Origin of the sequence: Rhizobium sp. LCM 4573, assembly GCF_001854865.1 — a bacterium.
Classification (GTDB): Bacteria; Pseudomonadota; Alphaproteobacteria; order Rhizobiales; family Rhizobiaceae; genus Neorhizobium.
In genome coordinates, this window is the sequence record NZ_MDDW01000009.1 from 1 (window position 1) to 57,671 (window position 57,671).

The 57,671-nt window shown below is 61.8% G+C and carries 49 protein-coding genes and 1 pseudogene (1 of these 50 running past the window's edge); 16 read left to right on the forward strand and 34 right to left on the reverse strand.

Features of this window, described 5'->3' with window-relative positions; translation table 11 throughout:
* Window positions 1–118: 118 nt before the first annotated feature.
* The 4 genes from LCM4573_RS14915 to LCM4573_RS14930 are packed head-to-tail and all read left to right on the forward strand — an operon-like array spanning window position 119 to window position 4,545.
* Window positions 119–703 carry an intradiol ring-cleavage dioxygenase gene (locus LCM4573_RS14915; RefSeq protein WP_071007186.1) on the forward strand — a complete coding sequence of 195 codons (585 nt, stop codon included), beginning with the start codon at window positions 119–121 and terminating at the stop codon, window positions 701–703.
* Window positions 704–739: 36 nt separating this feature from the next.
* On the forward strand, window positions 740–1,375 hold the full coding sequence (locus tag LCM4573_RS14920; protein ID WP_071007187.1) for a (2Fe-2S)-binding protein: 636 nt from the start codon (window positions 740–742) through the stop codon (window positions 1,373–1,375).
* A gap of 3 nt (window positions 1,376–1,378) precedes the next feature.
* Complete coding sequence (locus LCM4573_RS14925) at window positions 1,379–2,374, forward strand: xanthine dehydrogenase family protein subunit M (protein ID WP_071007188.1); 996 nt, start codon at window positions 1,379–1,381, stop codon at window positions 2,372–2,374.
* Window positions 2,371–4,545: a xanthine dehydrogenase family protein molybdopterin-binding subunit gene (locus LCM4573_RS14930; protein WP_071007189.1), complete on the forward strand. Its 2,175-nt coding sequence runs from the start codon at window positions 2,371–2,373 to the stop codon at window positions 4,543–4,545. The genes LCM4573_RS14925 and LCM4573_RS14930 overlap by 4 nt, the downstream gene beginning before the upstream one ends.
* A 194-nt stretch (window positions 4,546–4,739) precedes the next feature.
* Here LCM4573_RS14930 and LCM4573_RS14935 read toward each other — a convergent pair whose 3' ends face one another.
* The 8 genes from LCM4573_RS14935 to LCM4573_RS14975 all read right to left on the reverse strand — a co-directional run bounded on the left by LCM4573_RS14935 (window position 4,740) and on the right by LCM4573_RS14975 (window position 13,845).
* Entirely contained in the window at window positions 4,740–5,813 is a 1,074-nt protein-coding gene (locus tag LCM4573_RS14935; protein ID WP_071007190.1) for an LLM class flavin-dependent oxidoreductase, read from the reverse strand.
* 62 nt (window positions 5,814–5,875) lie between these two features.
* On the reverse strand, window positions 5,876–6,817 hold the full coding sequence (locus tag LCM4573_RS14940) for an ABC transporter substrate-binding protein (RefSeq protein ID WP_083347453.1): 942 nt from the start codon (window positions 6,815–6,817) through the stop codon (window positions 5,876–5,878).
* Window positions 6,818–6,890: 73 nt separating this feature from the next.
* Window positions 6,891–7,829 (reverse strand): ABC transporter substrate-binding protein, encoded by a 939-nt coding sequence (locus LCM4573_RS14945; RefSeq protein WP_071007191.1) that lies wholly within the window; start codon window positions 7,827–7,829, stop codon window positions 6,891–6,893.
* 30 nt (window positions 7,830–7,859) lie between these two features.
* On the reverse strand, window positions 7,860–9,650 hold the full coding sequence (locus LCM4573_RS28790; protein WP_083347454.1) for an amino acid ABC transporter permease/ATP-binding protein: 1,791 nt from the start codon (window positions 9,648–9,650) through the stop codon (window positions 7,860–7,862).
* A 10-nt stretch (window positions 9,651–9,660) separates the two neighbouring features.
* Window positions 9,661–10,212 carry a GNAT family N-acetyltransferase gene (locus LCM4573_RS14960; protein WP_071007294.1) on the reverse strand — a complete coding sequence of 184 codons (552 nt, stop codon included), beginning with the start codon at window positions 10,210–10,212 and terminating at the stop codon, window positions 9,661–9,663.
* Between the two features lie 25 nt (window positions 10,213–10,237).
* On the reverse strand, window positions 10,238–11,425 hold the full coding sequence (locus LCM4573_RS14965; protein WP_071007192.1) for a M20 aminoacylase family protein: 1,188 nt from the start codon (window positions 11,423–11,425) through the stop codon (window positions 10,238–10,240).
* Window positions 11,426–11,490: 65 nt separating this feature from the next.
* The gene (locus LCM4573_RS14970) at window positions 11,491–12,828 is read right to left on the reverse strand and encodes an LLM class flavin-dependent oxidoreductase (RefSeq protein WP_071007193.1); all 1,338 of its coding nucleotides are present in this window, start codon (window positions 12,826–12,828) and stop codon (window positions 11,491–11,493) included.
* Window positions 12,829–12,846: 18 nt separating this feature from the next.
* On the reverse strand, window positions 12,847–13,845 hold the full coding sequence (locus LCM4573_RS14975; RefSeq protein WP_071007194.1) for an MsnO8 family LLM class oxidoreductase: 999 nt from the start codon (window positions 13,843–13,845) through the stop codon (window positions 12,847–12,849).
* 498 nt (window positions 13,846–14,343) lie between these two features.
* Here LCM4573_RS14975 and LCM4573_RS14980 point away from each other — a divergent pair, with 498 nt between their 5' ends.
* Together LCM4573_RS14980 and LCM4573_RS14985 are read left to right on the forward strand one after the other, a co-directional pair.
* Window positions 14,344–14,796 (forward strand): flavin reductase family protein, encoded by a 453-nt coding sequence (locus LCM4573_RS14980; RefSeq protein WP_083347455.1) that lies wholly within the window; start codon window positions 14,344–14,346, stop codon window positions 14,794–14,796.
* Between the two features lie 129 nt (window positions 14,797–14,925).
* Window positions 14,926–16,143, forward strand: a complete 1,218-nt coding sequence (locus LCM4573_RS14985) for an SfnB family sulfur acquisition oxidoreductase (RefSeq protein ID WP_071007196.1) — start codon at window positions 14,926–14,928, stop codon at window positions 16,141–16,143.
* 4 nt (window positions 16,144–16,147) lie between these two features.
* Here LCM4573_RS14985 and LCM4573_RS14990 read toward each other — a convergent pair whose 3' ends face one another.
* The 7 genes from LCM4573_RS14990 to panC all read right to left on the reverse strand — a co-directional run bounded on the left by LCM4573_RS14990 (window position 16,148) and on the right by panC (window position 22,814).
* Window positions 16,148–16,609: an Rrf2 family transcriptional regulator gene (locus LCM4573_RS14990; RefSeq protein WP_071007197.1), complete on the reverse strand. Its 462-nt coding sequence runs from the start codon at window positions 16,607–16,609 to the stop codon at window positions 16,148–16,150.
* Between the two features lie 95 nt (window positions 16,610–16,704).
* A complete protein-coding gene (nadC, locus tag LCM4573_RS14995; RefSeq protein ID WP_071007198.1) occupies window positions 16,705–17,559 on the reverse strand; it encodes a carboxylating nicotinate-nucleotide diphosphorylase in 855 nt (284 codons plus the stop codon).
* A gap of 1 nt (window position 17,560) precedes the next feature.
* Window positions 17,561–19,102, reverse strand: a complete 1,542-nt coding sequence (locus LCM4573_RS15000; RefSeq protein WP_071007199.1) for an L-aspartate oxidase — start codon at window positions 19,100–19,102, stop codon at window positions 17,561–17,563.
* Window positions 19,099–20,070 carry a quinolinate synthase NadA gene (nadA, locus tag LCM4573_RS15005; protein ID WP_071007200.1) on the reverse strand — a complete coding sequence of 324 codons (972 nt, stop codon included), beginning with the start codon at window positions 20,068–20,070 and terminating at the stop codon, window positions 19,099–19,101. The genes LCM4573_RS15000 and nadA overlap by 4 nt, the downstream gene beginning before the upstream one ends.
* 66 nt (window positions 20,071–20,136) lie before the next feature.
* Complete coding sequence (locus LCM4573_RS15010) at window positions 20,137–21,036, reverse strand: NrtR DNA-binding winged helix domain-containing protein (RefSeq protein WP_071007201.1); 900 nt, start codon at window positions 21,034–21,036, stop codon at window positions 20,137–20,139.
* Between the two features lie 84 nt (window positions 21,037–21,120).
* The gene (gene panB / locus LCM4573_RS15015) at window positions 21,121–21,942 is read right to left on the reverse strand and encodes a 3-methyl-2-oxobutanoate hydroxymethyltransferase (protein WP_071007202.1); all 822 of its coding nucleotides are present in this window, start codon (window positions 21,940–21,942) and stop codon (window positions 21,121–21,123) included.
* On the reverse strand, window positions 21,939–22,814 hold the full coding sequence (gene panC, locus LCM4573_RS15020) for a pantoate--beta-alanine ligase (protein WP_071007203.1): 876 nt from the start codon (window positions 22,812–22,814) through the stop codon (window positions 21,939–21,941). The genes panB and panC overlap by 4 nt, the downstream gene beginning before the upstream one ends.
* Before the next feature lie 308 nt (window positions 22,815–23,122).
* Here panC and LCM4573_RS15025 point away from each other — a divergent pair, with 308 nt between their 5' ends.
* Genes LCM4573_RS15025 through LCM4573_RS15035 form a run of 3 tightly spaced genes read left to right on the forward strand, consistent with a single transcriptional unit; the run spans window position 23,123 to window position 27,925 of the window.
* Window positions 23,123–25,066: a PrkA family serine protein kinase gene (locus tag LCM4573_RS15025; protein ID WP_071007204.1), complete on the forward strand. Its 1,944-nt coding sequence runs from the start codon at window positions 23,123–23,125 to the stop codon at window positions 25,064–25,066.
* Between the two features lie 22 nt (window positions 25,067–25,088).
* Entirely contained in the window at window positions 25,089–26,369 is a 1,281-nt protein-coding gene (locus tag LCM4573_RS15030) for a YeaH/YhbH family protein (RefSeq protein WP_071007205.1), read from the forward strand.
* A complete protein-coding gene (locus LCM4573_RS15035; RefSeq protein ID WP_071007206.1) occupies window positions 26,366–27,925 on the forward strand; it encodes a SpoVR family protein in 1,560 nt (519 codons plus the stop codon). Before LCM4573_RS15030 ends, LCM4573_RS15035 begins: the two co-directional genes overlap by 4 nt.
* Before the next feature lie 22 nt (window positions 27,926–27,947).
* Here LCM4573_RS15035 and LCM4573_RS15040 read toward each other — a convergent pair whose 3' ends face one another.
* Genes LCM4573_RS15040 through LCM4573_RS15055 form a run of 4 tightly spaced genes read right to left on the reverse strand, consistent with a single transcriptional unit; the run spans window position 27,948 to window position 32,294 of the window.
* Complete coding sequence (locus LCM4573_RS15040; RefSeq protein WP_071007207.1) at window positions 27,948–28,421, reverse strand: DUF6152 family protein; 474 nt, start codon at window positions 28,419–28,421, stop codon at window positions 27,948–27,950.
* 59 nt (window positions 28,422–28,480) lie between these two features.
* A complete protein-coding gene (locus LCM4573_RS15045) occupies window positions 28,481–30,643 on the reverse strand; it encodes a xanthine dehydrogenase family protein molybdopterin-binding subunit (RefSeq protein ID WP_071007208.1) in 2,163 nt (720 codons plus the stop codon).
* On the reverse strand, window positions 30,640–31,644 hold the full coding sequence (locus LCM4573_RS15050) for a xanthine dehydrogenase family protein subunit M (RefSeq protein WP_071007209.1): 1,005 nt from the start codon (window positions 31,642–31,644) through the stop codon (window positions 30,640–30,642). Before LCM4573_RS15050 ends, LCM4573_RS15045 begins: the two co-directional genes overlap by 4 nt.
* Window positions 31,644–32,294 carry a (2Fe-2S)-binding protein gene (locus LCM4573_RS15055; protein ID WP_071007210.1) on the reverse strand — a complete coding sequence of 217 codons (651 nt, stop codon included), beginning with the start codon at window positions 32,292–32,294 and terminating at the stop codon, window positions 31,644–31,646. The genes LCM4573_RS15050 and LCM4573_RS15055 overlap by 1 nt, the downstream gene beginning before the upstream one ends.
* 166 nt (window positions 32,295–32,460) lie before the next feature.
* On the opposite strand from LCM4573_RS15055, the gene LCM4573_RS15060 reads away from it, so the two are divergent.
* Window positions 32,461–33,372, forward strand: coding sequence for an AraC family transcriptional regulator (locus LCM4573_RS15060; protein WP_071007211.1), 912 nt, complete (start codon window positions 32,461–32,463; stop codon window positions 33,370–33,372).
* A gap of 323 nt (window positions 33,373–33,695) precedes the next feature.
* Here the strand turns inward: LCM4573_RS15060 and LCM4573_RS15065 are convergent, their stop codons facing one another.
* The 8 genes from LCM4573_RS15065 to LCM4573_RS15100 all read right to left on the reverse strand — a co-directional run bounded on the left by LCM4573_RS15065 (window position 33,696) and on the right by LCM4573_RS15100 (window position 44,674).
* On the reverse strand, window positions 33,696–34,409 hold the full coding sequence (locus tag LCM4573_RS15065) for a formylglycine-generating enzyme family protein (RefSeq protein WP_071007212.1): 714 nt from the start codon (window positions 34,407–34,409) through the stop codon (window positions 33,696–33,698).
* A 3-nt stretch (window positions 34,410–34,412) separates the two neighbouring features.
* A complete protein-coding gene (locus LCM4573_RS15070; protein ID WP_071007213.1) occupies window positions 34,413–35,450 on the reverse strand; it encodes an aldo/keto reductase in 1,038 nt (345 codons plus the stop codon).
* Between the two features lie 129 nt (window positions 35,451–35,579).
* Window positions 35,580–36,443 carry a helix-turn-helix transcriptional regulator gene (locus LCM4573_RS15075; protein ID WP_071007214.1) on the reverse strand — a complete coding sequence of 288 codons (864 nt, stop codon included), beginning with the start codon at window positions 36,441–36,443 and terminating at the stop codon, window positions 35,580–35,582.
* A gap of 149 nt (window positions 36,444–36,592) precedes the next feature.
* On the reverse strand, window positions 36,593–38,311 hold the full coding sequence (locus LCM4573_RS15080; protein WP_071007215.1) for an ABC transporter ATP-binding protein: 1,719 nt from the start codon (window positions 38,309–38,311) through the stop codon (window positions 36,593–36,595).
* An 8-nt stretch (window positions 38,312–38,319) separates the two neighbouring features.
* Complete coding sequence (locus LCM4573_RS15085; protein ID WP_071007216.1) at window positions 38,320–39,495, reverse strand: ABC transporter permease; 1,176 nt, start codon at window positions 39,493–39,495, stop codon at window positions 38,320–38,322.
* A gap of 19 nt (window positions 39,496–39,514) precedes the next feature.
* Window positions 39,515–40,501 (reverse strand): ABC transporter permease, encoded by a 987-nt coding sequence (locus tag LCM4573_RS15090; protein ID WP_071007217.1) that lies wholly within the window; start codon window positions 40,499–40,501, stop codon window positions 39,515–39,517.
* 27 nt (window positions 40,502–40,528) lie between these two features.
* Window positions 40,529–42,637 (reverse strand): family 10 glycosylhydrolase, encoded by a 2,109-nt coding sequence (locus LCM4573_RS15095; protein WP_071007295.1) that lies wholly within the window; start codon window positions 42,635–42,637, stop codon window positions 40,529–40,531.
* A 108-nt stretch (window positions 42,638–42,745) separates the two neighbouring features.
* Window positions 42,746–44,674, reverse strand: a complete 1,929-nt coding sequence (locus LCM4573_RS15100) for an ABC transporter substrate-binding protein (protein ID WP_071007296.1) — start codon at window positions 44,672–44,674, stop codon at window positions 42,746–42,748.
* Between the two features lie 231 nt (window positions 44,675–44,905).
* On the opposite strand from LCM4573_RS15100, the gene LCM4573_RS15105 reads away from it, so the two are divergent.
* Both LCM4573_RS15105 and LCM4573_RS15110 read left to right on the forward strand, forming a co-directional pair.
* Window positions 44,906–45,904: a LacI family DNA-binding transcriptional regulator gene (locus tag LCM4573_RS15105; RefSeq protein ID WP_071007218.1), complete on the forward strand. Its 999-nt coding sequence runs from the start codon at window positions 44,906–44,908 to the stop codon at window positions 45,902–45,904.
* A gap of 121 nt (window positions 45,905–46,025) precedes the next feature.
* Window positions 46,026–46,886, forward strand: a complete 861-nt coding sequence (locus LCM4573_RS15110; RefSeq protein ID WP_071007219.1) for a glycerophosphodiester phosphodiesterase family protein — start codon at window positions 46,026–46,028, stop codon at window positions 46,884–46,886.
* Here LCM4573_RS15110 and LCM4573_RS15115 read toward each other — a convergent pair.
* The 7 genes and pseudogenes from LCM4573_RS15115 to LCM4573_RS15145 all read right to left on the reverse strand — a co-directional run bounded on the left by LCM4573_RS15115 (window position 46,883) and on the right by LCM4573_RS15145 (window position 54,064).
* Window positions 46,883–47,707: an inositol monophosphatase family protein gene (locus LCM4573_RS15115; RefSeq protein WP_071007220.1), complete on the reverse strand. Its 825-nt coding sequence runs from the start codon at window positions 47,705–47,707 to the stop codon at window positions 46,883–46,885. The genes LCM4573_RS15110 and LCM4573_RS15115 overlap by 4 nt on opposite strands.
* A complete protein-coding gene (locus tag LCM4573_RS27720) occupies window positions 47,708–48,727 on the reverse strand; it encodes a LacI family DNA-binding transcriptional regulator (RefSeq protein ID WP_071007297.1) in 1,020 nt (339 codons plus the stop codon).
* Window positions 48,719–49,453: pseudogene (locus LCM4573_RS28285) on the reverse strand (glycerophosphodiester phosphodiesterase); the annotation flags it as partial. The gene LCM4573_RS27720 and the pseudogene LCM4573_RS28285, both read right to left, overlap by 9 nt.
* A gap of 2 nt (window positions 49,454–49,455) precedes the next feature.
* Window positions 49,456–50,511: an ABC transporter ATP-binding protein gene (locus LCM4573_RS15130; protein WP_071007221.1), complete on the reverse strand. Its 1,056-nt coding sequence runs from the start codon at window positions 50,509–50,511 to the stop codon at window positions 49,456–49,458.
* Window positions 50,511–51,353, reverse strand: coding sequence for a carbohydrate ABC transporter permease (locus tag LCM4573_RS15135; protein WP_071007222.1), 843 nt, complete (start codon window positions 51,351–51,353; stop codon window positions 50,511–50,513). Before LCM4573_RS15135 ends, LCM4573_RS15130 begins: the two co-directional genes overlap by 1 nt.
* 2 nt (window positions 51,354–51,355) lie before the next feature.
* On the reverse strand, window positions 51,356–52,657 hold the full coding sequence (locus LCM4573_RS15140) for a carbohydrate ABC transporter permease (protein ID WP_071007223.1): 1,302 nt from the start codon (window positions 52,655–52,657) through the stop codon (window positions 51,356–51,358).
* Between the two features lie 60 nt (window positions 52,658–52,717).
* The gene (locus tag LCM4573_RS15145) at window positions 52,718–54,064 is read right to left on the reverse strand and encodes an extracellular solute-binding protein (protein WP_071007224.1); all 1,347 of its coding nucleotides are present in this window, start codon (window positions 54,062–54,064) and stop codon (window positions 52,718–52,720) included.
* 337 nt (window positions 54,065–54,401) lie between these two features.
* On the opposite strand from LCM4573_RS15145, the gene LCM4573_RS15150 reads away from it, so the two are divergent.
* From LCM4573_RS15150 to LCM4573_RS15165, 4 genes are all read left to right on the forward strand, one after another.
* Window positions 54,402–54,752 (forward strand): MbcA/ParS/Xre antitoxin family protein, encoded by a 351-nt coding sequence (locus tag LCM4573_RS15150; RefSeq protein WP_071007225.1) that lies wholly within the window; start codon window positions 54,402–54,404, stop codon window positions 54,750–54,752.
* A 9-nt stretch (window positions 54,753–54,761) separates the two neighbouring features.
* Entirely contained in the window at window positions 54,762–55,265 is a 504-nt protein-coding gene (locus LCM4573_RS15155; protein WP_071007226.1) for an RES family NAD+ phosphorylase, read from the forward strand.
* Window positions 55,266–55,569: 304 nt separating this feature from the next.
* Complete coding sequence (locus tag LCM4573_RS15160; RefSeq protein WP_407071737.1) at window positions 55,570–56,409, forward strand: substrate-binding domain-containing protein; 840 nt, start codon at window positions 55,570–55,572, stop codon at window positions 56,407–56,409.
* 106 nt (window positions 56,410–56,515) lie between these two features.
* Window positions 56,516–57,671 carry the 5' portion of a sugar ABC transporter ATP-binding protein gene (locus LCM4573_RS15165; protein WP_071007228.1) on the forward strand. The gene runs 359 nt beyond the window's last position, so 1,156 of the gene's 1,515 nt are visible here — the first part of the coding sequence; its start codon is at window positions 56,516–56,518; the stop codon falls past the right edge of the window.

Below are 57,671 nucleotides of genomic sequence, written 5' to 3' on the forward strand. Positions count from 1 at the left end.
TCCTCGGCTTCCACTATCCGTTCCCGGGCCTTGGCCGGATGCTCAAGATGGACGCCGGCTATGCCTGGGTCCCGGTCAACTGGCAGTTCTGATCCAGTGGGTAACAGAGGCCTCTGCAATGATGACATCAAGGCGCACACTTCTTTCGGGTTTTCTCGCCATGCCGCTCATGCCGCTGGCGGGAGCAATCGCTTTCGGACAGGAAGCGCCGTTGCTACCGCTGACACGCGCCTGCGCCGACGGAGATGAACCGACGCCCGCCCGTGAAGCCGGTCCGTTCTTCAAGCCGAACTCACCGTTGAAAACGGATCTCTATCCAGATGCGCCGCGAGGCGAGCGCATCACCATCGCAGGCTATGTCCTCGATGATCGCTGTCGCCCAACATCGCGAAGTCTCGTTGAAATTTGGCAAGCCGATGAAAACGGCGAATACGATCGTCGAGGCTTCCGCTTGCGGGGACATCAGTTCGCCGACGAGCAGGGACGCTGGTGGTTCAACACCGTCGTACCGGCGCTCTATCCGGGGCGCACGCGACACTTCCATTTCAGGGTCCAACGGCCGGGTGGAGATGTCCTGACAACGCAGCTCTTCTTTCCGGGTGAGCCGGACAATGCGCGCGATCGGATCTTCGATGAAACGCTGCTCATGACGATCAGCTCCGCGGACGACGGTCAGTTCGCACACTTCGACTTCGTGGTCTGAGCCACCAGCAGCACCGCTTGGATAAGGAGAAAGTCCATGAGCGAACCCGACACATCGCCCCATGACCAAAGCAACGACCTTTCGATCAGCCGACGCGATCTGATGCTGACCGGCGTGGCCATTACGGGCGTCGCACTCACCGGGCTCGATGAAGCGACAGCCGCGAAGCAGCCGACGCCGGTGGCTCGGCCGGGGATGACCCTGACGGTCCGCTTTCAGGTCAACGGAATATCCATCGAAGCGTTGGTCGACCCGCGCGCCTCGCTGCTTGATGTGTTACGCGAGCAGCTCGGCCTGACCGGAGCCAAGAAGGGTTGTGACCATGGACAGTGTGGGGCCTGCACCGTTCATGTCGATAGTCGTCGCGTTGTATCCTGCCTCACTCTTGCTGCGAAGATGGAGGGTCGCGCAGTGCTGACGATCGAGGGACTATCACCGGCAGACGGATCGCTTCACCCGATGCAGCAGGCCTTCATCGATCACGATGCACTTCAGTGCGGCTACTGCACGCCCGGACAGATCATGGCCGCGGTCGCTTGCGTGCAGGAAGGCCATGCGTCGAGCGAGGCTGAGATCAGGGAGTATATGAGCRGCAACATCTGCCGATGCGGGGCCTATGCCGGCATCGTCGCGGCAGTCCGCGACGCCRCCGTGACTATGGGAGGCGGCTGAGCGATGCGACCGTTCAACTATGAGCGCCCCACATCCATCGACGGCGTCCACGCGGCGCAGGGAGCGACCGGAGCGCGCATTCTCGCCGGCGGTACGACGCTTTACGATCTGATGAAGCTTGGCATCGAAACGCCAGGCCATCTCATCGACGTAACCGGCATCGCCGGTCTCGACGAGATCAGCTCCCATCAGGACGAGCTGATCTTCGGCGCCTTGGTCACCATGAGCAATGCGGCCACACATCCGGCGGTGCTGCAGCGGGCGCCCGTGCTTGGAGAGGCGCTCTCGAAAGCAGCTTCCCAGCAATTGCGTAACATGGCTACGCTCGCAGGCAACCTGCTTCAAAGGACACGTTGCGCCTATTTCCGGAACGGGCCCGGATATCCCTGCAACAAACGAATGCCTGGAAGCGGATGTGCTGCGCTCGACGGTTTGGACCGCGGCCATGCTTTGTTCGGTGGCAGTGGGTCCTGCATCGCGGTCTATCCCGGAGACTGGGCGGTTGCCCTGGCTGCCCTCGACGCCACAGTGGATGTCCGCAGTTCGCGTGGAATGCGCACCTTCCAGGTCGCCAGTCTCCACCGCCTTCCGAATGACACGCCGCATCTTGAGACAGTGCTTGAGCCGGACGAGATGATCATGAACATCCGCGTTCCAGTCGGGCGGCTGGGGCAGGCCTCGACCTACCACAAGATACGCGACCGGGAATCCTACGCCTTTGCTCTGGTCTCGGCGGCCGTAGCGCTGGAGCTGGACGACGGCATGGTGAGGCAGGCACGCATCGCTCTGGGAGGTGTCGCGGCCCGGCCGTGGCGCGTGCCGGCGGCGGAAGCCGTGTTGGCTGGGCGGCGTCTCGACCGTGYCGCCGCCCTGGAGGCCGGACGAGTGGCATTCGCCGATGCTCGCCCCGGTCGGCATAACGGTTTCAAGGTTGCTCTGGGCGCCGAAGTCGTCGCCGACGCATTGATGATCGCCGCGGAGAGGAGCCCGAGCCGATGAACGAGACAATTTATCCCGATCGCGTGCGGGTCGATGCCCGCGACAAGGTGCGCGGCGTCACTCGGTTTGCCGCCGATATGCCGATGCCACGCGTCGCCCACGCAATGACCGTGCCCTCGCGGATCGTGCGCGGACGCCTGGCCGCTGTCGATATCGATGCGGCGCGGGCTGTCGACGGCGTTCTCGCGGTTCTCACCTGGCACGACTTTAAGGGCGTGAAATCCGCTGGCTACCTCATGGGCGGCGGCTTCGGCTTTCAGAGCCACCAGCCGATGCTCTCCGATCGCCTCGTCCATCGCGGTGAGCCAATTGCGCTCGTGGTGGCGGAAACCCTGGAGATCGCGATCGAGGCAGCGGCGCTGGTCGAGGYCAGCTATGARGAGGAGCCGTTCGCAGCGCTTCTCGACGATACGCGGGCGGAAGTCCTCGCTCTGCAACTCGGTCATGACATGGGGGATGCGCAAGCGGTGCTTGCCTCTGCAGCCTTTCGCATAGATGCCGAATACTTCTCTCCGGCCCAGTTCCAGAACCCGATGGAGATGATCGCGACTGTCGCAGAATGGCGCGACGGCACATTGACCATCCACGAGGGAACACAGAACTCCGGCGCCCTCAAATTCGGCGTAGCGGCGGCTCTCGGTCTCGATCCCGCTCGAGTCCGAGTGGAGAGCGCCTACCTGGGAGGAGGTTTCGGCCAGAAGAACTCCCTGCAGGGGCAGACGGTGCTGGCCGCGCGCGCTGCCATGCTGATCGCCCGACCGGTGAAGCTCGTCATGCCGCGGGCGCAGCTCTTTCACACCGCAAGCTTCCGTCCCGCTAGTCGCCACAGGATCCGGCTGGGCGCGGACGCCGATGGACGGATCGTGGCGGCAAGTTACGAGGCCGATATGCAGAACAGCCGCGCGGACACGCTCCGCGCGAGCTTCAGCGAGATTACCGCACGACTGTACGCCATCCCGAACTACACGAGTAATACACGGCTCGTGCGCACGGACGTGCAGTCGCCGGGTTACATGCGTGCRCCGTTCGAGCATCCCGCTGCCTTCGCATTCGAGAGCGCTGTGGACGAACTGGCCTATGCCGCCGGACGAGACCCGCTGGCCTTTCGTCTCGCCAATGACGCGGAGACGGATCCCGTCACAGCGCATCCCTTCTCGTCACGTTTCCTGGCTGAATGCCTAAGGGATGGCGCAGAACGCTTCGGCTGGTCGCGGCGCAGCCCGGCGCCCGGGTCGATGCGCGCTGCCGACGGCACGCTGATCGGTTGGGGGCTTGCCGCTGGCGCGTACAAGGCTGCCATGGCCCCGGCAATCGCGCGCCTTCGGGTCAGAGCAGACGGAACGACCCGGATTTCCGTAAGCGGACATGAGATGGGACAGGGTATTAGGACCGCCATCTTCGCCGCGGTGACCGAGGGACTGGCGATCGATCCGGCGCGCGTCGAGATCGTGATCGGTGACCCGGACGCCGCGCCCCAGCATGTCACCGCAGGCTCCTGGGGAACGGCAAGCTCGGTTCCGGTCGTGCGAAGGGCAGTGCAGGCGATGCAGGATCGCTTTGAGGAGTTCAGGGACGGAAGGCCCATTCTCGGTACCATTCACGAGATGCTCGCTCGTTGGCGACGCCCTTACATTGAGGTCGAGTCCCGCCTGCAGGCGCCCGGCCAGCCCGACGCCGCTTTCGATCGCCTTCAGCGGGGCCTGCCGGCAGCCGCCGGCCCGGAATACGAGCCCTTCGTCAGCTTCAGCTACGCCGCACACTTCGTCGAGGTGCGTGTCGAGCCGACGACGCAGCGCGTCCGCGTGCCGCGTATCGTGAGCATTGTCGATTGCGGACGCGTTGTCAGCCCGCGCACAGCGGAAAGCCAGGTTCGCGGCGGTATCGTATGGGGCATCGGCGCGGCGCTACGCGAGATAGCCGAGATCGATCCGCGGTTCGGTGGCGTRCTGAACAACGACTTTGCTGAATACGTCGTGCCGGTGAACGCCGATGTCGGCGCGATCGAAGTGGGTTTCATCAACCGTCCAGACCCGCTACTTAATGAGGCTGGCGTGAAAGGGCTCGGCGAAGTGGCGATGGTGGGCGTCGCGGCAGCGATTGGCAACGCGATCTTCCATGCCACGGGGCGGCGGCTTCGAGAACTGCCGATCCGCATCGAGCACCTCTTTTAGAAGAAACGATCGTCTCGCTAGGAATGCTTCCTTCGAGCCGTCGGCTCCTTCGCGAGCCCGATACAGGGCGTCCGATTCGGATCTGTGGGCGACGCTCGCACCACTGCGAGCACCTGTTGTCGCCAATCTAATGTTGCCATGCGTATTTCCCATGACCGCCATAGTTGCGGAGCCGCTGTAATTCAGCGCCGCTGTCATGCGAAAGCTTTCCAGAAATTGAGAGAATCGAGGTCCAGGGCGATGCCCTTCGATGGTTTCCAGCCGAGATGCGGCGCAATCTTTTCGGCAAAGTCGGTGATGATCTGGATGTATTCATCGAGAGCGAAGTCATAGGGCAGTTCCAGACGCAGTTCGCCAACCTCACGCAGCACGTCATCGGCCAGCAGCCGTTCCAGGATTTCGTCGGAACTGCCGACCAGATCGCGGCTGAAGAGCGTGCGTCGCGGCCCTTGCGGGGACAGCGTGCGCTCATGCCGGCTTGCCGCATATGCGCGATATTTCTCGCGCGTTTTCCTATCGGCGCTGTCAGTCGGCACGATCACCCGGCCGACGCCGACGCGAGGCATCTTATCCGGCGGCAAGACGGCACGGTAAGCCTGGAGCTGCCTCGCCTGCGCCTTGAAGAAATCATCGCCGGCATCACCCGAGGTGAGGCTGCCAATCATGAGGTTGAGACCGGCCCTTCCCGCCCATTCGCAGGATCGGAGCGAGCCGCCGCCATACCACACGCGATCCCGCAGCCCTTTTGCATGGGGCTGGAGCCGGGCCCGCTGGCGGTTGCCGGGTGAGATAACATAGGTCTCTCCTTCGCCGATGAAATCGCCGGAAAGATTGGCAAGCAGCCGCTCGACGCGCRCATACGAAAAATCGAAGCTGCGCCAATCACCGTCGAAGACCAGCGGCGCGACCAGTTCGGCATGCAATGGCGGTCCGGCGCTGACACCGACGTTCAAGCGCCCGCCGGACAACGCATCCGCCATGGAAAGGTCCTCGGCAAGTCGGAACGGGCTCTCATAACCGAGCTGGATCACGGCCGAGCCGAGTTGGATTTTTTTCGTCCGCTGGCTGGCTGCGGCCAGGTACACCGCCGCGGAAGAAACGCCATGTTCGAGGTGCCGCTGGCGGACCCAGGCACTGTCATATCCCAGCGCCTCTCCCGCCTCGAAGAGCTTGAGGGAGGCTTCGAGCCCTCCGGCGGGATCGTCGTCGGGATAGTTGCCGGGCGTGAGAAAGCCGATGTGGTCGATGGAAAGAAGGGCGTCTGTCATTAGGCTGCATCCGGGCAGATTGGCGGAACCATGGGATCGCCCCGGCTCCGGGATGAAAATGTTCAGCTCTTCGGCAGGCCGGGCGGATTGGTTTGCGATTGAGGCAAAGCCTCCTCAGAAAGCTGCCAACGTTTCAATATCTTCGCGTAGGTGCCGCTCTTCATCAGGTCGTTGGTTGCAAGCGTCAGCGCATCCGCCAGTCCCGACCCCTTGCGGGTGGCAACGGCCACGTCAGAGCGTTCCGGCCAGCCCGCCGAGAGCGTGCCGACCCGCCTGATGTTCTTGTCGCGAGCGGCGATGTACGCGAGTTGGGCATGCGGCTGGACGATGACGTCCACCCGCCCGGCACGCAGCGCCACCAGCCGGGCTGCCTCGTCGTCGTGGTATTGCAGCTCGATGGGCTCCAGCCCGGCCTTGACGTTCTCATCACTCCACTTGAGCAATATGCGTTCCTGGTTGGTGCTGGCGCCGACGGTGATGCTCAATCCCGCCGCGTCCTTCGGCTCCCTGATCTCCTTGACGTCGCTGTCGGCCTTCACGAAGAAGCCGTGCAGTCCCTGGCGGTAGGTGGAGAAATCGAACTTCTCCTTGCGTTCTTCGGTCACACCGACATTGGAGATCACCGCATCGTATTTGCCGGAGACGAGGCCGAGCGGCCAGTCGGCCCATGCGACCGGCACCAGTTCCAGCTCGAGGCCCAAGCTGTCCGCGACGGCGAGCGCATAGTCGGGATCGGCGCCGACCACGGTCTTGGCGTCGGTCGCATAGGTCGCGAGCGGCGGGCCGCCAGGCGAAATCGCCACAGTGAACCTGCCGGGCGTCACGAACTTGAAGTCTTGAGGGATGGCAGCGATCGCCGCCGGGTTCTTCCCTGCCCGCACGCGCCCCGGTTGATCGGGTGACAAATCGAAAATGTCTTCCGCCGCCAAGGCGCCATAGGCGAGAAGCGGCAAGGTGAGGAGGCCAGCGGCAATCGCACGGCCGATCTTTCTGGTGAGGTTCATGGCTATCGTCCGTTGGAGGAGAATTGAGGCCGGACGGTAGGACTGCCCGCGCCTTTGGCTTGCCTGCGTCCCATCAGCTTTTCGGCAGACCGGGTGGATTGGTGCGCGACTCTTCGATCGCCTCGGAAGCCAAATTCCAGCGCTCCAGAACCTTGCCGTAGTTGCCGTTCTTGATTTGGGCGTTGACCGCTGTCGTGATGGCATCCGCCAGTCCGGAGCCCTTCTTTGTCGCGACAGCGATTTCGGCGGTTTCGGGCCACCCGCCGGAGAACGTGCCGACAAGCTTCGTCTTGTCGTCCCGCTTGGCCTTGTAGGCAGCAATGGCGTTTGGACCGAGATAGGCATCCGCGCGGCCGGACACGAGAGCAAGGTCCTGCACCACCACGTCGTCGTAGTATTGCACCTCCGTGTCGGGCAGTCCCTTGGCCTTGTTTGCCTCCGCCCAGCGCAGCAGGATCTGCTCCTGGTTGGTACTGGCGCCGACGATGACCCTCAGCCCGGCGACGTCCTCCGGCTTGGCGATGCTTTCGATCTTGCTGTCCTTTGCGACGTAAAAGCCAAGAAGATCATGCCGGTAGCTGGAAAAGTCGTATTTCTCCTTGCGCAGTTCCGTCACGGTAATGTTGTGGATGGCCGCATCGAAACGGCCGGATTCGAGTCCGAGAGGCCAGTCCGCCCAGGCGACCGGGACCAGCTCGAGTTCAAGACCGAGACTATCGGCGACCAGCTGGGCGATGTCCGGTTCGTTACCAATCGGGGTCTTGTTGTCATTGGCATAGATCGCAAAGGGCAGGTTTCCCGGAACCGATGCGACCGTCAGCTTGCCAGGGGTGACGAACTTGTAGTCGGCCGGGATGAGTTTTACCGCCGCCTCCACCTTTTCGGCGCGGACCCGGTCCTTCTGCTCGGGAGAAAGATCGGCCTCCTGGACCTGGGCGGTTGCCCCTAAAAAGCCTGAGAGGGAAAGCAGCCCCCCAATTGCGAGGCCGAAAATCCTTGATCTATAGGTCATGGCGGGATCTTTCCTTGCTGGAGATTTTTGTCAGAGGACTTTTGCGAGGAACTCGGCCGTACGCGGATGCTCGGGCCGGCTGAAGACCTTGTCAGGCGAGCCGGTTTCGAGAATCCGGCCCCGCTCCATGAAGACCACCAGGTCCGAGACCTCGCGCGCAAAACCGATTTCGTGGGTAACGATGACGAGCGTGGTCCCGGAACGAGCGAGCTCCTTGATGACGTCGAGAACCTCGTTGACCAGTTCCGGGTCGAGCGCAGAGGTGGGCTCGTCGAAGAGCAGCACCTTCGGCTTCAGCGCGAGCGCTCTGGCGATCGCCACACGTTGCTGCTGGCCGCCGGAAAGCTGGCGTGGATAGGCATCAGCCTTATCCGCAAGGCCGACGCGGGCCAGCAGCTCGCGCGCCTCGGTCAAGGCCTGCTCGCGCGTGTTGCCGCGGACGCTGACCGGCGCTTCCGCGATGTTTTCCAGGACGGTCAAATGTGGGAAGAGATTGAAGTTCTGGAATACCATGCCGACTTCGACGCGCCGCCTCAGGATATCCTTCTCCTTGAGTTCATAGAGCGTCTCACCGTCCTGCCGATAGCCGATCAACTCGCCGTCGATGGCGATGAAACCGTTATCGACGCGCTCTAGATGATTGATGGAGCGCAGGAGCGTCGACTTTCCCGATCCAGATTGACCGAGAATGGTGGTGACACTGCCTGCCGGAAGGGAGAGCGTCACCTCGTCCAGAACCTTCAGTTGGCCGAAGCTCTTCGAGACGCCATGGATCGTGACCTCGCCGCCACGGAAATGCAGCGGCGCGATGGCACCGGAACGGCGTTCGACCGGCCGGACTGCGGCCTCCGTCGTCCTTGCCGGATCTGCGCTCCGTGGGAGGATCCGGCGATAGAGGCTGGTGAAGATCGACGGCGGCGGGTTGCGCAGGGCGCCCCGCGCATAATGCCGCTCGATATGATGCTGGACGATCGAAAGGACCGTGAGGATCACCAGATACCACACGGTTGCGACCATCAGCAGGGGGATGACCTCCAGATTGCGGCGGTAGATGATCTGGATCGTATAGAAGAGCTCCGGAAGAGAGAGGATGTAGACCTGCGAGGTGCCCTTCGCGAGACCGATGATATCGTTGAAGGCGGTCGGCAGGATGGAACGCATCGCCTGCGGCAGGATGATCCGTGACGCCTGACGGCTGCGGGACAGGCCGAGCGCGGATGCGGCTTCGAGCTGACCCTGATCGACGGACAGGATGCCGCCGCGAATGATTTCCGAGGCGAAGGCCGCCTGATTGAGTGTCAAGCCGAGAACGGCCGCCGCAAACGGCGTGATGAGCTGAGTCGTGTTCCAGCTGAAGAAATTGATGCCCGTATAGGGCACGCCGATCGTGATCGTCTCGTAGAGATAGCCGAGATTGTTAAGGATCAGCAGCAGCACGATCAGCGGAATCGAGCGGAAGATCCAGATATAGGTCCAGGAAACGCCGGCCAAAAGCGGTGAGCGTGAGACGCGCGCCAGCGCCAGTCCGGTTCCCAGGATGAATCCGAAGAACGCRCCGAGCAGCGTCAGGAGCAGTGTCCGCRCAAGCCCCACCAGCACCGGTTCTGCGAAGAACCATTCCACGAATACGTCCCAGCCCCAGCGGGGATTGCCGAGAACGGAGTGGAGCGTCGCCGCGATGACCAGCAGAGCGAAAATCGTACCCGCCGTGCGAGCAGGATAGCGCGCCGGAACGATGCGGTAATGGGAGTAGTCTCCTTTGGCGGCGGCGGTTGTTCGAGGTTCGGCGACGATACCGTCGAATTCGGTCGTAACGGCCATGATGATCTCCTCACACGCTGTGAAATGCGCCGGCGAGCGGCTGTGTCGCCGCAGGCGCCGGCCGGCTCTGGGGCCTGACTGGGAGCAGCTTTTCGAAGGGCAGCTTGCGGATGGTCTCGAGATCGGCCGTGGTGTCGAAAAGCGCCGTGTAGCCGTTGGTCAGGTAAAGCCCCACGGCTTCCGGCTGCCGGAAGCCGGTCGTCAGGTAGATGCGGGAATAACCCTGCCGCGCCGCCTGCGCCTCCAATTCGACCAGCACCTTTCGGGCAAGTCCCTGCCGGCGAAGGCTCGAATGGGTCCAGATGCGCTTGAATTCGGCGGTCCCCTCATCCTCGTGCCGCATGAAGGCGCCGCCGGCGATCGCCTGGCCGTCGCGCAGCAGCAGGAGGAACCCGCCATGCGGCGGCGCGAAGACCTCCGGCGCATAGCGGTTCATTTCCTTGATGGCGGCTTCGGCTTCATAGAAGCTGCCGTAACGGCTGTCGTATTCGAAGGTCAGTTCCTCGATCAGCGGCTTTGCCAGCGGATCAAGCGGTGTGGTGTAGACAAAACGGTCGCTCACGGGATCGCTCCTCTTCATCGGCTGGTCAGGACAGGAAGGCTTCTGCGAGCCGCACCCAGAACCGGGCGGCCGGCGCAATGATCTCGTCGTTGAAATCGTATTGAGGACTATGGAGAGGCGCGCTGTCGCCATTGCCCACGAAAAGGTAGGAGCCGGGCCGCGCCTGCAGCATATAGGCGAAATCCTCGCTGGCCGTGCGTGGCCGGAAGTCCTTCGCGACTTGCTCGAGGGGGAAATTCGATTCCGCCACGCTGCGCGCAAAACGGGTTTCCTCGACATGATTGACGACGGCCGGAAAACCGCGTCGGTAATTCACCTCCGCATGGGCGCCGAAGCTTTCCGCCTGCGCTCGCGCCAGGGCCGGCACGCGCTGCTCGAGCCTGTCGCGGACTTCCGGCGAATAGGCGCGCGCCGTCAGTTTCAGCTCGACGCTCTCGGGAATGACGTTGGACGCCGAGCCGCCGTGGATCGAGCCGACCGTCAGCACCGCCATTTCCAAGGGGTCGACATTGCGGGCGACGATGCTCTGCAGCGCGGTGATGAAGGAAGCCGAGGCGAGCACCGGATCGACCGCCTCGTGAGGTGCCGCGCCGTGCCCGCCCCTGCCGACGATGCGGATCAAGGCCTGATCGACCGAGGCCATAGCCGGGCCTTCCACGAAGCCGAACTGCCCGGCGGTTACGCCCGGCCAGTTGTGAAGACCGAAGACCGCGTCCACCGGGAAACGTTCGAACAACCGGTCCTCGATCATCTTGCGGGCGCCCGCCCCGACCTCCTCAGCCGGCTGGAAGATCAGCGTCAGCGTGCCGGAGAATTTTCCGTGCTCGGCAAGATAGCGAGCGGCGGCGAGCAGGATCGTCGTGTGCCCATCATGGCCGCAGGCGTGCATCACGCCGGGATTGCGGCTCGAATAGGCAAGGTCGGTCGCTTCCTCGACCGGTAGCGCATCGATATCCGCCCGGATACCGATGCGCCTGCCGCCCTTCCCCCGCCTGAGGGTGGCGACCACCCCGTAGCCGCCTACTCCTTCCCTCACCTCGTAGCCGTAGGAGAGGAGGTATTTGGCCACGACTTCGGAAGTCCGCCGCTCATGGAAGGAGAGCTCCGGATACTGATGCAGGTCCCTGCGGATCGCCACGAATTCGTCGATCGCGGCAAGGAGCGTCCGTTCGGCGTCGTCACGATGACGAGCGCCGTCAATATGGATGTTCATGATCTTCTGCTTTCCGGGTCTGCCGCCGCGCGTTCGGCTGCGGCCGCTTGGCCCTTTTCAGTTGTTCAAGCCCGCGCCTTTTCCGTCTCCCGCGGTCCGGCCTTGTAGACGCTCTCGCGGTAAGGCAGCCCGAGATTGTCCCGAAGCGTCTTTCCTTCGAGATGCGGATCGAAATAGCCGCGCTCCTGAAGAATGGGGATGACCAAATGGATGAAGTCGTCCAGGCCTTCCGCGATCACCGGGAAGCCGAGGATGAACCCGTCCGCCGCATCGTTTTCCACCCAGTCGATGATCTTGCCGGCGATCGCCTCCGCCGTTCCGACGAAGCCCTCGCGCGGTGTCGCGGCCTCCAGCGCCACCTGGCGCAGCGTCTGGTTCTTCTCCTTCGCCACCTGCTTGATCCGATCCGTGGTCGAGCGGAAGCTGTTCTTGCCGATGTCGCCGAGGTCAGGGAACGGCTCGTCCAGCGGATAGATGCTGAAATCGTGATGGTCGAAGAAGCGTCCGAGGTAAGCGAGAGCATCCTCGATCGAGATCAGATCGCGGATGATCCGGTATTTCTCCTCGGCCTCGCCTTGTGTCTTTCCGACGATGGGGCCGATGCCGGGGAAAATCTTCACATCGTCCGCCGAGCGACCTTGGGCTACCGCCGCCTGCTTCACCCGGCGCGAAAAGGTCTGGTTGTCCTCCAGCGAGACAGCATGGGTGAAGACCGCATCCGCGTGTCTGCCGGCAAGGCCGATGCCGGCATCGGAGGAGCCCGCCTGGAAGATGACCGGCTGCCCCTGCGGCGAGCGCTGGATGTTGAGCGGGCCTTCCACCTGGAAGAAACGCCCCTTGTGGTCCAGCCGGTGCAGCTTCTCGCGATCGAAGAATTTGCCGGTTGCGCGTTCACGCACGAAGGCATCATCGTCCCAACTGTCCCAGAGGCCCTTGACGATCTCCAGATATTCATGCGCCATTTCGTAGCGCAGCGCATGCTCGGGATGCGGGCGGCTATAGTTCCTCGCCGTCCCTTCGAGCGGCGTCGTCACCGCGTTCCAGCCCGCGCGACCGCCGCTCAGAAGATCGAGCGAGGCAAACTGCCGCGCAACCGTGAAGGGATCGCTGTAGGAGGTGGAGACCGTGCCCGCGAGGCCGATCTTGGAGGTGACCGTCGCCAGCGCTGAAAGCACTGTCAGCGGCTCGAACCTGTTGAGGAAATGCGGGATCGACTTCTCGTTTATATAGAGACCGTCCGCCACGAAAGCGAAGGCGATGCCGGCGGCCTCCGCTTTCAAGGCCACCTCCTTGAAGAATTCCAGATTGACGCTGGCATCGACCGGGCTCGTCGGATGGCGCCAGGCATTCATGTGCCCTCCCGCGCCCTGCAGCATGATGCCGAAACGGATCTTCTTGCTCATCTCATATCTCCTTAAAGATCATGCGGCTGCGGAAAGCGGTTTGCGTGCCAGAAGCTCGACACAGGCGAGCCGCTCGTCGGCGCTCACCGCCGGCGGCTCCAGAATGAACTCCTCGATGCCGTGGAGTTTCGAAAGGTTCGCAAGCTCCTCGTGGATGCTCTCGGGCGTGCCGTGCAGCACGCTCGGCTTGCGTTCCTCGATACGGTATTCCTTCGCGCCGGCCTGTCTTGCGAACTCCTCCGCCTGTTCGCGGCGCCCGAGGCTCACCGACTGGCCGTTATCGAGGAAGACCTTGAAGACCTTCAGCTCCCCGATCCGTRCCGCGGCATGGGCGGCGTTTTCGGAGGCGAAAGCCGCGAGCGCGAGAATGGCCGACTTGCCGCCGCTTTCGTTTCGGAAGGTTTCGAGGCTGGCGCGAAGGTTTTCCGGATCTCCGTTGAGATGCCCCGCAAAAACGAAATTCCACCCCTGCGCCGCAGCAAGGCGCGCGCTGTGCGGGCTTGCCCCAAGCAGGAAACGCTCTGCCGTCACCGGCGGCTTCGGGCCTGCGAGCGGCACGGTTTCGTTTGAGCGGCTGGCGACGGCCTCGTCGAGGAATTCGGTCAGGTCGGCCAACTGGGTTTCGAATTCCGGCCTGCTGGCGCGATAGACCTGCAGAGCGGCGGTGGCCTTGGGCAATCCGCCGGGGGTCTTGCCGATACCGAGATCGATACGACCGGGTGCCAGCGACGACAGGAGATTGAAGACCTCCGCCACCTTATAGGGGCTGTAGTGCTGCAGCATGACTCCGCCCGACCCTACCCGGATACGGGAGGTATTGGCGAGAACCCAGGCGATCAGAATCTCCGGGGCGGAACTCGCCAGCTCCGCGCTGCCATGATGCTCCGCCACCCAGAACCGGCGATAACCAAGCTCCTCAGCCCGCTTGGCAAGGTTGACCGTATGGGAAAGCGCGGCAATGGCGCCCTCCCCGGTCGGAATGGGGCTTTTGTCGAGAAGGCTGACTGCGTACATCATGACCTCGCAGGTGCGGGTTGATCATGATCTTATTTGTCTATTAATTTAGTAGATAATGAAGGGAGATATTTCCGATTGTGAGAAAGAAGAGGGAAATCATTTTCCAAGTCGTGCCCGACTGCCCTCCTGGTTTTCCAATGAACGCGACCTTGAAGGGCTGGCTCATATTGCCCCTAGCCGCAGATACGGCGACATTTGAAGCCCTTCCGAACCGCACCCACCCATGATTGGCACCCGCCACGCTCTCGCATGGCGTTTCACCTTTTCTCTCAAACCCGCCCGTGTCACGGAAAAACCTTCTACAGCTAGCGCGATCTTTATCATTATCTTGTTTGTCTACTTATTTAATAGACTTTAGCGTTCGAGCGACATCAAGGAAGGAGCGGATTGCTCCTTTTCTCATTTGCTGGAGGAATTGCCGTGGATTTGGCAGGAAGATTATCGATTACACCTTCCTTTGCTCGCGAAAGCGCTGCCCCAGAGGACCTCAAGGCGGCAATGCGCCATGTCGCAGGAACCGTATCGGTCGTTACCGCCGGGGGGGAAGACGATCGGACGGGTGCCACCGTAACCTCTGCCACAGCCCTGTCGGTGGAGCCTCCGACGATGATCGTCAACATCAATCGCTCCTCCTCCACCTGGCCGGTCGTCGAAAGGCATCGCCGTTTTTGCGTGAACATCCTCACCGCCGAACATCAGGCCGTCGCGGACCGGTTCGCAGGAAAGGGCGGCGTAAAAGGTAAGGAACGGTACGCGGGCGCCGAATGGACCACCCTGGCGACAGGGGCTCCCGCCCTAATCGGCTCCCTGGCCGCTATCGACTGCGACGTCGAGGAAATCATCGAGCGGCATAGCCATGCCATCATCATCGGGCGCGTGATCGCGATTTCCGCGCGAGGCGGCTCGCCTCTGATTTACAGCCAAGGCCAGTACCGCAATCTGAAAGACTAGGGCGACTTCCCTCTACAGCAGCCTACTCGGGGCAAGATTAGTCGCCATAGGTCGCGCAAATGAAGATTTATTTCTTCTCGCGGCCTCTGCCGCATGGCTCAATGACAGGCTTGATCGGGGAGTAGAGCAATGAGTAGGGTTTTCCATTTGGTGGGAAAGATCAGGGCAGTCGCTCCATACCTTGCGACGGAAGACGAAGCGATCGAGGTGGCGAGCGCGTTGGCTGTACGGCTCGCCGAAGGTTCAAGTCGTCGCGATCGCGAACGCATACTTCCTTATGACGAGATGGAGCTCATAGCCCAATCGGGTCTCCTGGGGATCACCGTTCCATCCGAATATGGCGGAGTGGACATTTCGAACGCATTTCTCGCCGAGGTGATCGCAATCCTGGCGCAAGCGGACGGCTCCATCGGCCAGATCCCTCAGAGCCATTTCTATATCCTCGAGGCGCTGCGATTGAGCGGAACCGAAGAGCAGAAGAAATATTTCTTCACCCGCGCTCTTGCCGGCGAGCACTTCGCCAATGCGCTCGCGGAAACCGGAACGGCGCTAGCGGGAGACATCGAGACGCGATTCGTGCCGGACGGCATGGGCTATCGCATCACCGGCAGCAAATATTACTCGACCGGCGCTCTTTTCGCCGACTGGATCGCAATCTTCGGCAAGGATCATCAGGGTCGGCTGGCAATGGGCATCGTGGCGCGCCGGACGGAAGGATTGACGATCACAGACGATTGGGATGGGTTCGGGCAAAGAACCACAGCAAGCGGTACGGTGCTCTTCAACAATGTCTATGTCCCGGCCGACTCGGTCATCGGCTATCACAGCAGCCTGGAACGGCATGCGCCGCTCGGTTCTCTCGGACAGCTCCTTCATGCCGCGGTCGATCTCGGTATCGCACGCGCCGCCTTTAGCGACATGATCAGCTTCGTTCGCGGAAAGTCTCGCGGAAACCGCAATCTCGGCATTGAATCGGCGAGCGAAGATCCCTTGACCCTGGCCCGGACCGGTTCGATCGCCGTCAAGATCGAAGCCGCGACCGCGGTTCTGGAGCGGTCAGGTCGCAAGGTGGACGCAGCGCAGATCAGTCCCTCGCCGGAAGCGGCAGTGGAGGCCTCGCTCGCCGTAGCGGCGGCGAAGATCCTCACGACGGAAGCCGCGCTCGAGGCAACCAACGGCCTTTTCGAGCTTGCGGGGACCTCCTCCACGAAGGAGAGCCTCAATCTCGACCGGCACTGGCGGAACGCCCGCACCCATACCGTTCACGATCCGGTTCGCTGGAAGCACCATGCAATCGGTGAATTCCATCTGAACGGCAATGTTCCCCAGCCCAACGGGCAGTTCTGAAACGCTATTTGCCGCCCGCGCGGATCTCGTCATCGTCCAGCAGGGGGCTCGGGCGCTTGGCGACCATCTGCTCCAACGTCATGTTGTCGAGGATGGATGCGATCGCATCGCGCACTTCCGTCATGGAGTGCCTGATCTGACAATCTTCGGGATGATCGCAATCGTCGCAGGGCTCAAATGCGGTCTTGCTGGCACAACGGATCGGCGCCAGCGGGCCGTCGAGGATGCGCACCGCCTGACCGACATAGATCTGCGATGCGGGCTTTGACAACGCATATCCTCCGCCAGGCCCCTTCTTCGAGCGCAGGATGCCGCCTTTGCGCAGTTCGAGAAGGATTGCATCGAGAAACTTCTTCGAAATGTGGTTCTGTTCGGCAATGTCGCTGATGAAGGCGGTCTTGCCGGGTTCGAGCTGCGCCAGGTGGATAAGCGCCTTGAGCCCGTATTTACCCTTTTTTGTAAGCATCGACTATCGAAGTTCCGTTTGGATATCTGCGACCGGCCCGTTCGGCGAACGGCAGCTAACCGATACAGGAGCCGGCAGAAAGCTTCAACGACGCTTTATGGGGAAACAAAATCGAGCCCGATATCGAGTGTCGGGGCGCTGTGGGTGATCCAGCCGACCGACAGAAGATCCACACCCGCTCCGGCGATTGAAGCCGCGCTCGAAGGGGTGATGCCGCCCGAGGCTTCGGTAATAGCCCTTCCTCCGACGATGGAGACCGCTTCGCGCAGCTCCTCCGGCGTCATGTTGTCCAGCAGCACCGCATCGACGCCTATATTCATGGCTTGGCGTAACTGTTCGAGCGTATCGACTTCCACCTCTATCTTCACCATGTGGCCGGCCCCGGCTTTAGCACGGCGGATCGCCTCGACGATACCTCCGGCAATCGCCACGTGATTGTCCTTTATCAACACCGCGTCATGAAGCGCGAAGCGGTGGTTCATGCCGCCCCCGGCGCGGACCGCATATTTCTCGAGAGCCCGAAGCCCGGGTGTCGTCTTGCGGGTACAGACCACCGATGCCTTCGTGTCCCGCACAGCWGCCACGATCTCTGCCGTGACGGTGGCGATGCCGGAAAGATGACCGAGGAAGTTGAGCGCCGTCCTTTCCGCCGTCAGCAAGCCCCGCGAGGGGCCCTCGATCGTCGCGATGACCCCACCGGCCTTCACATTTGCGCCATCCGGCACATGGCGGCTCATGACGATCGCCGGATCGATGAGTTGGAAGGTTAATTCGGCCGCATCGAGGCCGGCGATAACCCCAGGCTTGCGGGCAGCTATCACGACGGTCGAACGGTGGTCCGCAGGAATGACCGTCGTCGACGTGATATCACCGGCAAGGCCCAGGTCCTCCATGAGGGCGGTGCGAACCGGCTGCTCAAGAATGAACCCGGGAAGAGGTGAGAGAACCATGTCAGGCGCTCCTGGCAAGCGGATGGGAAAGAATATCGTGAGCGGCTTCAAGCGCATCACTGAGCCGCATGACGCGACGTTGAGGCTTGGCGAGCCGCATAGGAAAGTCCGTACGCGCATGTGCGCCGCGCGATTCCTGCCTGAGTTCGGCGAAGACGCCGATCAGCAGGGCGACAATCGCCGGGTCGGACGAAGGCCCCTCGCGCTCCGCCCGCGGCAGGAGCCCGGCAATCGCTTCGCGAATGGAAGCGGCGTTTCGCAGCACGCCCAGATGCCGCGATACGATGTGGCGAATGGCCGAAAGATCAGGTGGAGCCGGCAGGGGCTGTGATCGGCCCTCCCTGCTTGCCTCCGGTGCCAGGCCTGCGATATCGCGTGCGGCCCGCATGCCCATGACGGCTGCCTCGAGCAGCGAATTGCTGGCGAGGCGATTGGCGCCGTGAAGGCCGGTGCTTGCCGCCTCCCCCACGACCCAGAGGCCCGGAACCGAGCTTCGGCCGCAGGCATCCGTCGCCACCCCGCCCATATGGTAATGGACGGCGGGACGGACCGGGACAAGCTCTCGCGACGGATCGACGCCCGCCTCACGGCAAAATCTGTCAATCGTCGGAAAGCGGCTTGAAAAGCTTGCGCCCAGCGCGTTGCGGGCATCGAGAAACACCCGGCCACCCCGCGCGATCTCGGCGCCGACGGCACGCGCCACAACATCTCTCGGAGCAAGCTCGGCATCCGGCTCGCGAGCGAGGAAACGCTCGCCCTTCTCGTTGAGCAGTACCGCGCCTTCGCCGCGAACCGCCTCGCTCACCAATGCCAATGGTCGCCTCGGAGAATCGAGCGCGGTCGGATGGAACTGCACGAATTCCATGTCCGCAAGCATGGCTCCCGCCCTTGCCGCCAGCATGATGCCCTGACCGAAATTTCCGCTCGGATTGGTGCTTGCGTCATAGAGGCCGCCCAGCCCGCCCGTTGCCAGCACGACCTGTGATGCCGGGAGGACCGCAGCACCGCTCGACGTCGCGCAGAGCAGGCCCGTGACATGGTCGCCATCCATCAGCAGCCGGCGGACCTCTACGCCTGTCAGGATTTTGATCGATGGCGTGCGAAGTACCGCTTCAACCAAAACGCGGACGACGGCCGCACCGGAGGCGTCGCCTTGCGCATGGACGATGCGGCGGCGGGAATGGGCCGCCTCCAGCCCAAGCATGAATGCCCCCTCGCCATTCCTATCGAAGCGGACACCGAATTGCTCCAGCTGCGCAATCGCCGCCGGTGCTTCCTTCAGGATCGACGCCGAAACGACCGGATCGCAAAGCCCGTCACCGGCGGCAAGCGTGTCGGCCAAATGCAGGTCCACGCTGTCATCGACGCCGAGACTTGCCGCGATGCCGCCTTGTGCCCAGGCGCTTGAGGTCTCGGCGCCCAGACCAGCGCGGGTGACGATCACGACGGGACGGGGAGCGAGCGTCAGCGCCGTCACCAGACCGGCCAGTCCGCTCCCGACGACCGCAACATGGCCGGCAAGATGATCAAGTCGCTCGGTCATGCGGCCAGCATCCTTTCGACGGCGCGGCGGGCGGCGACGGCGACAGCCGGGTCGACGATTACCTCGTGCCGGTTCTCCTCCAGCGCCTTTCGGATGTTGGAGAGCGTGATGCGCTTCATGTGCGGGCAGAGATTGCAGGGCCGCACGAATTCCACGTCGGGATTATGGATGGCGACATTGTCGCTCATCGAACATTCCGTCAGCAACACGACGCGGGCGGGCTTCTTTTGCCCGACATAATCGGACATCACCGCGGTAGAGCCCGCAAAATCCGCCTCTGCCACCACATCGGGCGGGCATTCGGGATGGGCAAGAACCGTCACACCCGGATAGGCCTCGCGCAGATCGCGGACATCCTTGGCGCTGAACAGTTCATGCACCTCGCAATGACCGTGCCAGGCGATGATTTCGACACTCGTCTCCCGCGCCACGTTTTGAGCGAGATATTCGTCGGGAATCATCAACACTTTCGGCACGCCGAGCGACTCGACCACCTGTTTCGCATTGCCCGAGGTGCAGCAGATGTCGGATGCCGCCTTCACCGCGGCCGAGGTGTTGACATAGGTGACAACCGGTACGCCGGGATGGGCCTGCCTCAGGAGCGCGATATCGTCGGGCGTGATCGATTCCGCGAGCGAACAGCCTGCCTCCATGTCCGGGATCAGCACCGTCTTTTGCGGGTTCAGGAGCTTTGCGGTCTCCGCCATGAAATGCACTCCGGCGAGCACGATGACCTCGGCATCCACCTCGATCGCCTTGCGGGCGAGCGCCAGGCTATCGCCGACGATATCCGCAACGCCGTGGAAGATTTCCGGCGTCTGGTAATTATGCGCGAGGATGACCGCATTGCGACGGCGCTTGAGGTCCAGGATGGCCTCGACGTCGGCCTCATAGGCCATCCACTCGGCCTTGGGGATGACGCGGCTGACGCGATCGTAAAGGGAGGATGCCGAAATCGAAGAGTTCATGCGCGACTCCTTATACTCCGAATGAGTATATCGAGAACGCAGAGATATTCTCAATCGGAGTTTATGTCAACTGCGTGAAAGGGGAAGTTTCGATCCCGAAAGCGCCCGCTCCTCGAGAACCGCGTGGCGATAGCGGAAGAGCTTGGCCGGGCGGCCGCCGGTCTCGCTGGTCACCTCGCCGGTTTCCTCAATGAGTTCCTGCTGGTCTATCAGGCGGCGGAAGTTCGGCTTGTGCAGGGTGAGCCCGGCCAGCGCTTCGACCGTGCGCTGCAGCTGCAGGAGCGTGAAGCTCTCCGGCATCAGCTCGAAGACGACCGGCCGGTATTTGATCTTGGCGCGCAGGCGGGCAATACCGGTTGCCAGGATGCGGCGATGATCTGCGAACATCGGCCGGCCGGCGGAACCGGATGCTTGGCCCGCTTCCGCAACCAGGCCTGCTTCGTACATCAGTTCGTAGCGGTGGAGGGCAAGCTCCTCGTTCCAGGGCGCGCCTTCAAGACCGAAGGTGAACTCGACCCGGCGCGTCCGATACTCTCGCCGGGATGCTTCCCCCTCCGCCCATCTCCGCAACCGGTCGGCAATGTCCGACAGGATGTCCGGCCTCCCCTTCCTATGGTCTTCCCAGGGAAAGTATTCATACCAGCCATGCCAGCCGGGGTTTCCGGCGCCCGGTGCCGCCTGCTCGCGCACGAGACCGAGGTAGCTGATCGAAATCGYGCGCCATCGGGCGCTTTCATGCGTGCGGTCGCGATCGGCAAACGTATAAAGCTGCTCCAGATAGCCGACGGGATGCCCCGTCTGGTCCTGCACCCATTCCCGCAAGCCCGCCTGCAGACTTCTGTGGCCTAGTTCGAACGGTCCCGACGGCAATGCCTCGCCACGCCTCACCGTCATGACCCTGGGCTCGCCCTGGGTCGCTGCGGTCAATACGGCTATGAGTTCAGCATGGGCAAGTCCAGCCGTCACGCAGGTTACGTCTCCAATGGCAATCAAGCGCCTTTATAGCGGGTGGCCGGCGAATTGGTAGCGCCGGAGCGCAGGTTGGATCATCTACGATCGGGGCTTGAACGTATGTTCCGGTCCGGGAAACCGGCGGGCGCGGACATCGGCCGCGTATTCCCCGGCCGCCTTGGAAATTCTCTGGCCAAGCTCGTCATAGCGCTTGACGAAGCGCGGCGTGAACTCGTTGAAAAGCCCAAGCATATCGTCCGAAACCAGGATCTGGCCGTCGCAGGCGGACGATGCGCCGATCCCGATGGTCGGAATGTCGATCAGGCTGGTCAGTTCGCGGGCGAGCGGCTCCACGGTTCCTTCGATGACGATCGCAAAGGCGCCGGCGCCGCCAACCGCGCCTGCGTCGCACCGAAGCTTTTCGCCTTCCCGTTGAGAATGCCCCACCGAGCGGTAGCCGCCGGCCGTGTGGACCTGCTGCGGCATCAAACCGATATGACCGAGAACGGGGACGCCACGGGCCGTCAGGAAACCGATGGTCTCGGCCATTTCCTCCCCTCCCTCGAGCTTGATCGCGTCGCATCCCGTCTCCTGGAGCACRCGCACAGCGTTCCTGAAAGCGGTCTCCTTGGATTCCTGATAGGTGCCGAAGGGCATGTCCACGACCACACAGGCCTTACCGACACCCCGCATCACCGCCCGACCGTGTGCGATCATCATCTCAAGGGTGACGCCGACGGTGGTTTCCATCCCATAAAGCACCATGCCCAACGAATCGCCGACCAGCAGCAGGTCGCAATGGGAGTCAAGGAGACGCGCGGTCGGCGTTGTGTAGGCGGTGAGACAAACGATCGGATCACCGCCCTTCATCGCCTGGATATGCCGGGGCGTGAGGCGTTTTGGAAGTGTGGGCGCGCTCATCGTTCGGCYCTCCCTGTTCCGCCCCGTCGCGGATGAATGACCCTGTTGTCGAGCAGACGGGTGGACCCGACGCGGACGAAAAGAGCGATCACGACCGGCTCAACAATGGAAGTCACGGGCCGCAAGGTCGAAGCATCCCTCACCGCGACGACCTCAGCACTGGCCAAGGGCTCGCGCCTCACAAAAGCGTGCAGCTTCTCCTCCAGTTCAACTGGATCAGCCAAACCTTCTTCGACCAGCCGCTCCGCTTCGGCGAGTGTCCGCGGCACGATGACGGCCGCGCGGCGCTCCACCTCACTCAGGTAGACATTGCGCGACGACAGCGCCAGGCCATCACTGTCACGCACCGTGGGAACCGCGACGACACGCACCGGCAACGCGAGGTCTTCGACCATTCGCTTGATGATGACGACCTGCTGATAATCTTTTTCGCCGAAATAGGCGGCCTGCGGCTGGACGATGTTGAACAGCTTGCAGACGACCGTCGCCACGCCTGCGAAATGCCCAGGCCGCACCGCCCCTTCGAGTTCGACGCCGAGTTCCGGCACGTCGACGACCGTCTTCATCGGCCGGGGATACATGTCCTCCACCCCAGGGGCGAACAGGATGTCGACGCCGGCGCGCTCAAGCATCGCGCTGTCGCGCGGCAGATCGCGCGGATAGCGGGCAAGATCCTCATTGGCACCAAACTGCAGGGGATTGACGAAGATCGACGCCACGACAATGTCGTTTTCGGCTTTTGCCCTCGCGACGAGTTCCATATGACCATCGTGCAAATACCCCATGGTCGGGACGAAGCCGACGCTTTTCCCCGGAGCGGCGAGCTGCCGAAGATGGCCGCGCAACTCTTCGATCTTGCCGATAACCCGCATGGCTTCTCCCCCCATGGCACAACTCTCAGTGCTTTAGTCAATAGAGAGGAGGTTCACAACCGCTCTGCCCGGTTCTGCAAGCCTGCGGCACGTCACATCTCGAAGCCGCGGCCCACCCAAATGGGGTCGGAGGCTATCAGGATTGTCGAATTGCACTTAAATTTTTTCCGACGATGCACTTTTTTGTGCATTGCCATTACACCGGCCCGGTTCTGTACTATCTTCATAATAATGATTCTCGAAAATTGCCGCATTGCCTTCCATGGTTGCGGCATTGAGCTGTGGCACAATCCTGACTGGAGGGGCCGATGCTAGGTGAATCCTTGTTGGACGCATTCACGCGCAACTACGAAGCGCGGCGCGAAGCCGACATGTCGATCGAAGAATACCTGTCTCTATGCAAGAAAGATCCGATGGCCTATGCCAACGCCGCCGAGCGCCTGCTCGCGGCCATCGGAGAACCTGAAATCGTGGACACGGCAAAGGACGCGCGCCTTGGCCGGATATTCGCGAATAGAACCATCCGCACCTATCCGTCTTTCCCCGGATTCTACGGCATGGAAGATACGATCGAGCGGATCGTCTCCTTCTTCCGGCACGCAGCCCAGGGTCTCGAGGAACGCAAACAGATACTCTATCTGCTCGGTCCCGTCGGCGGCGGCAAATCCTCCCTTGCCGAGCGGCTGAAGCAGCTCATGGAGGTCAACCCCATCTATGTCCTGAGGGCGGGCGAAGAATTGAGCCCCGTCTTCGAAAGCCCGCTCAATCTCTTCGATCCGAACGCCATGGGCCCGCTGCTGCTCGAGGAATATGGTATCCCGACCCGGCGCCTCAGCGGCATCATGAGCCCATGGTGCCTGAAGCGGCTCGACGAATTCGCAGGCGACATATCGAAGTTTCGGGTGGTGCGGATCCAGCCTTCCAGGCTGCGGCAGATCGCAGTCGCCAAAACCGAGCCGGGCGACGAAAACAACCAGGACGTCTCGTCTCTTGTCGGCAAGGTCGACATTCGCAAGCTTGAGCACTATTCGCAGAACGACCCCGATGCCTACAGCTATTCGGGCGGCCTCAACCGCGCGAACCAGGGCATTCTCGAGTTCGTCGAAATGTTCAAGGCGCCGATCAAGATGCTGCACCCGCTCCTGACCGCGACGCAGGAGGGAAATTACATGGGCACCGAAAACATCGGCGCCCTGCCCTTCTCGGGCGTCATCCTGGCGCATTCGAACGAAGCGGAATGGCAGGGTTTCAAGGCGAACAAGAATAACGAGGCCTTCATTGACCGCATCTGCGTCATCAAGGTGCCCTATTGCCTGCGGGTGACCGAGGAGCAGAAGATCTACGAGAAGCTCATCGAGAGTTCAGAACTTGCGGCCGCCCCCTGCGCCCCCGCGACGCTGGAAATGCTGGCGCGGTTCTCCGTCCTCTCGCGCCTGCGCAAACACGAGAATTCCACCGCCTTCTCCAAGATGCGAGCCTATGACGGCGAAAGCCTGAAGGAAACCGACCCGAGAGCTCGCAGCGTTCAGGAATATCGCGATGCCGCGGGCGTCGACGAGGGGATGGACGGCATATCGACCCGCTTCGCCTTCAAGGTGCTTGCATCGACCTTCAATCACGACACGACCGACCTCGGCGCCGATCCGGTCCACCTGATGTATGTCCTGGAGCAGGCCATACGCAGGGAGCAGTTCTCCGAGGAAACCGAGAAACGCTATCTCGAGTTCATCAAGGCGGATCTGGCGCCCCGCTATGCCGAGTTCATCGGCAACGAGATCCAGAAGGCATATCTGGAATCCTATTCGGATTACGGACAGAACCTCTTCGACCGGTATGTGGACTATGCCGACGCCTGGATAGAAGACGTCGACTTCAAGGATCCCGATACCGGGCAGCTTCTCGATCGCGAACTGCTCAATCAGGAGCTGACGAAAATCGAGAAGCCCGCAGGCATCGCCAACCCGAAGGATTTCCGCAACGAGATCGTCAAATTCTGCCTGAGATCACGGGCGAACAATGGTGGAAAGAACCCGCCCTGGACGAGCTATGAGAAAATTCGCGAGGTGATCGAGAAGCGAATGTTCTCGCAGGTCGAGGATCTTTTGCCGGTAATTTCCTTCGGTACGAAGAAAGATGGTGAAACCGAAAAGAAGCACAGCGAGTTTGTATCTCGTATGACCACCCGCGGCTATACCGAGCGACAGGTTCGACGGCTTGTGGAATGGTACATGCGCGTAAAACAGGCAGGTTAATGCTCACGGACCAGGTACCGACATGCACATCATCGACCGGCGGCTGAACCCGCGCGGTAAAAGTCTGGAAAACCGGCAACGATTTCTGCGGCGAGCAAAGGACGCCGTACAGCAAGCGATCAAGCAATCTTTGCAAAACCGCGGAATCCGAGATGTACTCGATGGCGGCGAAATCCATCTTCCGATCGGCGGCATGGCGGAGCCGGGCTTCCGCCGCGCCGCCGGAGGCCTCAGGGATTATATCCTGCCGGGCAACCGAACTTTTGTCGAAGGCGATATCATTCCGCGGCCGCTYGGCTCGTCCGGGAGCAGGTCGAGGCTTGCGGGAGAGGACGACGACAGCGAGGACAGCTTCCGCTTTGTCCTCACGCGCGAGGAATTCCTCGACATATTCCTGGACGATCTGGAACTGCCCGATCTTGCCAAGCGGCGGCTGAGCGAAACGACGGAAGTCGTTCCGGTGCGGGCGGGCTATTCCGTTTCGGGTCCTCCTTCGAGCCTCGCGGTCGGCCGCACCACACGGCTTGCCATGATGCGGCGCATCGCTCTTCGCCGACCGAAGATGGAGGATATCGAAGCCCTGGAAAGGGCCATCGAAGAATGCAACAACGAGGAAGACCGCCTGGCGCTCGAGGCGGAGTTGAAGCTGCTCACCGAAAAAAGCCGGCGCGTTCCATATATCGATCCGCTCGACGTGCGGTATCGCCGTTTCGAAAACACGCCAAAACCGGTCGTCAAGGCCGTCATGTTCTGCCTGATGGATGTGTCCGGCTCCATGACCGAGCATATGAAGGACCTGGCCAAGCGCTTCTACCTCCTGCTCTACCTTTTCCTCACCCGCCGGTACGAGAAAGTGGAAATCGTCTTCATCCGGCATACCGAAAAGGCCGAAGAGGTCGACGAACAGACCTTCTTCTACAGCCCAGCCAGCGGCGGCACGATGGTTTCCAGCGCGCTTGCGGCCATGCGCGCCATCATCGCGGAGCGCTACGATCCCACCGAATGGAACATCTATGCCGCGCAGGCCTCGGACGGCGACAATTCCTATTCCGACGGCAGCGTGGCCGGCCAGTTGCTGGAGCATGAAATCCTGCCGCTCTGCCAGTATTTCGCCTATATCGAGGTGGGCGACGAGGACGACGATTCCTCTTCGTCCTCTTCCACCCTCTGGCAGCTCTACCAGGATATCGATGCGGGCAAACGCCCCCTTTCCATGCGCAAGGTCTGCCGTAAGAACGAGATATTTCCCGTCTTTCACGATCTCTTCCGAAAGGGCCAGGTTCATTCGGAGGTGGTACCATGACGAAGGCGTCGGCCGAGCTCTTCCATGGTGCCGATTGGGATTTCGGGACCCTCCAGCGCATCCATGACGCTTGCGAGGAGATCGCGCTCGGCGAGCTCGGGCTCGACGTCTATCCAAACCAGATCGAGGTGATCACCACCGAGCAGATGCTGGATGCTTATTCCTCAACGGGCATGCCGCTCTTTTACCGCCACTGGTCCTTCGGCAAGCATTTCGTCCATCATGAGGCCCTCTATCGAGGCGGCAAGCGGGATCTCGCCTATGAGATCGTCATCAACAGCTCTCCCTRCATCTCCTATCTGATGGAGGAAAACACGGCGACCATGCAGACCCTGGTGATCGCCCACGCCGCCTTCGGCCATAACCACTTCTTCAAGAACAACTATCTCTTCAAGCTGTGGACCGATGCCGAGGGCATCCTGGATTACCTCGACTTCGCGAAGTCCTACATCGCCCGTTGCGAGGCCCGCCATGGCGAAGCCGCCGTCGAAGCCACCCTCGACGCGGCCCATGCCTTGATGTCGCATGGGGTTCACCGCTATGCCGGAAAGACCAGGATCGACCTGCGCGACGAGGAGCGGCGACAACAGGAGCGGCGCGCCCATGAGGAGCAGATATTCAACGATCTCTGGCGCACCGTGCCGGCCACTCGCAAGCGCAGTGCCGCCGACGTGGATTTCGAAAAGCGCCGCGCAGCGCTGGGGCTGCCCCAGGACAATATCCTCTACTTCCTGGAAAAATCAGCGCCGCGCCTACAGTCGTGGCAGCGGGAAATCCTGCGCATCGTTCGCCATATCGCGCAGTATTTCCATCCCCAGCGCCAGACCAAGGTGATGAACGAAGGCGCGGCAACCTACACTCACTACAGAATCATGCAGAGGCTTCATGAGCGGAAGAAGCTCAGCGACGGCAATCACCTGGAGTTTCTCAAGTCGCACACGAATGTCGTCTTCCAGCCCACCTACGACGATCCGCGGTTTTCGGGCATCAACCCCTATGCGCTCGGCTTTGYGATGATGCAGGACATTGAACGGATCGTGACGGATCCAACCGACGAGGACCGCGAATGGTTTCCCGATATCGCCGGCCGGGGCGAGCCGATGGAGGTTCTGCGCGCGATCTGGGCCGACTATCGTGACGAGAGTTTCATCCGTCAGTTTCTAAGCCCGCATCTCATCCGGAAATGGCGGCTCTTCCAGCTTCATGATGCTCCAGAAATCCATGAAGGCCTTCTGGTCTCGGCAATTCATGACGAGCGCGGTTACAAGCGTCTTCGCCGCGAGCTTGCGCAGCAATATGATATCGGTTGGGGCGACGCCAGGATTGAGATCGTCGATGTAGACCTCGCCGGCAACCGACGGCTCGTGCTGCATCATCTCATGTTGAACGATTGCCCTCTCGACGAAAGCGAGATCAAGCTCGTGCTCCAGCATCTCGCCGACCTATGGAGCTATGAGGTTGTCCTTCAGGAAATCGACAGCACAGAAAAGGTCGTCAGAGAGCACACGGCTCATCCGCGGGAAAATCTGTATAGCGCTTCCGCGAAGTCGTCGTAGCCTGTTCCTGCGACAGGACCTTCTAACGGCACCCATCCACCCGTCGATGCAGCCCACCGCTATACGAGACGATCTGGCCACTTGAGAGCCTTATCCACGAACTGCGCAGCTCATGCGGCGGCCGGCAATTGCGCAGCGCCAGCACCGTTACCCGATCGCCCACCCTGATCCGATCCCCAAGAGCATAGAACTCGCCGACCGGGGAGAATTCGATCTCACGGACCTCGCCGACATCCTCCTCCCGAACGATGAACGGGCCGGTGAACTCATCTGGCCGGTTCAGGTCGAGCGCGGGAACGTCGCGGCCCTCCACGCGAACCGAGAGAACCGGATGCGGCGGCGCGAAGGTGGCGCGCGTGACCATGCCCGAAAGTACGATGGGGCTGGAGCTATCATATTGCCCGCTCACGCCATGATGTGCCAACACGGCGCTGCCGATCAGGCCCGCTCCCATGACCAAGCTGAACAATATGCGATGGTTCAGTGCCTTCAACATGGTGGTCTCCTTGCGTTATACGCTTCCATCACGCTCCCGGTCGATGGCGGGATCGGCTGTTAGAGCAGGTTTTCGATGCGGATCGGCAATTCCCGCAGCCGTTTTCCGGTGGCGTGGAAGATGGCGTTTGCGATCGCCGGGGATGCTCCAACCATCGCGACCTCGCCRAGACCCTTGAGGCCCATGGTATTGGCGAGCGGATCGGGCCGGTCAATAAATCCGACATCGATTTCGCCGATATCCGCGTTCACCGCCACCACATAGTCGGCGAGATCGTTGTTCAGATAGCCGCCATAGCGTGGATCGATCTCGGTGGCTTCGCGCAGCGCCGCACTCAACGCCCAGACCACGCCGCCTCGCACCTGGCTCGCCGCCGTGCGCGGGCTGACGACCCGCCCGCAATCGGCAACACTGACGACGCGCGGGACACGCACCCGGCGGGTGCGCGGCTCGACGCGAACTTCGACGAAATGGGCGATATAGCTCATCGTCGTGAAGCTCGGATATTCGGGGCCGGCCACGGCATAGGCGCCACGACGCAAGGCCTCAAGCGCCTCGGGCCCTTGACCCGGCCCGATCTCCGACACCTCGATCTGCAGAAAAGGGCGCCGCACAGTCGCGAGCTTCTGGTGCAGATTACCCGCAATCTCACGTTCTGCGAGCAGCTCCGCCATCGCTTCCCGCATCCGCGCGACCGCCTTGGCCGTGGCGGGAATCGCGCCGGCAGTCCCCCAGGACCCTGCAGTTATATGCTGCGGCGCGGCGGTGGTGTCTCCAATGACGATTTCGAGTCGATCGGAATCGATCTCCAACCCCTCCAGCAGGACAGCGGCGATCGCCGTGCGGATGCCCTGGCCCATTTCATGGCCCGAAACCGCATATCGCGTGTTCCCATCCGCCCCGATACGCAGCGTTGCGATCGCCGGTACCATCATCGAAGGATAAGCGCCGCAGGCCACGCCCCAGCCGATCTGCGTCCCGTCCGGGGCCGTCATCGAGCCTGGTTCCGGTGTCCGGCGCGACCAGCCGAAACGTCGCGCGCCTTCCTCGAGGCACTCATTGAGAAACCGCGACGAATAGGGATTGCCGGTCCGGTGATCGACGCGGCTGTCATTGGCGAGCCTCAGCGCGACCGGATCACGCTCGAGCTTGTGGGCGAGTTCGTCGACGGCGCTCTCGAAGGCGAAGCAGGCCGCCTGCGGATGAGGCGCGCGCATCCAGCCCGGTGGCTGCCGGTCGATGCGGATATCGGCGGCCGTGCCGAGATAATTTTCGATCCCGTACAGCCGACTGGTGGCTTCGTGATATTCGGCATTGGGGAAGAAGCCATGGCGCGACTGCTCCTGCTCGACGTCATAGACGACGGCGGTCATCTTGCCGTCGGCATCCGCCCCCAGGCGGACATGATGCCGGCTGTGCGGCCGATAAGTGGCCAGATGGAATATCTGGCTGCGCGGCGCGACGATCTTCACCGGCCGGCCGAGCAGCATCGCTGCCTGGGCCACGAGAGCCGTCTGGCGCTGGCCGATCCCGCCTTTCTGGCCGAAGCCGCCGCCGATATAGGCGCTCTTCACGTCGACGATCGCCGGATCAAGCCGTAGCGCTCGTGCGGTCGCGCCTCTCGTTCCCGCACTGCTTTGGGTGCATTCGTAGATCGTCAGGCGGCCGCTCTCCCAGACCGCGGTCGTCACCAGCAGCTCGATCGGATTATGATGCTGCGTCGGCGAGACATAGGTCGCCTCCACCGTCGTCGTCGCATGCGAAAGCGCCGCCTCGGCATTGCCGAAAACGATGTCTTCGCCGGGATCGCGCTGGCTGTCCTCGCTGTCGATCAGGGCCGCGAAAGGCTCCGGGGCGTAGCTCGGCCGAACCGCTTCGGCGCCCTCGATCGCGCCCTCGAGCGTTTCGGCCACGACGAGCGCAACAGGCTGCCCGCGATAGGCAACGCGCCATTCGAGCGTGGGYGGCGGTGGCGGAGGCCCATTCTCGCTCACGGGTGGCGGGGCAGGAAAATCGTCCGGGGTGAGCACGCGCACCACACCCGGCACGCGCATCGCAGCCGATATGTCGAGTGCCGTCACGGTGCCCTTGGCGATGCGAGAGGGCACCATCATTGCATGGAGCATTCTCGCAACCGGCACGTCGCCGGGATAGACAGTCGCGCCGAGAACCTTGTCTCGCGCATCAATTCGGGCGCGGTCGGGAAACGATGCGGTATTCATGAGCGGCTCCTCTCGGCGGCAATTAGAAGGGCATCGGCGATTGTGCGCGCGCCGAGTTCGAGCTTGAATCCATTGTGCCGCCCCGGCTGGGCGGTCCGGAACGCGGCCCGGCCGGCTTCCACGGCACTCTCGGGCGTAAGGCGCTGTCCGGTGAGCGCAGCTTCGGCTTCAGCGGCGCGCCACGGACGCGTCGCCACCCCGCCGAGCGCGATCCTGGCACGGGTCACATAGTCACCCTGCATCTCGAGCGCCACGGCCGCCGAAGCGAGCGCAAAGGCATAGGATTCGCGGTCGCGGATCTTGTGATAGGTCGAAGCACGTGCCGTTCCGCTCCTCGGCACCTCGATCGCGGTAATCAGCTCACCGGGCACCAGAGTGAATTCAAGATGCGGTGTTTCGCCTGGCAGACGATAGAGTTCGGCGATAGGCACGCGGCGTTGACCGGCGGGCCCGGCAATCTCGACACTGGCATCCATCGCCGTGAGCGCGACAGGCCAATCTCCGGGCGAGACTGCATTGCAGGAGGCGCTCACCCCCAGCACGGCTTGACCGCGGTCAAGCCCGCCGATCGCAGCGCATCCGCTGCCGGGTTCGCGCTTGTTGCAGGGATAGACGCCGTCCGCACCGTTGCGGAAATACATGCAGCGGGTGCGCTGGAGCAGGTTTCCACCCACCGTCGCCATATTGCGGAGCTGTTGCGAGGCGGCCTTCGAAAGCGCCTCGACCAGAACCGGGTAATCACCGGCCACGACTGGATCGGCGGCGACCGCGCTCATCGGGGCAAGCGCGCCGAAACGCAGCCGGTCGCCGCTCGTGTCGATCGTATTCAGCCCTTCGATCGCGGTCACGTCGATCAGATGTGCCGGCCGCTCGATATTGAGTTTCATCAGATCGTAGAGCGTGGTGCCGCCGGCGATGAAGCAGGCCCCCGTTTCGGCACGGGCAAAGGCGTCCACCGCCTCCTCGGTCGTCGTTGGACGGATGTAGCTGAATGGTCGCATCAGCCCCTCCCCATCTTGGAGGCARCATCCTCGATTGCCGCCACGATGCCGGCATAAGCCCCGCACCGACAGATGTTGCCGCTCATGTATTCGCGGATACGCTCCCTGGATGTGGCATTGCCCTCAACAACGCAGGCGATAGCCGCCATGATCTGCCCGGGCGTGCAATAGCCGCACTGGAGCGCATCATGATCGATGAAGGCCTGCTGCATCGGGTGCAGCGTGCCGCCGTCGGAAAGCCCCTCGATCGTGACCACCTCCCGGCCGTCCACCTTGGCCGCCAAGGTCAGACAGGATGCGACGCGCCGACCATCGACATGAACGGTGCAGGCTCCGCATTGGCCGTGATCGCAGCCCTTTTTCGCGCCGGTCAGGCCCAGACGCTCGCGAAGTAGATCGAGCACGGAAGTCCGGGTATCGATCTCGACTTCGACCGCCTCGCCGTTGACGATCGTGTGCACCAGCAGAGGGTATTGCGGGGTGACCGAAGGCGGTGCGGCGCGGCTGGCTGCCGCCTGCGCCGAATTCGGCCCCTGCGTTGCAAGCGACACCGCGACGATGGCAGCGCCGCTCTTCAAGGTATCTCGGCGAGTGAGGCCAAATCCGCATTGATCCTCATCGCTTTCATCGACTGATCCGTTTTTTGACATCCGACGCTCCTTTGCTGCGACCCAGGCTCGTTCTGGCCGATCAAAACATATGCGGCGGCGGGACAGCCGGCTTGCCAGCGACTGCGAAAAACTTGCCTGATTCTCCGGAAGCGATGACGTCGCCGGGCGACCCTGCTAGATTAGGGTCACATTCCGGAGACGCCGCATGGATGTACTCAAAGAGGCGGTTCGCGCCTATGTCAGCCAGTATGGAAATCATGAAGGCCTTGCGCCCACTCCGGTGCCCGGCCTCCGGTTGAAATGCGTCGAAGCGCCTCACGGCGATCTGCATGCGATCACTCGGCCCCTGGTCATCATCGTGCTGCAGGGAGCCAAACGTATGGTTGTCGGGCGCGAAGAGCGGATATTCTCCGCGGGGCAGTCGGCGATCGTAAGTGCCGACATGCCGATCGTCACCCGCATCGAATGCGCCAGCCCCAGCGAGCCTTATATCGCCATCGCAATCGAGATCGAAATGGCGATACTTTCGGAGGCCGCAGCCCATCTGGGGCGGACGCGCCTCAAGCACCGGCCGACGATATCGACCTTGTTCACCGACGACACTGAGGCCGCGACGCTGGATTGCGTCTATCGCCTGATGCGGATGTGCGATCAGCCAAGCGCCATTCCGCTCCTTCATCCTGGCATAATGCGCGAGCTGCACTTCTGGCTCCTGTCGGGGAACCATGGTCCGGAATTGGCCACGCTCTGCGACCCCGCGAGCCATGCGAACCGTCTGGCAGCCGCTGTCGCCATTCTTCGGGCCGAGTACCGTTCGCGAATATCTGTCGAGCGCCTCGCCGCCGCGGCGGGGATGGGGCTCACCGCCTTTCACACGCACTTCAAGCGGATGCTCTCATTGTCTCCGGGGCAATATCAAAAACGCCTGCGCTTGATCGAGGCGCGCCGCCTGATGCTGGAGGAAGGCCTTTCGGCGAGCAGTGCGGCGTTCGACGTCGGTTATGAAAGCGTGTCGCAGTTCACCCGTGAATACGGCCGGCTGTTTAAAGTGCCACCGAAGCGCGACGCGCTACGCATTCGGGCCATGCCGACCGGCGTCGAAGAGTGGGCGCCTTAGCCTGAGCGGAATACTTCCGTGCCCAGTGAGCTCGATCATTGTTATGGAGGTTGGTACCCACAGCGAAGCCCACGTCCTTCGCTGCTCGCAGGCATCGCGTAGCTTCAATCCTTTATCGACGAAAACAAACGCGGGGAAGGGCTGCTCAGTAACATCCCTCTCCTCGAGGCTGGACTTCCCTCCTATCTCCTTCATCGGCGTCGGCAGAGCGGCCTACAGTATCAAGTATGACCACATGGTATGAGCTTGCCTGCACCCGTTACCTCGGCAAGGCGATATCCGGGGGCTAGGCCATTACCGTCCGGTGGGTTTTCGGTCCCATATCATGACGGCTTGTACGCACAACGAAACCCCACATAGACCGCGTAGAAGTCCGCCGGCTTCCATTGCATGGCCTCCGAGGTCGTCTGATCGCGGCCATACCACCACGAGCCGCCGGCGGTCAGCGCCTCTGCGCCGCGCCGGTCGGCGATCCATTCCCAGACATTTCCTCCCATGTCGTAGATGCCGTTGGCGCCCGGACGCGTCGATCCGACCGGCGCGTGGCGAGGCCATGGGTCTGCGTCCCGCGTGTTCATGCCATCGGGTGTGTCGCCGGAGGAATAGCGATAAACACGGCCGTTTTCGAAGCCGACCGGTGCCTCTCGCATTTCGTGGTAGGCGGCAAGGCGCCATTCTTCCGCTGTCGGCAGCCGACCGTCGCGCCAACGGCAATAGGCGGATGCCTCCTGCCAACTTACATGCACGGCCGGTTCGTCGAGGGAAGCCGGATCGCTTCCGAAAGGACGGTAGACTGTCCAGCCGGCGCGTCGCTCCCATCCGGATCCCCATTCGAAGCCTCCGCCGGATTCCTCAGCGGCGGTCTTCAAATCAGTCGCCTCGGCAAATTGGCGGAACCGGCCGATCGTGACTTCCGTTGCGTCGATCTCGAAATCTCCGACGGTTACACGTCCTCCCACTTCCGCGCGGGCGGTGGAAACAAGTCCCATGACAAGCCAGGTCCCCAGGAAAAAATGGAATGCGCGCCGAAGATACATGGCTCAAGCCCTCCTGAACGGCCAGGTCACCACGCCGCCATAGTCTTTGCCTGGATAAGGCGGCTGTTTCAATGTATCCGCGAAGCCTTCGACTCCTTCCATGTGCTGCACCATCCGTGCTCGCAGGGTCTCATCCGGCAGGTCACCGTAAAGCGCGCCCATATTGTCGCTCACATGATCGGGGCTGCTCGTCGCCGGAACCACGTTCGTCACCGCCGGATGGGAAATGATGAATTTCAGGAAGAACTGCGCCCAGGTCTCTGCTCCGAACTCTGCCGCAAACTCGGGTAGCGACCTGCCTTGCACGCTGGTGAAGAGCCGCGCCTTCTCGAACGGGATGTTGACCTGCACGGCAACGCCATTGTCCACGCATGCCGGCAGAATGCGCTCCTCCGCCTGGCGTGAAAAGATCGTATAGTTTACCTGCACGAAGTCCAGGTTACCGGTGCGGATCAGCCGCTCCATGGTAGCGTAATATTCAGGGCTCCACTGGGTGACGCCGACATAGCGCACCCGGCCCTCGTCTTTCCAACGCCGGAGGCGATGCAGCACCTGATCGTAGTTCTCCAGGCTGTGCACCTGCTGGACATCCATCCTGCTGCGCCAAAGCCGCTCCATCGACCGACGGAACTGGGCTTCCGAATGGCTGTCATCGGAAAGCCACTCGCCGGTCGTCCAGGTCTTGTTGGTGATGAACAGATCATCGGCAATGCCGAGTTCGATGGCAAAGTCTCCGACGCTCACCTCCGACATGCCGTAAAGGGGCGAGGTGTCGATCACGCGCCCACCGGCCTCATGAAAGCGGCGGATGATCTCGCGGATATGCCCGCGCGGCTCGCCCGGCAGGATGTCGAAAGTCTCGAAGGTGCCGAGACCGATAACCGGCACTTGCTCTCCGGTTTTCGGAATGACCCGCCTGATAATGGCCCGATCGCCGGCCGTCTGGGCAAATGCGCGCTCGCGGCTCAGCGATCCAGCGGCAAGAGCCCCTATGGCTGCACCTGCCGCCTGCAAGATTGTTCGCCTTTGAATTTTCGTCATGTCGGTCTCCGTGCCTGTTGCGAAGCCGGAGAATTAAGACCTTTGCAGGCCACCGTCGCTTACGATCCTGATCTCAACCGCACGGAACTGACATATTCGGAAAGCACCGCTCGCTGTCCATCACACATCTTAGTGAGGACGGTATTCCGATGGAAAACATCCGACCACCCTGCGGAATACGCGAGCAAAATGCGTCGGACTTGAAAAGCCGACCGAAAGGGCCAGTTCCGTGACGCCCGTCGGGCGCTCGCCCATTATCTGAATTGCCTTTTGCACGCGCAGCTCGTTTATGAACTGCAGCGGCGTTCGTTCGGTTGTCGCGCGGAATGCACGATGGAAGTGGCCTTCTGACAGACCCAGCATATTTGCCAGTACCGCGACGCGAATTTCGCCCGGAAGCTGGGCTTCGATATATTCCCTAATCCGGCGGATTCCCCAGGACGGGAGCCTCCCCGACCGCGATGCGATCGGAGTTTTTTCATTTCCGTAGCRCAGCTTCAGGTGCTGGACAAGCGCAAGCGACATCGCATCGACATATGTGAGGTCCAGTTTGCCATCCTGCTCCTGGTGCCAGGCGAGCTGACCAAGGAGCGAAACCAGGAAGGGGTCTTYGCGAGTGCTGAAGGCGCGGATATCCGCGCCATCGGTCAGTTCCCGGAACCGGCCTGGCAAGATCGCGATGCTCGCCCACCTCCAGGAGACCGCCTCCAGCCTGAGGCGGCGCTCCGTATCGGCTGGCAGAAGAGAGGCACAGCCAGCGACATCGATGCCGTCATAGCGGTATCCGCAGTCGGTCGCGTAGCGGTGGCGGGCCGCGCCGCCCTCAAGCGTAGCCATTATGAGATGACTGGCGGAACGGATGGTGCCCTCCACAAGCTCCGTATAACCGCGCCGTGCCACGTCGAAGCGCCCGTCCGACCACGAAAAAGTGCTGTGTTCGTTGGCGCGAGAGCTAAGATTTTGGAGATAACTTGCATGTGCCGCGGCACTCATGGGCTCCTCCTCTATGACTTCGCTTCCACAACCGGATGTCATCAGATATCCGCCGCCATCGCTTGCGACGCAAGTAAGTTACTCAATAAATATCTGGTTACTTTGCGCAAAGCATGAAAAAGGTTCGCCGATATTCGAAACGACGCCTCTCAGGTCTCTTGAAGGCGCATTCGATGCAGCATGCGCTTGTTGCGCGGGTCGGGATTGGGCACCGAGGAGATCAGTCGACGCGTGTATGGCGCGGATGGGTCGGTGCAGATGGTCTCCGCATCGCCCGTTTCGACGATACGCCCCTTGTGCATGACCACCACGCGGTCGCAGAAGTAGCGGACCACGGAAATATCGTGCGAGATGAATATGAAACTCAAGCCAAGCCGCTGCCGGATACTCAGCAGCAGATCGAGAACCTGGCTGCGAATGGAGACATCGAGCGCCGACGTCGCCTCGTCCGCGATGATGACGCGTGGTTCGAGCGCCAGCGCCCGGGCGATTCCTATGCGCTGGCGCTGGCCGCCGGAAAACGCATGCGGATATCGCTCCATGGCCATTGGATCGAGCCCGACCATCCTCAGTAGTTCGGCCACCTTCTCACCGGCCTGCCGATCCGTCATCTGGCCGGAGACGACAAGCGGATCGGCGATGATCTGCCTTACCGTCATGCGCGGATTGAGAGAAGCGAATGGGTCCTGGAATATCAACCTGACATCGCGATGATAGGCGCGCAACTCCGCCTTGTTGAGATCCGTTACATCTATCTCGCGCCTGTCGGCTGTTCTGTAGGTGATGTGTCCCGATGTCGGCTCCGTGATGCGAAGAATGAGACGGCCGAGCGTCGTCTTGCCAGACCCGCTTTCGCCGACAATACCGAGACTTTCGCCGGGATAAAGGTCGAAATCGACGTTGTCGACCGCCTTCAGCGCCCCGCCCTTTCGGGAGCCGAAACCGAAAATCTTGCCGACCGAACCGTAGGACTTGGTCAGCCCACGCACTGAAATCACCGGATCGACCGTCTTCGCCTCGAACAACGGGATCACCGCAGACCCGGCCGCGCCCCTTTCCAGCTTCATCGTGGCATCGAGCAACTGCCTCGTATAGGGATGGCTCGATGCATGGAAGATGCTGTCCACCGGGCCGCTTTCGACGATCCGGCCGTAGCGCATCACCGCCACCTCGTCGGCTATCTCCGCGACGACGCCCATGTCATGGGTGATCAGCAGCATCGCCATGCCACGCTCCTGTTGCAGTCTCCTGATCAGGTCGAGGATCTCCGCCTGCGTGGTGACGTCGAGCGCCGTCGTCGGCTCATCGGCGATCAGGATATCAGGATCGCAGGCAAGCGCCATGGCGATCATGGCGCGCTGCCGCATGCCACCGGAAAACTCGAACGTGTAACGGTCGAGCATGCGTTCGGGGTCGGGAATTTCCACCTGCCGCAGCAAATCGGCCGCACGGTCCCGGGCAACCTTCTTTGAGAGCTTCCTATGCTGCCGTATGGCCTCCATGATCTGCGAACCGACCGTATGCACTGGGGAGAGCGAACTCATCGGCTCCTGAAATACGAGACCTATCCGCCCGCCGCGCAAGGCAAGTATCTCGCGGGCGCGTTCGGGAAGAGCGGCGATATCCACAACCCCGTTCGGGCCATCGAGAAGGATCTGCCCACCGACGAGCTTACCCGGCTTGTCGATGATCCGCATCAGCGCCCGGGCGGTCACGGATTTGCCCGAGCCGCTTTCGCCAACCAGGCAGAGGGTCTTTCCCCGCCGCAGATCGAAACTGACATCGCGCACCGCATGCAGGATGTGCGTCCTGAGGCGGAAGTCGAGCGAGAGATTGCGTACTGAAAGTATGGTGTCCCGCGTGGTCATTTCGTCTCTCAGCTTTCGTAAGGATCGGCCGCATCACGCAGCCCGTCGCCGAAGAAGTTGAAGGAAAGCACCGCGGTCACGACCGCCAGGCTCGGCCAGATCAGAAGCCAGGGAGCGGTCGCGACGGAGCGGACATTCTGYGCATCCTGCAAGAGAACGCCCCAGCTCACCACAGGCGGCTTCAAGCCGACACCCAGGAAGGAAAGCGAGGTTTCCGCGACAATCATCGTCGGCACGGCCAAGGTCACCACCGCCAATATGTGGCTGGTCAGCGACGGCAGGATATGGCGAAAGATGATGCGGCGCTCCCGAGAGCCGTCGAGGCGCGCGGCGGTGACGAAATCCTCGCCGCGCAGGGCGAAGAAACGCCCTCGCACCTCTCGGGCGAGACCCGTCCAGCCGAGCAGCGAGACGATCAGCGTCACCACGAAGTAAACCGACAAGGGCGACCAGGTCAGCGGGATGGCGGCCGCCAGGCCGAGCCAGAGCGGGATTGTCGGCATGGCGCTGACGATCTCGATGACCCGCTGGATGACCGTATCGACCCATCCGCCGTAGAAACCGGATATCGCTCCGAAGATAATGCCAAGCGTCAGCGAGATCGCAACACCCGCAAGTCCGATCGACATGGATACCCGGGTCCCGTAGATCAGGCGGCTGAGCAGATCGCGCCCGAGCCGGTCGGAGCCCAGCAGATACATGGGTTCCCGGCTATCGAGGGGGCCGAGAAGATGCTTGCTCATCGGGATCAGGCCCCAAAGCCTATAGGCCGGTCCGTCGACGAAAAAGCCGATCGGGATTACCTTGTTTTCGTCGATGACGAAGGTCCGACGCAGGGCCTGGCGCTCGATCTCGATACGGTAGCCCTTCACATGCGGAAGAAATTCGCGCCCGCCGTCCGCGGTGGGAGCGAAGAAGGCGATGCGCTGCGGCGGCGCGAATGTGTATTGCGGCCGGGAGGCGTTCGGCAGCCCAGGTGCCAGGAATTCGGCAAACGCGCCGACAAGATAGAGGAGCAGGATGACGCATCCGGCAAATGCCGCGACCTTGTTGCGGAAAAAGCGGTGTCGGATGAGGGTCCAYTGCCCGGCGGCGGCATCCGATGCGATGGAGCCCCCTGGCTTCAGCGGGCTTATCGCCGGACCTGTATCGTTGGAAGCGAGGGTTCTGCTGTCAGCCAACATGGAGTCAGGTCCTCTCGTATCAGTTGAACCGGATGCGGGGATCGAGCACCGCAAGCAGGATGTCCGATATGAGCATTCCGACCAGCGTCAGGACGCCCATCAGCAGGATGAAGCTGCCGGCAAGATACATGTCCTGTCCGACGAGGGCCCGAAGCAGCAACGGACCGGCGGTCGGCAGATTGAGGACGATCGCGGTGATGGTGACCCCGGAAACGAGATCAGGCAGAACCCAGCCGATCGAGCTGACGAAGGGATTGAGCGCGATGCGAACCGGATATTTCAGGATCACCTTGTGCTCGGGAAGTCCCTTGGCGCGGGCGGTCACGACATAAGGCCTGCTCAGTTCGTCGGAGAGATTGGCGCGGAGCACACGGATCATGGCCGCCGTGCCGGACATGGCAATGACGATCAGCGGAATCCACATGTGGGAGAGCATATCCAGGAACTTGGCCGTGCTCCAGGGAGCATCGACATATTGGGGCGAGAATATGCCGCCGACGCTCTGGCCGAAAAAGCGATAACCCACATACATCAGCGTCAGGGCGAGGATGAAATTCGGCACCGCAAGCCCGATGAAGCCGAGGAAGGTAAAGGCATGGTCGCCGAAGGAGTGGCGGCGCACCGCGGAATAGATGCCGATCGGCAGGGATATCRCCCACACGAGAAGAAGGCTCGCAAGCGAAATCAGGAGAGTCGAACCCATGCGATCCCAGATGAGGGTCGATACGGGCTGGTTCCATTCGAACGAATACCCGAAATCGCCGCGTGTCAGGATACCCGTGATCCAAACCAGATACTGGACGTAAACCGGCTGATCGAGGCCATACTGGCTCCGCAACCGCRCAATCGTCGCCTCATCGAGATTCTGCCCGCCATCCGCCATCGTCGACAGGAGCGATGTCAGATAGTCACCGGGCGGGAGCTGAATGATCATGAAGGCGATCAGCGACATGCCGAACAGTGTCGGAACCATGTAAAGTACGCGCCGGATGATGTAGGCGAGCATGATTTTTCCTCCCTTCTCGCATGCATCTCATTTCCAGGTGAGATGGACCACCTCCATGGCCTCGATCGAGGGTATCTCGATTTCGACCCGACCGTGAACTGCCCGGCAGATGCACTCCTGATCCCCGACGAGCAGTCGGGCGGAGGCGCCGTTGCGGTCCGGCGGCAGCGCCACCGACACCCGCTGCGGACCGATCGGGAAGACCTCCCGCAGTGGCCCTTTCATCATCATCGGGTTCGTCAGGTTGACAAGGCAGACCGCGAGCGCCTCCCGGCTCTCGTGAATTGCGATATCGAGAACGCCCTTCCCCTCGACCGTGATGCGATGATCGTTCCCGAGCGCCCAATTCACGGCGTTGGCGATCAGCCTGCCATGATCGGGAGCCAGAACCTCCCAGAATATCTCGCCTATATTCCACGGAATGTAGACGGTCCTGCCGCCGTAACCGGTGTCGCGGGCGACCATCGCAGCGCCTTTCGGCTCCTCGCGGGGATAGACCTCTTCCATCGGCAGGTCCGGAAAATCCGGCACATAGAGGAAGGGCGTGCTCGCCCCTTCCTTCGGCTCCACCGCGATCAGCCGCGTGCCCCCGATAATGCGCGAGGCGCCGTTGTATCCCTCATTCAGGGGGTAGCTGCCCGAAAGTGCGACATAGGTGTTTTTCACCGGTCCTCGCGCCGGTGCGGTCATCGACGCGGCGAAGGTTTCCGCCAGGCCGAAGTCGGCACGTGGTGCTCCGGCGGCATCGTAGAGCGACGTCTCGTAAGCCGCGACCACCGAACCACCGCGTTTGACATAGTCATCAATCGCCTTGCATTGCGCATCCGACAGACACGCGACGTTTGCCAGGATGATCAGCTTGAAACGATCCAGCTCCTCCCGGGTCATCACCTGATCGGAAAGGAACTCGAACGGTACACGTGCCTCGACCAGCGCATGGTAGAAACCGAGGTCGTTCTTTTCCGCCCGATGCCGCTCCTCCGGAGCCCAGTGGCGCAATGTGGTCGAGGGATCGATGACGGCGATCTCGGCAGTCGGCTGCATGCTCTCCAGCCAAGGCTCGATAGCCGCATGCAGATTGAAAGCCTCCACGACCGGTTTCACCCACCGCTGATCGGGAACGCAGGCATTGAACTTCGTGAACCACGGAAAGAGCCCCTGGGCCATTCCGTCATGGATCCAGAGCTTGATCTCTTCCCCGCTCTGCACAGAATCCTTCCAGCGATACTCCTCCTCCGGGCCGATGGATGTGATCAAGCCGACGGGCCGATCTCGGAACGTGCCGCGAATCCTCTTGCCGTTCCGGCCTGCCGACCAGCCCACTTCCACGCCGCGGCGCGCCTGATGATCGACGAACAGGATCGGGCAGTGCTTCTGGATCAGCGAAAGATCGAATTCCATCAGCGAGGAACCGCTCATGTTGGGAATGAACGACGCATGCGGCCGGATCGACTTGACCGTCTCGTCCCAGTGGATGACGAGGTCCGTGAGGATGCGCCTTCGCCACGCAGCCCATGCCTGCCACGCAGGGTCCGCCGCATCGGCGGCCAGCGGCAGCTCGAAGCCGGTTTCATCACGAAAGCGCTTTCGGTTATCTTCGCTGTAGGAAATGCCATGCCCCTGCCAGCGATTGGCAAACACCGCATCGATGTCATAGCGCTCGACGATCTCGCGGATGACGTCCGTGGTGAAATCACGGTTATAGCTTCCCAGGGCATCCGTCACATAGATGCCGGGAAACGCCCAATGCTCGCGCGGATTTCCATCCTTGTCGATCGCGACCCATTCCGGATGCGCGCGCGCCGCCTCCTCGTGTATGGCATGCGGATCGACGCGGGCCATGACATGCATTCCCAGTCTCCGCGCTCCCTCGACGATCTCGCCGAAGGGATCGCTGTCTCCGATGAATTTCGAAACGTAGTGCAGCGGGATATCGCTCGGATAATAGGCGATATAGCCGCCGGCCGAGAGGCAGACCGCATTGGATTTCGTCCTGCGGAAGAGGTCGATCCAGAATTCCGGATCGTAGCGCGCCGGATCATCCTCCGCGAATGTAAGCTGCGTCCAGCGGGTCGCGGATTTGTACCATTCCCTGGAGCGGCTTTCGGTCGGGGAGGAATTCGTCCTGTTCAGCATGATATGGGTTTCCATGTCAAAAAGGTGCCGTCGCCGCCGTCTCCGACGCCGCCGTGGATTGGGAATTTCCGTCGCCCGCCCGCCGAAGCGAGCGGGCGACGAGGGAGGTCAGGCCTTGAAGAAGGTCTCGGGATTGGCTGGTGCCGGCGTCGGATAGCCCCAGGAATTCGGCATGGTTTTCGCGACATTCACCATGTCGTTCTTGACCACGCCATAACTGTCGCTTGGTAGGCAGATGCCGAATACGTAGAACTGGTCCGCCGCACTCTCAAGAATCTGGGACATCAGCCGCTTCTGCTCCTCAGGATCGGGAGAGCCGAGGACCTGATCGTAGAGTGCCAGCGCCTCACGAACCGGCGGCGGYGGCTCGACTGCACCTTTCGAGGCCGGGTCGCGGTACCAGAGTTGCCAACCTTTGGCATAAAGCGCCTCGGTGGTATTCGGCAGGAAGTAGCGCGGGTCGAGAATGGCGGCAATTCCGCCATTTCCGCCGAACCTGTGCGCCGTGGCATCGTATTCGATGCCCTGGCGCACCCGCACCTCCCAGAGCGAGCGATCCATCGTCCGCATCTGGACATCCACTCCGACTGCCTGAAACATCGGCAGAGCAAGCTGGAAAATGTCGAGGAAGGTCGCACGCGCCTGGTCGATCTCAAAGATCACCGTCACCCTTCGGCCGTTCTCGTCGAGCCTGAAACCCTCGCCGTCCTTGTTCGGCAGTATTGCATCCAGAAGAGCGTTGGCGGCGTCGGGATCGTACTGGGTATATTGCGTCGCAAGCCGCTCGTTGTAGAGCGGATCTTCGGGCCGGATCGCCGGCTGAGACACGGTTCCCTGCCCGATGAACACGGTATCGATGATCGCCTGCCTGTCGAGGGACATGGAAAGCGCCGCACGAAAGTCCCTGTTGTTGAACAGCTTCCGCTTTGCCTCATCCGGATGGTTGAGGTTGAGCTGGAACACCATCTCGTTGGTTTCCGTCGAGTTCAGCGTATAGAAGCCGAAACCGCCCTGCTGCTGCGCATCGTAGAGAACCGCCCGGTTGGCCGGTGTCGCGATATATTGGTCCATCAGGTCGATTTCGCCCTGCATGGCCTTCAATAGAAGCACCTGCGGATCGGAGACCATCTGATAGACGATCCGGTCGAGATAAGGCAGCTGATTACCCTGCGGATCGACTTTCCAATAATAGGGATTGCGCTCCGCAATCGCGCGGTCCGTGGTTTCGCCGGGCGCGACCGTCATCTTCCATGCATGGATCACCGGCCGCCTCGAATTCTGGAAGAACTCGTTGTCGACGACGAGGCCCGCTTCGCGCTGGAAAAGCTGGATCCAGCCGGAAGCGCCCTTGGCTTTGGCCTCTTCCTCGGCATTGGGATTATATTTCGCGTGGAACTGCTTCAGATAGTGTTTCGGAGCGCGGGTCGTCTGATCGTCGTTTGCCCAGGCCAGACGCAGCGGAAACAAACCGTTCGGCTTTTCGAACAGGACCTTGAAGGTCACGTCGTCCACCGCCTCGAAACGGGCGCGCTTACCCCCGGCCGTCAGATGGTTCTGCCCGACGTCGTTCAATCCCTCATACGAGAATATATCCTCGTACCAGAACATGATGTCTTCGGTCGTGAACGGCACGCCATCCGACCATTTCATGCCCTTGCGCAGACGAAAGGTGAACTCCGTCGCTTCTGCATTGCTTTCATAGTGCTCGGCGACATTCGGCACCACGCCGGACCAATCGGGCGCATAGCGTAAAAGCGGCTCATAAGCCTGGTAACGGAACAGCATGGAAAGCGAGCCGCCGCCAACGATGGCGCTGTTCCAGTCCCCGCCGTGTTTTCCGACCCTTTCCAAGGGTGTGACCACCATCGGATTGATCGGAAGACGATCGGCGATCGGCGGAAGCTTACCCGCTTCGACAAGTGATTTCAGCGTATCCGGCTCCACCGGTTCGGCTGCAAAGCCATGAAACGGGAAGACGGGCAACAAGGCGGYCGCGGTTCCCGCAGCCAGGAGATTACGACGAGTGAATTCGCGCATGGGTTCCTCCTCGACGAGGTACGCGGCCATCCTCCTCATAAGACGCGTGCGTACCGGATTCGAAAAAGGCGCTTTCGTTAGCTACCTATTTTCAATAAAGTTAGCTTGCAGATATATTTTTGTTAGGTAAAGCGTTATGTTCAAAGTTCGCCGGGCTCTGTGGAAAGAGAGCTGAGCTGGTTTCAACGCCCTAGAAACCGCCGGCAGAAAACCACAGCCGAGAAACCGCCGATGACAAAAGTGACATTGGAAATTATCGCCCGACACACCGGGCTTTCTAAGTTCGCCGTATCCCGGTCGCTTTCGGGAAAGGACGGCGTGAGCGCCCAGACGAGGCGGAGGGTTGAAGCCGCTGCCTTGGAACTTGGATACAGGCGGAACCGTCCGGCTGATCCACAAAGCGAGATCGGGATTGCCTTCCACGATGTCGACATCATCAACAGCGAACTGCGGCACATGATCCAGGACGGTGTCCAGCGCGAAGCGCACCGCACCGGAAGGCAAATTCGGCTGCAATGGACCCATGACGTAGAGCGCGTCGCCGAAATGGCCGAAACAAGCGCCGGCCTCATACTTGTCGGCCCGCATGAGAAGGCCACGCTCGACATCGTAAGAGCGTCCGGCGTGCCGGCGGTGCGGATGGGCTGGGTCGATCCCCTGGAAGCCGCCGATCATGTCGGCGGCACCGATCACGAAGCCGGCGCGGCGGTCGGAGATTATCTCATCGGCCTCGGCCACCGAAGCATCGCTTTCATCCATGGAATGGCGGGCTATCGCGGCCGGATGGAGCGATATTACGGCCTTCGTGAGCGCGTCGAGGCGCATGGCGGCATCGAGCTCAACCAGATGTGGTTCGACGAAAACGACGGGTTCGTCCCTGCGCTTCGCGACCTTCAGGCAAAGGGGGCGGCGCCGACGGCACTTTTCTGCGCCCATGACGGCTTGGCGCTCACCGCCGTCTCGGCATTGCTCGCTCTCGGATACCGGATTCCGCAAGACATGTCGGTGGTCGGCTTCGGCGATTTTTCGGCGGCAACCCAGATTGCGCCCAATCTGACGACGGTGAAGGTGCACGGCGTGGAAATGGGAGAGGTCGCCCTGCGACTGCTCATCGAACGCATAAACGCCGAAAGCGAACCCCTGCTGCCCGCGCGCCGGGTCCTGCTCGCCTCGACATTCATCGAACGGCGCTCCTCCGGCCCCGCTCCTTCAAAACCGAAGCTGCTTTGACGATCGCCCCCAGCAATCACACGCGTTCATTCGCGCGGAAGCACAATAGCTGTTACATGCATGACATATCCCGCGCCTAGAGCATTGCGCCGGAAGAACAATAGCGAACTCGGATCTCATCATGACGGACTTTCCCGGTCTCACCATAACCCATTCGGGGCACCCGACCCGGCTGAAGTGGCATCGGCTTCGCCGCAGCTTTTCCGACCCGCTGTTCGGTCCCGAAATCATGGCTGAGGGTTTCCGGCTCGGCGCCTCGATGGAGCTCGATCTGAGGGTCCGGGGTGACAGCGGCTTCGTGGCTCTACACGATGAGGAACTCGAAGGCGAGACGACCGGCCATGGACTTGTCCGCAATGCCAGCGCATCCGAATTGCGCGGACTGCTCATGAGGGACGGCAACCATGGCCTGACGCTGAGCGAGGACCTTGCAGCCATGCTCGATGCCGCGCATCCGGATGCCTTGCTCCAGTTCGACATGAAGGACGATTTAGCCATTGTGGGCGAGCGCGGGATGGACCATATCGCAGACCATTTCCGCGATGCCGGATCCCAGATCATCGTCAGCGCGGCGGACCTCGATCTCGTGCTCGCAGTGAAGGATCGCCTWCCCGGCCTTCGGCGCGGCATAGATCCGACCGACAAACTGGTGGAAATCTATCGCCACGATGGTCTTGCGGCAGCCGGGCGCGAGCTTGTTGCAGACCTCACCGGCCCCACCGAGCCGGATACGATCTATCTCGCCTGGCAGCTCGTTCTGCAGGCCGCTCGCGACGGGCTCGATCTCATTGGCCTCTGCCACGACCACGGCAAACTCGTCGATGCCTGGACCTACAATCTGAAGAACCCGGAAGCAGGGTTCAGCGATGCGGAATGGCGCGAGTTTTCCGGGCTGATCGCGTTGAAGCCGGACCAGATCACCACGGACGAGGCCCCCGCCACTGAACGGGCCTGGAAGAGCAGGCTGGCGGAAGCGGCTTAACCCGCCTCCGCCGAAAGGCTCGCGACCTCCATCAGGAAGGCGAATTCGGCTTCCAGCTGAGGCGCGTAGGCGACCACCGGCCCGCCTCCGCCAAGAATTTCGGCAAGCGGCGGAACCGCCACCTTCGCGCCCGCCTCCCGCGCGATCAGCACGCCGGCCAGCATGTCCCACACAGAAAGATGCCGCTCGTAATAGAGATCGGCGATGCCTTCCGCCACGCGCACGAGACCGATCGCCGCCGCCCCCATGCGCCGATAATCGATGCCACGCTCGTAGAGACGGTGGGAGACGGCGAGATAGTCCTCGAACTCGGTGCGGCGCGAGTGGCCCAGAATGGCGATCGCCTGCGTGGGGTCGGTCGTCTTCGCGGCTGCGATCGGCGCGCCCTCCTTAAAGGCGCCCCCACCGCGGATCGCATGAAAAACACTGTCCTGCGCCGCGTCATAGATGACGCCGACCTGGATTTCCCCATCCAAGACAAAGGCGATGGACACACCCCAATGACGGAAACCCCGGATGAAATTGGTCGTGCCGTCGATCGGATCGACCACCCAGGTTCCGACATCACCGGGGCGCCCTCCACCCTCTTCTCCCATGAAGGCATCCTCGGGAAAGGCCGAAAGCAGGGCAGAACGGATCGCCTGTTCACTGCGGCGGTCAGCGACCGTTACGAAATCCTGCAGGCCCTTGTTCTCCACCTCGAGTGTTGCAGGCAGCGCCTGGTTACGAAACCGCGCCACGTCCCTGCCTATCCGGCGCGCCACCGCCACTGCGGTTTCCGCACGCGCCCGAAGGGCCGATTTGTCAATCAGGAAATCCATCTATGCGCTTCTTCGTTTGATGAGCGTAACCGGTGTGAACTCCACCCGCGCAACCGCCTCCGGCTCGGCGATCCTGCTGATCAGAAGATCGATAGCCTGTTCCGCCTGCACTTCGCAGGGCTGCAGGAAAGTGGTGAGTTCATAGGCGCCCCAGCCTGCTTGGGGAATGTCGTCATGGCCGATGATACGGACCGGCGGCGGGCCGCTTCGATCGAGACCACGCGCCAGCCGATCCAACACCCCGCAGGCCATGTAGTCGTTGACGCAAAAGACGCCGTCGATTTCCATTTCCAGAATCCTCTCGGCCGCCTCGAAACCGTCCCGGTAGCCGTTGATCGGAACCGGAATGAGCCCCGCCTCGATCCCAAGCCCGGCGCAGCGTGCCAGGAAGGCTTCCGCCCTCCGGCGCGCGGAATAGGAGACAGCAGCGCCGGCCACGACCCCAGGGCGTTTGGCGCCCGTCTCGAGCAAATGATTGGCCGCCATCTGTCCCGCCATCCGGTCGTCCGAAACGACCCGGTCGACGAAGGGGAAGTCCTCTCCCTTGTTGATGAGCACGATCGGAACGCCTTCGGCGGCGCATTCCTCGCAGATGTCGGACGGCGGCGCGTCAGAGGTGACGATGACGCCCGAGACGGCGTAATGCAGCAACTGGCCAATCACGGCGGAAGTATCCGCCTCCTTCGAAGTCGGCAGCAGCATAGGCCGGAAGTTGCGCGCCAGAAGCGCCCGCGCCAGGTGCTCGATCTGCTGCATGCGGAATGGATTGTCGAAGCCCGCCGCCACCAGGCCGACGATGTCGGAACGCTTGTTTGTGAGGCTGCGTGCCAGATAATTGACCCGATAGCCGAGTTCCTTGGCTGCCTGGAAGACCTTTTCCCGCGTCTTGGGAGAAACGCTGGCATCCGGCGTGAAGGCGCGCGAGACGGCGGCGCGGGATACGCCCGCCGCCCGTGCCACGTCGAAAGAGGTCACCCGGCGCTGCTCTCGGATCGCGCCATTCGTTCCCTTCGGACGCATCAGGTCCGGCAGGTCGGTGCAGATACCGAGAACCGGCAGCGCCATGATGTCTTTCAGCACCTCCGGCCGCTCCTCGTGCCAGAGCACCAGTTCCTTGCCGTTGGCAAAAACCCTTTCAACAAGTTCGTCGGTTACGAACTCCTGAGGCGTGTCGCTCGCCCTTTCCCAGCAGAGATGCAGGATATCGGCGCCGGCTTCCTCGCCAAGCCTGTGCGGATCATTGCCGACGCGGACCAGTACCGAGAGCGGATAGTTGCAACCCATATCGCGCAGCTCGCGCACCTGCGCCACGTCGAACGAGCCGAGGCAGGCGAAGCGCTGCCCCATCTCCTCCAGGTGCCGCCAGCAGAGCGGGCCAGTGCCTGGCCGCTTCAGCTCCACATAGAGCCCGCAGCCGGTCTCCCGGCCGAGTGCTGCGACCTCCTCGAAACTCGGCACATCCGGCACCGTCGCGCGCAGCTCCGTAAAGGTCAGCCGCGAAATATGCAGATCCTTGGCGAAGACGCGTTCCAGGTGGTCGTCGTGAGAAACCACCACCACGCCGTCGGCCGTCATCTGGGTGTCGAGTTCCCACATTTCGGCGCCGAGTTCGGCCGCCTTGCGGAAGGCGGCGAGCGTGTTTTCCGTCTGATGGCCGCTCGCGCCGCGATGGCCGATGCAAAAGGGCAGCCTTCCCTTGTTTTGCGGCCAGCCAAAGCGCTCCATGAAAGTCGAGAAACCCCTCATGGTCACAGCCTCCGACCGTCTTCTGCGAAGACGAAGGCCATCTTGCTGTCGAGGTTCCAGCGCACGTCGTCGCCCGGCTTCAGATCGCCACGCACCGGCTGGATCGACCGCAACACCGAGCCGTCCGCAAACATCACATCATAGAGGTTTTCCCGGCCTTGCGTCTCCGCGAAGGAGATCCGGCCGCTGACCGGGACATCGCCCCCATTGCCGAAATGCTCCGGCCGCACACCAAGCGTCAGCGGCGTCCCGTCCGCCATGCCGGAAAGGGTCGCAAGCGGCAGCCTGATACTGCCATCATCCAGCACGAATTCGCCCTGTTCTGCTCTGCCCTTCAGGAAGGAGATCGGCGGGTTGCCGAGGAAGCCGGCGACGAAAGCCGTGCGCGGCTCGTTATACATTTCTGAAGGCGTGGCGATCTGGACGATCTCGCCCGCTTTCATGATGGCGATGCGGTCGCACATCGACATGGCCTCCACCTGGTCGTGGGTGACCAGTATGGCGGTGATGCCCGTCTCCCTCTGCAGCCGTCGGATTTCCGAGCGCATTTCGAGTCGCAGCTTGGCATCGAGGTTCGCGAGCGGCTCGTCGAGCAGCAGCACGTCCGGGCGGCGGATCAGCGCGCGGGCAAGCGCCACGCGCTGCTGCTGCCCGCCGGAAAGCTGCGACGGACGCCGGTCAAGTAGATCGCCGATATGGACGAGTGCGGCGATCTCCGCGACCCTCTTCCTGATCTCCGCCGTCGCCACCCGCCGAACCGTCAGGGGAAAGCCGATATTCTCGGCGGCCGTCATATGCGGATAAAGCGCATAGGACTGGAAGACCACTCCGACATTGCGCTCCTGGCTCGGCAGATCGGTGACGTCCTTGTTACCGAAAAGGATACGGCCGGAGCTCGGCCGATGGATGCCGCAGATCGAAAACAGCGTCGTGGATTTTCCGCAGCCGGAAGGACCGAGCAAGGCCAGCATCTCGCCGGAACCGACGTCGAGATCCAGGTCCTCGATGACCTTGGTGGACCCGAAGCTTTTCGAAAACTTGTCGAGCAGGATACGCATCAGCCTTTCGTGCCTCCGCCGTAGATGTTCATGAGATGCTTCTGGAAAAAGACGTAGAGGATGAGGACCGGCACGACGTAGAAGACGCCGACGGCTTTGAAGGTCCCAAAATCGAAATTGTTGTCGTCGACGATCAGGCCGGCAAGATAGACCGACAGAACCTGTACCTGCGCCCCCGGCGCCAGCACCTGCGGCAGGATGAATTCGCTCCAGCCGGTGAGGAAGGAGAACAGGCCGAGCGCCATGATCGCGGGCTTGATCTGCGGCAGCACCAGCCTGCGCCAAACCGTGAAGCGCGAAGCGCCGTCCACCAGGCCTGCCATCTCGATCTCCCAGGGCACGGTGTCGTAGAAACCCTTCATGAGCCAAATGCCGAGCGGCAGGTCGATTGCCGCCTTCACGAGGATGACGCCGATCAGCGAGTTGTAGAGCCCGATCCACTGCAGCACGACGAAGATCGCGATGATCAGCGTCACGGACGGGAAGGCGTGCAGCACCATGACGCCGGCGAGGAAGACGCCGCGGGCCGGCACGTTGAGGCGCGACAACACATAGCCAGCCATCGAGGAGACGAGAAGGATGACCGCCGTGATGCTGCTGGCGAAGATGAAGGTGTTGAGCGTGACGAGCCAGATATTCGGCTTGCCCGGCTTGGTTTCCCAGAGAAAGCTCCAGTGGCGCAGCGTGAATTCGCTGGGGACCAGCGACCCCGCCTGAGAATCCGTGACCGTATCGATGAAAAGATAGGCATACATCAGCAACAGCGGCAGGCTGATGATCCCAAGCAGCAGGATCACCGGCAGGCTGGAGAAGTTCGCGGAGGTGCGGGTCTTTTGGGCCATCATCAGTCCTCGATCAACGGCCTGGAGATAAGCGAGTCGTAGCGGAAGACACGCAGGTAGATGAGGGAGAGGATCACGCCGATCACCACCAGGACCAGCGCCATGGCAGCGCCGAGCCCGTATTCGAGATTGCCGGTATAGTTCTGAAGCGCGGTATGGTAGGCGGCGAGCGACCACACTTCGGTCGCCCGCCCCGGCCCGCCGCGGGTCGAAAGCAGGATTTCGTTGAAAGAAGCGAGTAGTGAGAGTGTCTGGTAACAGGTCACGAACAGGATCGGCCAGCGAAGCTGCGGCAGAATGATATAACGGATCTGCTGCCAGCGGCTGGCGCCATCCACCTCGCTTGCATGGAACTGCGCCTCCGGGATCGCCTTGATCGCGGAGGAGAAGACGAGCATGCCCATGGATGCGCCGATGAAGCCGTTGATCAGGATCACGAAGAACCAGGCGTTATAGGCATTGTCGAGCAGGTAGTTCTTGGGCGGATGGCCGAACTGACCCATGAACATGGAGATGAAGCCGCTGTCCCAGGTGAGCCATTTCCACATCAGCACGTAGATCACGACAGGCGTGATGCGCGGCAAAAGCCAGATGGCCCGGAAGACGGATGCGGTCGTCGCCGCCATGTAATGGGTCGTTACCGCGAGGAACAGCGCGTAGCCGACATTGAAGAAAAGCAGCGTCACCGCGACATAGAAGGCGGTGTTGAGAAACACCTGGGCCATATCCGCGGAGTTTCGGATGATCCGGAAATTATCGGTCGTCCAGACCCAGCCGGTATAGGTGGCTCCCGCCATTGTCTCCTGCTGCTCGGGCGTCAGCGTCACCCCGAGTTTTTTTAGCCCGTCCATCAGCGCTTCGCGGCTTCCGAAACGGGTGTTGATGACCGAGCGGTTAAAGAGGTCCGATATCTGCTTGGTCTGACGCGTCGATGGCCGCTCCTTGAGAGCCTTGATCATCCGCTCCGCCTCGCGTCGGGACGCATGGACTTCTCCAAGATGCTCCGCCCGCAATTCGGCCGCGATCGCCGGAGAAAGGCCAGCGGCCTCGACCGCGGCAATCCCCGCCTCGTCGATCACGAAACGCGGTTCGGAAATGGCCTCCGCGACTTCGGGCATTTCGGGGCGCAGCCGGTTTACCGCACTCTGCGTGACCTGAAAGGCGCCGCCGGAAATGCCCGTCGCCGTGCTCATATTGGTCATCGAGAAGACGCCGGTAAGGATGACCGGCATGAGATAGAACAGCAGGATCATGATTGCCGCCGGCGCGATCATGACGAGGCCGAGCATTCGCGATGTTCTCATGGAAGAAACCCTGGAAGAGAAGCTGCGGGCGGCGGAACGAGACGCCACCCGCAGCCGGCGTCAGCGGATGATGATGGCGTCGCCCAGCGTCGACTTCAGTTCCGCCTCGGCATCGTTGACGGCAGCATCGACCGTCTTGGCGCCGGTCCAGCTTGCTTCGAAATTCTTCCACATGATCGTCCAGTACTTGCCGAAATCCGCGTTGTTCGGCATCGCGTTGGCGTGCGGCAGCAGGCGGGCGGTCGCCTCGCTTGCCCAGCGGTCGGCGGCATAGAGATCGACCTTCGTCTCGGCTTCCGAGATGCCGAGATGGGCGGACTTGATGGCGTGCAGCGCGTTGATACGCGGTTCCGACGCGATCTTGACGAGATCGGCGGCGATCTGCGTCGTCTCCTCGTCATGGCCGGCCATCAGGAGATAGGTCAGCGGATGGGTGAGCGTGTTGGCCTTGCCGCCCTCGCCCGCCGGGATCAGCGTGAACTGCACATTGCCGAAGAAGTCCTTGAGGCCTTCCTGGTTCACAAGGCGTGCATAGTGCCAGGTGCCGCCGTGCCAGATGCCGGCCTTGCCGGACGCGACTTCCGCCCACCATTGATCGCCGGGCATGYCGATATGGTTCTTCTTCGTGACGCCGGACGCGACGAGATCGACGAAATACTGATAGGTGCGGGCCATCRCCGCCTTGTCGAAGACGAGTTTGCCCTCCTCCTCCATCACGCCGCCGAAGGAGGTGTAGAACTGCCAGTAGTCAGGGCCGTTATTGGTGCGCGGATAAAAGCCGTAGCCCGCCTGGACGAGACCGGCATCCTGCATCTTCTTGGCGTCTTCCAGCACGTTCTTCAGCGTATATTCGCCGCTTTCGACCTTGGCCGGCAGGGCTTCGATATCGGCATCGCTGTAGCCGATCGCCTTCATGTGAGGCTTCCAGAAGAAGAAGGGCCGGGATTCTGCGTCCTGCGGGATGCCGTAGACAGCACCGTTAAAGGAGGAGATCTCCATGAGATTCGGATAGATATCGCTGATCGGCCAGCTATCGAGATCAATATAGTCTTCGACCGGCACGATGAGACCCGCCTGTGCCCAGGGGCCGATATCTTCGTGGCCGGTGGCGACGATGTTCGGCGCCTTCTTGGCTTCAGCCGCAAGCGTCAGGGCCTGCTTGAACTCCTCCCATCCCGAATAGGGTGTCTTCTGAACGGTGATATTCAGCTCTTCGCCACGTACGGCGGCTTCATGCTCGAGCAGGCCGGCGGCGATCTCGATCGCATCGACACGGTAGTTGTCGTTCGGGCCGGAGCCGCCCGACCAGACGGAAATGGTAACATCCTTGGCGGAAGCGAAAACGGCGGTCGAGGCCAGCAGAACGGCCGCGAGCGTGACAGACTTGCAGATTGAAAGAACGGTCATAGCCAACCCCCGAGAAGAAAACGGTGTCTTCCGTGCCCACAAGGATCGGTCGTGCCGGGGACGCGGAAGCGTTGAAGGATCATCAACGAGGCTTGATTTACGGGTGCCGCATAACAGCCGAATGACAAAATGTACGCGTGTGCAATTTTCCTGATCGGGAGTTTCCGACAACACCCGGCCCGATTTGCCTTCGGACAAGTGGCTGCAGAGTTTTGACCGCACCGAAGCACCGGCTTGGAGAACCCGCTCTTTTCCGTTCTTCGCTGATTCCGTTGAATTCCACCATTATTGACGCTATATAACGTCATAATATTTGGCATTACATGGAGTGAGAGAAATGAGTCTCGCCCAATATGCAGACGACGGGCTCTTCGCGCCACGCAAGATTGCGGATGCTTTCCGGACGACAAGCGAGGAAATCGCCCGTACTACCGGGCTCGGCAAGGACGCTATCCAGCGCAAGGACCGCATCCGCTCGGACAAGACGCAGCGGCGCCYGCGCGAGATGGTCGAGGTCGTCAACAAGGTCGAGCCGCGCTTTGGCTCTGCATTGATGGCCTATGCCTGGTACCGCTCCGAACCCTTGCCCGGCTTCTCCGGCCAGACCGCCATGCAGCTGGTCCGCGATGGACGCGCTGACGAGGTCCTCGACTATATCGACGCGGTCGATGCCGGCGTTCACGCATAGCCCTAGCCGATGCGATATGAAGGAAAACTCTACCGAGCGCTGAACCCGGTCTATGCGCGGCAGCCGCTCTCCGGCCGGGGAGCGGCACTTTACGGCGGCCGGTTCAACCCCAAGGGAATGCCGGCGCTCTATACGTCCCCGTCCATTCTTACAGCGTTGCGCGAAGCCAATCAGGTCGGCAATCTGCAGCCGACGACGCTGGTCTCCTATGAAGCTGTTTTCGAGCGCGTCTTCGACAGCCGCGACCACGATGCTCTTCAGGCGGAAGGAATGAATACCGCCGCGATCTCAGACGCGACATGGCGTGATCAGATGAAATCGGTCGGCGAGGCCAGAACGCAGAGCTTTGCCAGGCGGCTCGCCGTCGCCGGCTATCAAGGCCTGCTCGTCAGGAGTTTCGCTCCCGGCGCGACCGGAGAGGATTTRAACCTCGTTCTTTGGACATGGGGTGAAAGCCTTCCCGCTCGGCTCATTTTGATCGACGACGAAAACCGCCTCGGTCAACCCGAATAGCTTGGCGCGCACCGCAAACGCCTCACTGGTCGCGGCGCCTTCCCCATTAAAGCCTACCGTGGAGCACGCTTTTCAGACGGGTAAAGTTTTGCCGTCAATTTCCTCGCGATCACATTTTTCTTTCCTCGGACATACCAAAAAGTTGACACACGTAAAGTTAATACTCTAAGACTCCGGTGCATTCGAGGTAGGGAGGGCCGCCTCGGATGTAGAGTGTCAAAAGGCCCCGTGCCCATTTTCCTGGGGAGGAAATATGTCCATCAAGAAAATCGTCGCTGCGCTCGCACTGTCCGCAGCATTTTCCATGTCCGCCGCCGCAGCCTATGCGGAAGGCATCGGCGCCTCGCTTCTGACGCAGCAGCATCCCTTTTATATCGAGCTCGCCAATGCGATGACGGCCGAAGCCAAGGCCAAGAACGTCCCGCTCGAGGTCTCCATCGCCAACCAGGACCTCAACAAGCAACTCGCCGACGTCGAAGACTTCATCGTCAAGGGCGTTGACGTCATCATCATCTCGCCGGTCGACAGCCAGGGCGTTGTGGCTGCCATCGCCAAGGCCGAGAAGGCAGGCATCAAGGTCATCACCGTCGACGTGCCGGCAGCGGGCGTGAAAGTCACCTCGCATATCGGCACCGATAACTTCGCCGGCGGCGTCAAGGCCGGCGAATTGATGGCCAAGGAGCTCGGCGACAAGGGCAATGTCGCGATCATCGACTACCCGACCGTCCAGTCCGTCGTGAACCGCATCGAAGGGTTCAAGAAGGCGATCGGCGAGCATGCGGATGTCAAGGTCGTCGCCCAGCAGACCGGCATCACCCGCGCCGAGGCGCTTGCCGCCGCGCAGAACATGCTGCAGGCCAATCCCGATATCAACGGCATCTTCGGCTTCGGTGACGACGCGGCTCTCGCGGCTGCGGTTGCCGTGAAGGCCGCCGGACTGGAAGAACAGGTCAAGGTCATCGGCTTTGACGGCATGGAAGAGGCGCGCAAGGCCGTCGACAGCAATCCCGTCATGGTAGGCGTCATCCAGCAGTTCCCGGATCAGATGGGTAAAACCGCCGTCGAGACCGCGGTCAAGGTTATTGCCGGTGAGGACGTCCCCGCCGAGCAGCCGATCGTTCCGGGCGTCTATACCAAGAAATAACGCTCTCCCAGGACGGCTCGCCTACCGGCGATGACCGCTCGAAGCATGGCGGTCCCGCGCACCCCAACCCGTGGGACCGCCTGCAAGGAATGAGAAGGAGGCCGCAATGGCTGCGCCCACCGCCGATACCATTCTCAAGATCACAGACATTTCCAAGACCTTCGGTCCGGTCGCGGCGCTCAAGAACATGCATCTCGACGTGCGGCGGGGGCGTGTGCACACCCTGCTCGGGGAAAACGGCGCCGGCAAGTCGACGCTGATGAAGATCCTGGCCGGCATCTATCAACCGACGGACGGCAGCATCAGCTTCGAGGGAAAGCCGTATCATCCGGCAAACCCGCAGGATGCCGCCGCATTCGGGCTGACAATCGTTTTCCAGGAACTCAGCCTCTGCAATAACATGACGGTCGCCGAGAACATACTGGCGACCCGCGAGCCGTCGACGGCCGGCTTCATCAACGATCGCAAGCTCAACGGCAGGGCCGCTGAAATCGTCCRCGAACTCGGGCTGCCGATCTCGGTGGAGGCCAAGGTCGGCGATCTTTCTATCGCCCAGCGGCAGTTGGTCGAGATCGCCAAGGGGCTCAGCATCGATGCCAAGGTCGTCATTCTCGACGAGCCGACGTCTTCGCTGAGCGACAGCGAGGCGGAGATCCTGTTCGAGATCATCGCGCGCCTGAAGAAGCGCGGCGCGGCCGTCATCTACATTTCCCATCGCATGGAGGAGATCATGCGGCTGAGCGACGACATCACCGTCATGCGCGATGGCGAATACATCGCCACGAGAGAGCGCGGCGGTGTGACGATCGACGAACTCATCTCCTTAATGGTCGGCCGCAAGATGGAGGAAATCTATCCTCCCCGCATCTCGGGCACGCCCGACATTGCGACTGCGCCCATTCTGTCCGTGGCGAATTTCCACCGCGACGACGAATTCGAGGACATCTCCTTCGAGATCCGCGCAGGCGAAATCCTCGGATTTTTCGGCCTGATCGGTTCCGGCCGCTCCGAAATCATGAATGCGCTCTTCGGCATGCGCAAAGCAGCAGGCACCGTGCGCCTGAACGGCCAGCCCATCGTCATCGATTCACCCGTGAAGGCGATCGAAAGCGGCTTCGGCTTCGTCACCGAAAATCGCAAGGAAGAAGGTCTCGTCCTCAGCCACAGCGTGGAAAGCAACATTTCCATGGTGGCGCTGAAGGATTTCGCCTCGAAGCTCGGCTTCCTGCGGCGGCGCGCCGAGCGGCAGGCCGCGGTCTCGG

What these genes read in the sequence shown, in the direction of transcription:
- LCM4573_RS14915 (WP_071007186.1), top strand. Translation starts at nt 119, where the DNA reads ATGATGACATCAAGGCGCACACTTCTTTCGGGTTTTCTCGCCATGCCG.
- LCM4573_RS14940 (WP_083347453.1), bottom strand. Translation starts at nt 6,817, where the DNA reads ATGAACCTCACCAGAAAGATCGGCCGTGCGATTGCCGCTGGCCTCCTC.
- LCM4573_RS14945 (WP_071007191.1), bottom strand. Translation starts at nt 7,829, where the DNA reads ATGACCTATAGATCAAGGATTTTCGGCCTCGCAATTGGGGGGCTGCTT.
- LCM4573_RS14965 (WP_071007192.1), bottom strand. Translation starts at nt 11,425, where the DNA reads ATGAACATCCATATTGACGGCGCTCGTCATCGTGACGACGCCGAACGG.
- LCM4573_RS14970 (WP_071007193.1), bottom strand. Translation starts at nt 12,828, where the DNA reads ATGAGCAAGAAGATCCGTTTCGGCATCATGCTGCAGGGCGCGGGAGGG.
- LCM4573_RS14980 (WP_083347455.1), top strand. Translation starts at nt 14,344, where the DNA reads ATGCGCCATGTCGCAGGAACCGTATCGGTCGTTACCGCCGGGGGGGAA.
- LCM4573_RS14985 (WP_071007196.1), top strand. Translation starts at nt 14,926, where the DNA reads ATGAGTAGGGTTTTCCATTTGGTGGGAAAGATCAGGGCAGTCGCTCCA.
- LCM4573_RS14990 (WP_071007197.1), bottom strand. Translation starts at nt 16,609, where the DNA reads ATGCTTACAAAAAAGGGTAAATACGGGCTCAAGGCGCTTATCCACCTG.
- LCM4573_RS15000 (WP_071007199.1), bottom strand. Translation starts at nt 19,102, where the DNA reads ATGACCGAGCGACTTGATCATCTTGCCGGCCATGTTGCGGTCGTCGGG.
- nadA (WP_071007200.1), bottom strand. Translation starts at nt 20,070, where the DNA reads ATGAACTCTTCGATTTCGGCATCCTCCCTTTACGATCGCGTCAGCCGC.
- LCM4573_RS15025 (WP_071007204.1), top strand. Translation starts at nt 23,123, where the DNA reads ATGCTAGGTGAATCCTTGTTGGACGCATTCACGCGCAACTACGAAGCG.
- LCM4573_RS15040 (WP_071007207.1), bottom strand. Translation starts at nt 28,421, where the DNA reads ATGTTGAAGGCACTGAACCATCGCATATTGTTCAGCTTGGTCATGGGA.
- LCM4573_RS15050 (WP_071007209.1), bottom strand. Translation starts at nt 31,644, where the DNA reads ATGCGACCATTCAGCTACATCCGTCCAACGACGACCGAGGAGGCGGTG.
- LCM4573_RS15060 (WP_071007211.1), top strand. Translation starts at nt 32,461, where the DNA reads ATGGATGTACTCAAAGAGGCGGTTCGCGCCTATGTCAGCCAGTATGGA.
- LCM4573_RS15065 (WP_071007212.1), bottom strand. Translation starts at nt 34,409, where the DNA reads ATGTATCTTCGGCGCGCATTCCATTTTTTCCTGGGGACCTGGCTTGTC.
- LCM4573_RS15070 (WP_071007213.1), bottom strand. Translation starts at nt 35,450, where the DNA reads ATGACGAAAATTCAAAGGCGAACAATCTTGCAGGCGGCAGGTGCAGCC.
- LCM4573_RS15080 (WP_071007215.1), bottom strand. Translation starts at nt 38,311, where the DNA reads ATGACCACGCGGGACACCATACTTTCAGTACGCAATCTCTCGCTCGAC.
- LCM4573_RS15095 (WP_071007295.1), bottom strand. Translation starts at nt 42,637, where the DNA reads ATGCTGAACAGGACGAATTCCTCCCCGACCGAAAGCCGCTCCAGGGAA.
- LCM4573_RS15105 (WP_071007218.1), top strand. Translation starts at nt 44,906, where the DNA reads ATGACAAAAGTGACATTGGAAATTATCGCCCGACACACCGGGCTTTCT.
- LCM4573_RS15115 (WP_071007220.1), bottom strand. Translation starts at nt 47,707, where the DNA reads ATGGATTTCCTGATTGACAAATCGGCCCTTCGGGCGCGTGCGGAAACC.
- LCM4573_RS27720 (WP_071007297.1), bottom strand. Translation starts at nt 48,727, where the DNA reads ATGCGTCCGAAGGGAACGAATGGCGCGATCCGAGAGCAGCGCCGGGTG.
- LCM4573_RS15130 (WP_071007221.1), bottom strand. Translation starts at nt 50,511, where the DNA reads ATGCGTATCCTGCTCGACAAGTTTTCGAAAAGCTTCGGGTCCACCAAG.
- LCM4573_RS15135 (WP_071007222.1), bottom strand. Translation starts at nt 51,353, where the DNA reads ATGGCCCAAAAGACCCGCACCTCCGCGAACTTCTCCAGCCTGCCGGTG.
- LCM4573_RS15140 (WP_071007223.1), bottom strand. Translation starts at nt 52,657, where the DNA reads ATGAGAACATCGCGAATGCTCGGCCTCGTCATGATCGCGCCGGCGGCA.
- LCM4573_RS15160 (WP_407071737.1), top strand. Translation starts at nt 55,570, where the DNA reads ATGTCCGCCGCCGCAGCCTATGCGGAAGGCATCGGCGCCTCGCTTCTG.